This window comes from Corynebacterium sp. CCM 9204, assembly GCF_041357695.1.
Classification (GTDB): Bacteria; Actinomycetota; Actinomycetes; order Mycobacteriales; family Mycobacteriaceae; genus Corynebacterium.
On sequence record NZ_JAUERX010000001.1, the window covers coordinates 1 to 57671 of the forward strand.

At 61.3% G+C, this 57671-nt stretch carries 51 protein-coding genes and 3 tRNA genes (1 of these 54 running past the window's edge); 38 read left to right on the forward strand and 16 right to left on the reverse strand.

From position 1 onward, the window contains the following. Nucleotides 1-1428 precede the first annotated feature (1428 nt). Entirely contained in the window at nt 1429-1692 is a 264-nt protein-coding gene (locus QWU43_RS00005; RefSeq protein WP_370916828.1) for a hypothetical protein, read from the forward strand. Further along, nucleotides 1685-2095 (forward strand): replication initiation protein, encoded by a 411-nt coding sequence (locus QWU43_RS00010; protein WP_370916829.1) that lies wholly within the window; start codon nt 1685-1687, stop codon nt 2093-2095. Before QWU43_RS00005 ends, QWU43_RS00010 begins: the two co-directional genes overlap by 8 nt. 186 nt (nt 2096-2281) lie before the next feature. On the opposite strand, the gene QWU43_RS00015 is transcribed toward QWU43_RS00010, so the two are convergent. The 3 genes from QWU43_RS00015 to QWU43_RS00025 form a co-directional block, all read right to left on the reverse strand. Next, nucleotides 2282-2629: a CrcB family protein gene (locus QWU43_RS00015; RefSeq protein ID WP_370915591.1), complete on the reverse strand. Its 348-nt coding sequence runs from the start codon at nt 2627-2629 to the stop codon at nt 2282-2284. Next, a complete protein-coding gene (locus QWU43_RS00020) occupies nt 2626-2979 on the reverse strand; it encodes a fluoride efflux transporter family protein (RefSeq protein ID WP_370916830.1) in 354 nt (117 codons plus the stop codon). The genes QWU43_RS00015 and QWU43_RS00020 overlap by 4 nt, the downstream gene beginning before the upstream one ends. A gap of 683 nt (nt 2980-3662) precedes the next feature. Continuing rightward, nucleotides 3663-5081: an alanine/glycine:cation symporter family protein gene (locus tag QWU43_RS00025; RefSeq protein WP_370916831.1), complete on the reverse strand. Its 1419-nt coding sequence runs from the start codon at nt 5079-5081 to the stop codon at nt 3663-3665. A 258-nt stretch (nt 5082-5339) separates the two neighbouring features. Here QWU43_RS00025 and pgm point away from each other — a divergent pair, with 258 nt between their 5' ends. The 5 genes from pgm (at nt 5340) to QWU43_RS00050 (ending at nt 8889) form a co-directional block, all read left to right on the forward strand. After that, the gene (pgm, locus tag QWU43_RS00030; protein WP_370915594.1) at nt 5340-6998 is read left to right on the forward strand and encodes a phosphoglucomutase (alpha-D-glucose-1,6-bisphosphate-dependent); all 1659 of its coding nucleotides are present in this window, start codon (nt 5340-5342) and stop codon (nt 6996-6998) included. 240 nt (nt 6999-7238) lie between these two features. Then, complete coding sequence (locus QWU43_RS00035; RefSeq protein WP_370915726.1) at nt 7239-7682, forward strand: DoxX family protein; 444 nt, start codon at nt 7239-7241, stop codon at nt 7680-7682. 154 nt (nt 7683-7836) lie between these two features. After that, the gene (locus QWU43_RS00040; protein ID WP_370915595.1) at nt 7837-8532 is read left to right on the forward strand and encodes a DsbA family protein; all 696 of its coding nucleotides are present in this window, start codon (nt 7837-7839) and stop codon (nt 8530-8532) included. 134 nt (nt 8533-8666) lie between these two features. Beyond that, nucleotides 8667-8739: transfer RNA gene (locus tag QWU43_RS00045), tRNA-Ala, on the forward strand. A gap of 77 nt (nt 8740-8816) precedes the next feature. After that, nucleotides 8817-8889, forward strand: a tRNA-Ala gene (locus QWU43_RS00050). A gap of 91 nt (nt 8890-8980) precedes the next feature. Here the strand turns inward: QWU43_RS00050 and QWU43_RS00055 are convergent. Then, on the reverse strand, nt 8981-9640 hold the full coding sequence (locus tag QWU43_RS00055) for a TetR/AcrR family transcriptional regulator (protein ID WP_370915596.1): 660 nt from the start codon (nt 9638-9640) through the stop codon (nt 8981-8983). A 152-nt stretch (nt 9641-9792) separates the two neighbouring features. Here QWU43_RS00055 and QWU43_RS00060 point away from each other — a divergent pair, with 152 nt between their 5' ends. From QWU43_RS00060 to QWU43_RS00075, 4 genes are all read left to right on the forward strand, one after another. Beyond that, on the forward strand, nt 9793-11226 hold the full coding sequence (locus QWU43_RS00060) for an MFS transporter (protein WP_370916832.1): 1434 nt from the start codon (nt 9793-9795) through the stop codon (nt 11224-11226). A 37-nt stretch (nt 11227-11263) separates the two neighbouring features. Beyond that, nucleotides 11264-12253, forward strand: coding sequence for an MDR family oxidoreductase (locus tag QWU43_RS00065; RefSeq protein ID WP_370915598.1), 990 nt, complete (start codon nt 11264-11266; stop codon nt 12251-12253). Nucleotides 12254-12408: 155 nt separating this feature from the next. Further along, complete coding sequence (locus QWU43_RS00070) at nt 12409-12831, forward strand: pyridoxamine 5'-phosphate oxidase family protein (protein ID WP_370915599.1); 423 nt, start codon at nt 12409-12411, stop codon at nt 12829-12831. Beyond that, nucleotides 12812-13603 (forward strand): fructosamine kinase family protein, encoded by a 792-nt coding sequence (locus QWU43_RS00075; RefSeq protein WP_370917184.1) that lies wholly within the window; start codon nt 12812-12814, stop codon nt 13601-13603. The genes QWU43_RS00070 and QWU43_RS00075 overlap by 20 nt, the downstream gene beginning before the upstream one ends. Before the next feature lie 10 nt (nt 13604-13613). Here the strand turns inward: QWU43_RS00075 and nadE are convergent, their stop codons facing one another. Then, nucleotides 13614-14456, reverse strand: coding sequence for an ammonia-dependent NAD(+) synthetase (nadE, locus tag QWU43_RS00080; protein ID WP_370915601.1), 843 nt, complete (start codon nt 14454-14456; stop codon nt 13614-13616). Between the two features lie 239 nt (nt 14457-14695). On the opposite strand from nadE, the gene ykgO reads away from it, so the two are divergent. The 4 genes from ykgO to nrdE all read left to right on the forward strand — a co-directional run bounded on the left by ykgO (nt 14696) and on the right by nrdE (nt 18380). Then, on the forward strand, nt 14696-14818 hold the full coding sequence (ykgO, locus tag QWU43_RS00085) for a type B 50S ribosomal protein L36 (protein WP_012732041.1): 123 nt from the start codon (nt 14696-14698) through the stop codon (nt 14816-14818). Between the two features lie 439 nt (nt 14819-15257). Beyond that, nucleotides 15258-15491 carry a glutaredoxin-like protein NrdH gene (nrdH, locus tag QWU43_RS00090; protein ID WP_370915602.1) on the forward strand — a complete coding sequence of 78 codons (234 nt, stop codon included), beginning with the start codon at nt 15258-15260 and terminating at the stop codon, nt 15489-15491. Between the two features lie 204 nt (nt 15492-15695). Further along, nucleotides 15696-16154 (forward strand): class Ib ribonucleoside-diphosphate reductase assembly flavoprotein NrdI, encoded by a 459-nt coding sequence (gene nrdI / locus QWU43_RS00095; RefSeq protein ID WP_370915603.1) that lies wholly within the window; start codon nt 15696-15698, stop codon nt 16152-16154. A gap of 69 nt (nt 16155-16223) precedes the next feature. Beyond that, nucleotides 16224-18380 (forward strand): class 1b ribonucleoside-diphosphate reductase subunit alpha, encoded by a 2157-nt coding sequence (gene nrdE, locus QWU43_RS00100; RefSeq protein ID WP_370916833.1) that lies wholly within the window; start codon nt 16224-16226, stop codon nt 18378-18380. Between the two features lie 103 nt (nt 18381-18483). Here nrdE and QWU43_RS00105 read toward each other — a convergent pair whose 3' ends face one another. Next, nucleotides 18484-19203 carry a FadR/GntR family transcriptional regulator gene (locus QWU43_RS00105; RefSeq protein ID WP_370915605.1) on the reverse strand — a complete coding sequence of 240 codons (720 nt, stop codon included), beginning with the start codon at nt 19201-19203 and terminating at the stop codon, nt 18484-18486. A gap of 346 nt (nt 19204-19549) precedes the next feature. On the opposite strand from QWU43_RS00105, the gene QWU43_RS00110 reads away from it, so the two are divergent. Together QWU43_RS00110 and QWU43_RS00115 are read left to right on the forward strand one after the other, a co-directional pair. Beyond that, a complete protein-coding gene (locus tag QWU43_RS00110; RefSeq protein ID WP_370915606.1) occupies nt 19550-20950 on the forward strand; it encodes a GntP family permease in 1401 nt (466 codons plus the stop codon). 45 nt (nt 20951-20995) lie between these two features. Then, complete coding sequence (locus tag QWU43_RS00115; protein WP_370915607.1) at nt 20996-21523, forward strand: gluconokinase; 528 nt, start codon at nt 20996-20998, stop codon at nt 21521-21523. 63 nt (nt 21524-21586) lie between these two features. On the opposite strand, the gene QWU43_RS00120 is transcribed toward QWU43_RS00115, so the two are convergent. After that, nucleotides 21587-22090 carry a ferritin gene (locus QWU43_RS00120; RefSeq protein WP_370915608.1) on the reverse strand — a complete coding sequence of 168 codons (504 nt, stop codon included), beginning with the start codon at nt 22088-22090 and terminating at the stop codon, nt 21587-21589. 606 nt (nt 22091-22696) lie between these two features. Between QWU43_RS00120 and nrdF the strand changes: the two genes are divergently transcribed. The 8 genes from nrdF (at nt 22697) to QWU43_RS00160 (ending at nt 31047) form a co-directional block, all read left to right on the forward strand. Then, on the forward strand, nt 22697-23710 hold the full coding sequence (nrdF, locus tag QWU43_RS00125; RefSeq protein WP_370915609.1) for a class 1b ribonucleoside-diphosphate reductase subunit beta: 1014 nt from the start codon (nt 22697-22699) through the stop codon (nt 23708-23710). A 500-nt stretch (nt 23711-24210) separates the two neighbouring features. Further along, complete coding sequence (ctaD, locus tag QWU43_RS00130) at nt 24211-25938, forward strand: cytochrome c oxidase subunit I (RefSeq protein WP_370915610.1); 1728 nt, start codon at nt 24211-24213, stop codon at nt 25936-25938. Nucleotides 25939-26135: 197 nt separating this feature from the next. Continuing rightward, entirely contained in the window at nt 26136-27377 is a 1242-nt protein-coding gene (gene serB, locus QWU43_RS00135) for a phosphoserine phosphatase SerB (protein WP_370915727.1), read from the forward strand. 238 nt (nt 27378-27615) lie between these two features. Then, nucleotides 27616-28434, forward strand: a complete 819-nt coding sequence (locus QWU43_RS00140; protein WP_370916834.1) for a YwiC-like family protein — start codon at nt 27616-27618, stop codon at nt 28432-28434. Nucleotides 28435-29065: 631 nt separating this feature from the next. Continuing rightward, entirely contained in the window at nt 29066-29218 is a 153-nt protein-coding gene (locus QWU43_RS00145; protein ID WP_370916835.1) for a hypothetical protein, read from the forward strand. A gap of 441 nt (nt 29219-29659) precedes the next feature. After that, on the forward strand, nt 29660-29794 hold the full coding sequence (locus tag QWU43_RS00150) for a hypothetical protein (protein ID WP_370915613.1): 135 nt from the start codon (nt 29660-29662) through the stop codon (nt 29792-29794). A gap of 574 nt (nt 29795-30368) precedes the next feature. After that, entirely contained in the window at nt 30369-30794 is a 426-nt protein-coding gene (locus QWU43_RS00155; protein ID WP_370916836.1) for a hypothetical protein, read from the forward strand. Nucleotides 30795-30804: 10 nt separating this feature from the next. Next, the gene (locus tag QWU43_RS00160; protein ID WP_370915728.1) at nt 30805-31047 is read left to right on the forward strand and encodes a helix-turn-helix transcriptional regulator; all 243 of its coding nucleotides are present in this window, start codon (nt 30805-30807) and stop codon (nt 31045-31047) included. 44 nt (nt 31048-31091) lie between these two features. Here QWU43_RS00160 and QWU43_RS00165 read toward each other — a convergent pair whose 3' ends face one another. The 4 genes from QWU43_RS00165 to QWU43_RS00180 form a co-directional block, all read right to left on the reverse strand. Continuing rightward, entirely contained in the window at nt 31092-31646 is a 555-nt protein-coding gene (locus QWU43_RS00165) for a GNAT family N-acetyltransferase (RefSeq protein WP_370915615.1), read from the reverse strand. Nucleotides 31647-31694: 48 nt separating this feature from the next. Continuing rightward, nucleotides 31695-33125: a class I adenylate-forming enzyme family protein gene (locus tag QWU43_RS00170; RefSeq protein WP_370916837.1), complete on the reverse strand. Its 1431-nt coding sequence runs from the start codon at nt 33123-33125 to the stop codon at nt 31695-31697. Then, the gene (locus QWU43_RS00175) at nt 33122-35086 is read right to left on the reverse strand and encodes an ATP-dependent DNA helicase (RefSeq protein WP_370916838.1); all 1965 of its coding nucleotides are present in this window, start codon (nt 35084-35086) and stop codon (nt 33122-33124) included. The genes QWU43_RS00170 and QWU43_RS00175 overlap by 4 nt, the downstream gene beginning before the upstream one ends. A 177-nt stretch (nt 35087-35263) precedes the next feature. After that, nucleotides 35264-36595 (reverse strand): nicotinate phosphoribosyltransferase, encoded by a 1332-nt coding sequence (locus QWU43_RS00180; protein WP_370916839.1) that lies wholly within the window; start codon nt 36593-36595, stop codon nt 35264-35266. Nucleotides 36596-36719: 124 nt separating this feature from the next. Here QWU43_RS00180 and clpS point away from each other — a divergent pair, with 124 nt between their 5' ends. From clpS to QWU43_RS00215, 7 genes are all read left to right on the forward strand, one after another. After that, the gene (gene clpS / locus QWU43_RS00185; protein WP_198736867.1) at nt 36720-37013 is read left to right on the forward strand and encodes an ATP-dependent Clp protease adapter ClpS; all 294 of its coding nucleotides are present in this window, start codon (nt 36720-36722) and stop codon (nt 37011-37013) included. A 10-nt stretch (nt 37014-37023) separates the two neighbouring features. Further along, nucleotides 37024-37563: a DUF2017 domain-containing protein gene (locus tag QWU43_RS00190; protein WP_370915618.1), complete on the forward strand. Its 540-nt coding sequence runs from the start codon at nt 37024-37026 to the stop codon at nt 37561-37563. 43 nt (nt 37564-37606) lie between these two features. Further along, on the forward strand, nt 37607-38281 hold the full coding sequence (locus tag QWU43_RS00195) for a rhomboid family intramembrane serine protease (protein ID WP_370916840.1): 675 nt from the start codon (nt 37607-37609) through the stop codon (nt 38279-38281). After that, a complete protein-coding gene (locus tag QWU43_RS00200) occupies nt 38278-39198 on the forward strand; it encodes a hypothetical protein (protein WP_370916841.1) in 921 nt (306 codons plus the stop codon). The genes QWU43_RS00195 and QWU43_RS00200 overlap by 4 nt, the downstream gene beginning before the upstream one ends. Nucleotides 39199-39237: 39 nt before the next feature. Continuing rightward, a complete protein-coding gene (locus QWU43_RS00205) occupies nt 39238-39915 on the forward strand; it encodes a hypothetical protein (RefSeq protein ID WP_370915621.1) in 678 nt (225 codons plus the stop codon). Between the two features lie 76 nt (nt 39916-39991). Then, complete coding sequence (gene murI / locus QWU43_RS00210) at nt 39992-40810, forward strand: glutamate racemase (RefSeq protein ID WP_370915730.1); 819 nt, start codon at nt 39992-39994, stop codon at nt 40808-40810. A 72-nt stretch (nt 40811-40882) separates the two neighbouring features. Continuing rightward, a complete protein-coding gene (locus tag QWU43_RS00215; RefSeq protein ID WP_370915622.1) occupies nt 40883-41650 on the forward strand; it encodes an MBL fold metallo-hydrolase in 768 nt (255 codons plus the stop codon). A gap of 244 nt (nt 41651-41894) precedes the next feature. Here QWU43_RS00215 and QWU43_RS00220 read toward each other — a convergent pair whose 3' ends face one another. The 3 genes from QWU43_RS00220 to QWU43_RS00230 all read right to left on the reverse strand — a co-directional run bounded on the left by QWU43_RS00220 (nt 41895) and on the right by QWU43_RS00230 (nt 44391). Further along, nucleotides 41895-42974, reverse strand: a complete 1080-nt coding sequence (locus QWU43_RS00220; RefSeq protein WP_370916842.1) for a hypothetical protein — start codon at nt 42972-42974, stop codon at nt 41895-41897. 8 nt (nt 42975-42982) lie between these two features. After that, a complete protein-coding gene (locus QWU43_RS00225) occupies nt 42983-43150 on the reverse strand; it encodes a hypothetical protein (RefSeq protein WP_370916843.1) in 168 nt (55 codons plus the stop codon). A gap of 191 nt (nt 43151-43341) precedes the next feature. Beyond that, entirely contained in the window at nt 43342-44391 is a 1050-nt protein-coding gene (locus QWU43_RS00230; RefSeq protein WP_370915626.1) for a zinc-dependent alcohol dehydrogenase family protein, read from the reverse strand. A gap of 352 nt (nt 44392-44743) precedes the next feature. Here QWU43_RS00230 and rph point away from each other — a divergent pair, with 352 nt between their 5' ends. Next, a complete protein-coding gene (gene rph, locus QWU43_RS00235; protein WP_370915627.1) occupies nt 44744-45487 on the forward strand; it encodes a ribonuclease PH in 744 nt (247 codons plus the stop codon). 6 nt (nt 45488-45493) lie between these two features. Beyond that, complete coding sequence (locus tag QWU43_RS00240) at nt 45494-46201, forward strand: non-canonical purine NTP pyrophosphatase (protein ID WP_370916844.1); 708 nt, start codon at nt 45494-45496, stop codon at nt 46199-46201. Nucleotides 46202-46253: 52 nt separating this feature from the next. Here the strand turns inward: QWU43_RS00240 and QWU43_RS00245 are convergent, their stop codons facing one another. Beyond that, complete coding sequence (locus QWU43_RS00245; protein WP_370915629.1) at nt 46254-46592, reverse strand: DUF3817 domain-containing protein; 339 nt, start codon at nt 46590-46592, stop codon at nt 46254-46256. A gap of 35 nt (nt 46593-46627) precedes the next feature. Beyond that, nucleotides 46628-47017: a hypothetical protein gene (locus QWU43_RS00250; protein WP_370915630.1), complete on the reverse strand. Its 390-nt coding sequence runs from the start codon at nt 47015-47017 to the stop codon at nt 46628-46630. A gap of 122 nt (nt 47018-47139) precedes the next feature. On the opposite strand from QWU43_RS00250, the gene QWU43_RS00255 reads away from it, so the two are divergent. The 4 genes from QWU43_RS00255 to cas9 form a co-directional block, all read left to right on the forward strand. Next, nucleotides 47140-47224, forward strand: a tRNA-Leu gene (locus QWU43_RS00255). 386 nt (nt 47225-47610) lie between these two features. Then, nucleotides 47611-56724 (forward strand): fatty acid synthase subunit beta domain-containing protein, encoded by a 9114-nt coding sequence (locus QWU43_RS00260; RefSeq protein WP_370916845.1) that lies wholly within the window; start codon nt 47611-47613, stop codon nt 56722-56724. Between the two features lie 131 nt (nt 56725-56855). Beyond that, the gene (locus QWU43_RS00265) at nt 56856-57257 is read left to right on the forward strand and encodes a holo-ACP synthase (RefSeq protein WP_370917185.1); all 402 of its coding nucleotides are present in this window, start codon (nt 56856-56858) and stop codon (nt 57255-57257) included. A 208-nt stretch (nt 57258-57465) separates the two neighbouring features. Further along, nucleotides 57466-57671, forward strand: the 5' end (the start) of a protein-coding gene (gene cas9, locus QWU43_RS00270; protein ID WP_370916846.1) for a type II CRISPR RNA-guided endonuclease Cas9. Its footprint extends 3112 nt past the window's final position; the window shows 206 of its 3318 coding nt (coding positions 1-206); its start codon is at nt 57466-57468; the stop codon falls past the right edge of the window.

Genomic DNA, 57671 nt, shown 5'->3' on the forward strand with positions numbered 1-57671 from the left:
AGGGCTAGATGGGTTGGGTATGCATCGGTGGGGGTACGCAATTACCGGGTGTACGGGTTAGTGACCCGGTGCCTGGTCATACGGTGGTGGGTTTTCCGTGGTACCGGGAACCGGCAAAAACCAAGAGGCATCCAGCAACAACCCAAACCTCGCCCCAGAAGCCCCAAACCCGGACATGTCTGATATAGACTGTGCGGGCGATTGCGCGCCACGTCCACGAACTCAACGCCGAGTTTTCCGACCCGCGCTGCCCAACAGCGAAGCCGAAGCTATCGCGCGCTCAATTTCCCGGTGGATTATCACTAAAGTAAGTCGCGCATGTGGCGTGACGGCGCAGCCGTCCACGAAGCCAACTTCATCAACATCCAATCCGCACGCGGCAAAAACCGGAGAAACCGCCGAAATGGCGACTAGAACATGCAAACGAGTTGATCGCGAAAGGAAAACTTGGTGAAGCTGACGAACCGACCGCACCCACACCACGGCGGGTCGTGTACGAGAGCAGCTGAAAAGACCGGAGCCAGCCCACGAGCTATGGACTCAGTGTGTCATGCTTAGGCACCGGATTTCTTCCACTAAGCGCACAGATCACATCGGTCGCGGACACTCAAGGGAAGTTCACTTGCCGTGCAATCTACAACCCCCGCGTGGGGCTCAAGATCCACTCACAGAGGTCAGCACACGCTCTTTCATATCCCCCGGAATAGCTCTCATCTAGCTGAGACTTCACTTTCCCAAAGAGGGCTTGAACCATTTTCTCCAATTTTCCCTCCGGATAAGCATTAGGAAGCTCATGGAGTGGGACGTTGAGAGAAACCGGAGGATCAGCATGAGTCCAGTAAGACCTCATATCCTCAGAAAAGATAAGCAAATCAGTGCCCATAAGGTGAGACTGCAAAACAACATTACCAAAAATAAGTGTTGGCATATTCTTTTGAATCATTAAGAGACCTTTACCTATGAATTTCGATGAGGTTACGCCCCAAGCCTACAGCTCACCCACCATCCAGATAGGTCACAGACGAAGTTGTGTGTGCTTGCACTGTCCGCCACCGAACAGCCCACGCCCACCCCGGGTTGGCGTGTGGACTTAACCATGTCTGCCAACGCGTCAACGTCCGCAGCCCGGTCAAGAGCCGGTAAAAGCCGTAGGGAGAAACCGCGACAGCAACCGCCCCAAAAACCGAGCATAACCCTACGTAATTTCCCTACCTCACCTGCGATAATCGCCCGCGCCAGTTTCGCCAGGATTCTCCCGAACACACCTCTTGCACTAAATCGCTCGTCCCGGGGTTTTGCTTGCTGATGCAGTGCGGGTGGGGGAGGAGGGAACCGCCGGAAAAGGATACCGCTACGCGGTCGCAGGAAGGTTTATTTCTCCCCTGGTTCCCGCAGGAATCAGGGAAACATCTGACTTGGTTCACGCAAATGTTGAAATTTTCGAGTGACCGTGTTTTCCATGGAGCCACGCCACCAACACTCGAGCAGTTCGACTCGATCTGGTTTCCGCAGCGACTGCTAGCAACCGATGAACTCGCTGCGGGCATCTATTGCATGCCGCGTGGCACGGCGCTGTGCCACCGCTACATCGAATCCAACCCGCAAGAAGCTATCTCGAACCTTCTGTTGGTCGATATTGGACACTCGGACGAGCTTCTACGAGCACTGTGGGACGGGAAAGAGTTTGGTTGAAACCCGCGAAAACGGCCAGGCACACGCCGTCTGGGCGTTTACTGAACCCATCACCCGCACCGAGTCCGCCAGCCGGAAAGCAATCACTTATGCCGCGTCCGTAGGCGAAGGGCTGCGCCGGTCCGTAGACGGGGAAAAGTCCTCTTCCGGGCTGATGACGAAAAACCCGCTTCACACGGACTGGGACGCGCGCACTGGATCACCGACGAACTCCGTACGCTCGACCAGCTTGCTGCATGGCTGGACGACATCGGCGTTCTACCGCCCCAATCTTGGCGACGAACCAGGCGGAAAACCCGGTCGGTCTGGGGCGAAACTGCGCCATTTTCGAGACTGCGCGGACATGGGCGTATCGTGCAGTTCGGCACCACTTTGGCGACCCCGAGGGGCTGGCAGGCGATAGACCCGTCATCCCCGAAAGACCCGTCCATAGTAGTGAGACACCCGCTTGTGCCCAGACAACACCCAAAAACGCGCTCTCCAATCAGGTGTTTTGATGATGGCAGTTTTCTCATCCATTGCCACGGTTAAAACCCGACAAAAGGAAACGGCCAACCGTCTAGGGCAGGGCGACATGAAAGAAGAGGGGCTAGAACACACACCCGCCAAAAAACACAGCACAGATCCCGGAGAGGATTGTCGCTGTACTATATATGGCGGCTGTGCGCCATGAGCCGTTTCTGATCAATTGGCCGATCTCTTTCGACAATGTCGACCACGTCGATAGCGCGCCACTGAAACCGGCGCCGACCAACAGAACCAGGGAGGGATGCATCGTCGAGACCTCCTCGGAAACGAGGGCGCCGAGGAGGAAGCACGCGGTTGTGTTTGCCAGCAGAGTACCCCAGAGTTGGGGCAAAAGACGGGTGCACCAGTACCTGCCGGTTCCACCGACTGCTGCTCCCACGGCAACCAGTAGCAGGGCATTCAGGCTCATGGGGTGCCCTCTTCTGCTACGAAGTTTCCATGATTGTTCAATGTTCGTCGATTGAGTGCGTCACCGAGGAGCCAGCCCCCGATACAGCTAACGAGTGTGGCGGCGAGATAGAGTGCTGCGAGCGGTGGGTCCGCTTTGGTGAGGATTACTGCGAACGTCGAGAAGCTGGTGAATCCTCCGAGTACTCCAGTTCCCAGGAACGGACCTGGTTTCCACCAGCCCATCGCGAAGGATCCCAGGGCGTTGATGATGATGAGCGGGAAGATGCCCGTACCGAGTGCAACGATGACCAGCCACCGGAGGCTGGCGCCGAGTGCGGCTCCGGTGGCCACCAGGATGGTTGGCATCATGGGTATACAGTCTATACAGGGCTCACTGCATCGAGGCGCTCTACCCCGGTTCCTCGTGCGACGTAGTCGGAGACAACTATCATTCCGATGATATTCGGGAGGATTATATTCCGTTGGTGAAGTCGGAGGACATCCAAAAGTGGTCCGCTCAGTCACGAGGGCGGTGAAAACTGCGATGGTGAACGAGAGTCCGTGCTAGATGCAGGGCGTGGTCTGAAGGCACTTACCAGATAGTGCTCGACACAGTAGAACCAGTCTAGTGTGTCGATGAATCTTCACGTCATGGAGAGGTTCCCCTGATAGACATTATGAAGAGTTCTTGTGGCTGTAGTTCCACTGCTCGCCCGGATTAGTCGGAGGACCGGATTAGTCGGAGGAAAGGCCACGGGTGGTGCCCGTCTGCCTCGCCAAGATGATGGCCGCCTCGGCATTACCACCGGTGGTGGCGGTGGCGGTGAAGACGTTCGGAAGGTGATCTTCGGAGGAACGGGGTGGGGCCGGTGAATGGTGGATATGCGCTCCGTGTGGGGTTGAGTGGTGTTTTGGTGTAGCAGGCGCGCTGTGATCTCCGGCGATGCGGAGGCAGCGGATTGACTACCCCGCATCCGCCGGTTTGACGCCGTAACCGGTTGAGCCGAACGGGTGTCGGCTAGGCGGCCGCTTCCGCTGTACTCACGTACCCGCTACTTCCAGTCCATTTCCTGGCGGACGAGGAATTCCTGGCATTCTTCGGGAGACTTTCGCAAGTCCGGATCGAATTTCAGGTAAGCGTTAGTTTCTCTGACAACGAGTCCTGAGAGTATCAGCAGTCCGATGAGGTTGGGCAGCGCCATCAGGCCGTTGGCAACGTCGGAGAAGGTCCAGATCGGGGTGAGCTCGGAAATCGCACCGATGAACACGCAGACGGTTGCGAGCATCCTGTAGGGGACGGTCGATCGGATTCCGAAGAGCGACTGCAGGCAGCGTTCCCCGTAGTAGTACCAGCCGAGGATCGTGGAGAAAGCGAAGAACACGACGGACATGGAGACGATGGTCCCGCCCCATTGTCCGGGGAGTCCCCGGGAGAATGCTTCCGCGGTCATGATGTTGGCATGTTCCTTGCCGAGGTCCCATGCTCCGGTGGTGATGATCGTGAGGCCGGTGAAGGTGACGACAACGATGGTGTCGATGAACGTCTGGGTCATGGAGACGAGCCCCTGGCGAGTGGGATGCGAGGTCTTTGCCGCGGCTGCCGCGATTGCTCCGGTGCCGATACCGGATTCGTTCGAGAAAATGCCTCGTGCCACACCCATTTGAAGGACAAGAATGATCGCGGAGCCGGCGAACCCACCCACGGCGGCTGTTCCCGTGAATGCGTCGGTGAAGATCAGACCGAATGCGGCGGGAATACCTGCGGCGTTCCGGAACAGTACGACGAGGGAACCGCCGATGTAGAGGATGATCATGAGCGGTACGAAGGCGGATGTGATGGTGCCGATGGCCCGGATTCCGCCGAGCAGCACTGTTCCCGTGCAAACGAACATGATGATTCCGGAGATCCAGGGATCCACACCGAATGTGTCCTCCATACCTGCAGCCACTGCGTTGGCTTGAGTCAGGTTTCCGATGCCGAGTGCCGCGATCGGGGTGAGGATCGCGAAGAACAGCGCCAGCCAGCGGCCCAGTGGGCCTTTAATACCACGCTTCAGGTAATACTGTGGTCCGCCGGACTGGTTGCCCTTTGAATCAGTGACGCGGAATCGGACACCGAGGTAGGCCTCTGTGTACTTGGAGGCCATACCGACGAGTCCGGTCATCCACATCCAGAACAATGCGCCTGGTCCACCGACCGCGAGTGCGGTGGCGACGCCGACGATGTTGCCGACACCGACGGTGGCGGCGAGAGCGGTTGTCAGTGCCTGATAATTGGAGATGTCACCCTCTCCCTCTTTGTCGTTGGCATCGACAAAACCGTGACGCAAACCGAGGAACAGGGCGCGGAACTGGAGTCCGCGGAGCCGGATAGTGAGGTACAGTCCGGTTCCTAGGAGTAACGGGATGAGGAGGAATGGGCCCCAGATGATGCCGGATAGGGTGACGAGCAGATCATTCAGCGTGGACATACTGTAGAAAATTACAGGTTCTGTTTAGTTAGCACAGGTTTTCCCTGATTACCGTCCCCCATGGTCACCCCCGGCTTTGCGTGGGGTTTTCCTGGCTATTTCCGAAATATCGTGAAGACGAGAATCCTGGGGGTGATTCCCTGCGCGCCGGACAAATTCGGGGGAAGATTGGGGGTGAGTCCGCGGACGGGTGTCGTCAGTGCAGTACCCGATGCATCCGCCCGGCAACCCGTCGAACAAGAAGGAGCCTCCACAGACATGGCACACGACCGCGCAGGCCAACCCGCCCTTGACAGTGATCTCATCGACATCGCGGAGGTCGTCACCGCGTACTACACCCGCACCCCGGATGTGGAGGACCCTGACCAGCAGGTTGCCTTCGGGACATCCGGACACCGGGGTTCATCCCTGGACACTGCGTTCAATGAAAACCACATCCTCGCGACGACGCAGGCGATCGTCGACTATCGCAGGCGGGAGAAGATCGGGGGTCCCGTCTACATCGGTCGCGACCCCCATGCGCTCTCCGAACCCGCGATGGTGTCCGCGCTGGAGGTTCTTCTCGCCAACGACATCTCGGTGCTGGTCGATGACCGCGGGCGGTACACACCGACTCCGGCTGTCTCGCACGCGATCCTCGCACACAATGCCCGGCTCGATGGTGGTGTGACGGGAACAGATCCCCGTCGAGCCGACGGAATCATCATCACGCCGTCGCACAATCCGCCCCGTGACGGCGGATTCAAGTACAACCCTCCGAATGGTGGACCAGCGGACACTGACGCCACCGACTGGATCGCCGCTCGCGCGAATGATCTGCTTCGGGAAGGCATGGCGGGAGTGCTGCGTACCCCGGTGTCCGGTGTTCTCGACAAGCGCTGCAGCAGGCACAACTACATGGACACCTACATCGCCGATCTGCCGAATGTGGTGGATATGGAGGTGATCCGGGAATCGGGTCTGACCATCGGGGCGGACCCGATGGGTGGTGCCGCGGTGGATTACTGGGGCGCGATCGCGGATGCTCACGGACTGAACCTGACCGTTGTCAATCCCCGGGTCGATGCGACGTGGAGGTTCATGACGCTGGACACCGACGGCAAGATCAGGATGGACTGCTCGAGTGCGAATTCCATGGCGTCGCTCGTGGCGAACCGTGGGAGCTTTGATCTCGCGACCGGAAATGACGCGGATGCGGATCGACACGGCATCGTCACCCCGGATGCGGGGCTGATGAACCCGAACCACTATCTCGCAGTGGCCATCGATTATCTCTTCCGGCGTCGGCACAACTGGGATCAGCGCATCAATGTCGGTAAAACCCTGGTGTCCTCATCGATGGTTGATCGGGTCGTCGCTGAACTCGGACGCACACTCGTCGAGGTTCCCGTCGGGTTCAAGTGGTTCGTACCGGGTCTCATTGACGGCACCATCGGTTTCGGTGGTGAGGAGTCTGCGGGTGCTTCGTTCCTGCGGCGGGATGGATCCGTGTGGTCCACTGACAAAGACGGGATCATCCTTGATCTGCTGGCGAGTGAAATCACCGCAGCGACGGGGAAGACCCCGTCGGAGCGATATGCGGAGCTGGAGCAGAAGTTCGGTAGTCCGGTTTACGCGCGGACGGATGCCCCGGCGAACCGGCAGCAGAAGGCGGTGCTCAAGAAACTGTCGCCGGCTGATGTCACAGCCACGGAATTGGCTGGTGAAGCGATCACCGCGAAACTTACGGAAGCACCCGGAAATGGCGCAGCGATCGGCGGACTGAAGGTTACGACGAAATCTGCCTGGTTCGCGGCGCGTCCCTCCGGAACCGAGGACAAGTACAAGATCTACGCGGAGTCCTTCCTGGGAGAGGAACACCTGAGTGAGGTTCAGGCACAGGCACAGGAACTGGTTTCGGAGGTGCTGGGAGGCTGATCTGCGGCGGGGCTGTCGGAGCTGATCTGCGGCGGGGCTGTCGGATTGGGGTCGTCTCGATCCTGCCGCGGCCCCGCTGTCGATGGCCTTCCGGGGAAAGATGAATCGACGCGAGATGCATGATCTGCGCTAGGGTTAGCGATTGTGACCAAAAATATGAAGAATATGTCGATGAATCCTGCGGCACATGTCGAGGCCGCGAAGCCTGAGTTTGTCCCGGCGAGGTACGACAGCCGCTCGGTGGTCCTTGATGTTGTTTCTGCCTTGGCCCGGCTCGCTCTCGCCGTGGTGTGGCTCTACAGCGGGTGGCAGAAGATCACGGAGCCTGTATCCACCAAACAGGCTGTTCGAGCTTACGAACTGTTCAGTGACGATACCGCGGACCTTATAGCAATAGTCCTGCCGATCGGTGAGTTGATTCTCGGTGTGCTCATCCTCATCGGTCTTTTCCTTCGTTTTAGTGCCTTCATTTCCGGGGTGCTCCTCCTTGTATTCATCGGAGGCATTGGCTGGGCCTGGTCCCGCGGTCTGTCCATCGACTGTGGGTGCTTCGGCGGAGGCGGCGCAAATGCTGAGGTGACCTGGTGGAATTATCTTTCGGAGATTCTCCGGGATGTCGTGTTCCTGGTTCTGTCCTGGGTCGTTCTTCGCTGGCCTTTCAAACGATTCGCACTCCACGGCTGAACGGGGACTAGGCTGCTAGATCGGGGAGTGCCACAGGCCTCCTCGCGGGGCACCCCACGTTCGTGACGGCTGGGGCTCGCCCGATCGGGCGCTGTGCTGGTCGCAGTAATACCCGGACCGAATATCCACTTCAACCGTAGAGGTTTAAAAGAACGTGAGCACCAAGATCAAGTCCCCGAATGAAAAGGGGCATGGTTTCCTTTGGGCACTGCTGGCTGTACTGGGTGTGGCAGTGCTCGTGATCGGTTACATCGTCATCTCGGGTAATCAGGAAGAGCCGGTAGAAATCGAACCAGTCGCCTTCACCGTGAATCACGAGGACGGGTACATCGCCCTCGCCTCGGACTCGGCGGGATCCGACACTCCGACCGTTGATCTCTATGAGGACTATTCATGCCCGCACTGTGCGGAACTGGCTGAAGCGACGGACGGTGACATGAAACAGGCGATCACTGACGGTGAGTTGATTGTCAACATCCACCCGCTGAGCTTCGTTTCTGCCGGTGACGGCAAACACTCTACGCTGGCGGGCACCGCCGCACTGACCGTCGCAGAGAGTGGTGACGCAGAGGTCTACTGGAATTTCCGGACGCTGCTGATGGACGAGCAGGCGAAGATCTTCGGCAAGTGGGACTATAACAATTTTGCGGATGCGGCACTCAAGGTCGGGGCGAATGAAGAAACCGTTGCAAAGATCCGTTCCGGCGCAGAGCAGGAACGGTTCGATGAGATCGCCGCTGAGAACGCCGAGAAATTGAAGGCGCAGACGGGCCGTGTTTCCTCCCCGCGCATCATTCGTGACGGCGAGGATGTCCCGCTGGAGAACTGGGTGGCCACGGTTACCGGCTAATTAATTCCCGGTCTCACTCGATGGTGGAGTCACGTCCGTGGGCGGATGGGACTCCACCATCATTGTGTTGTGTGGGGAACAGGTGATTTGTTCGCAGAGGGTTCTAGCGTGTAGATTGGGGGAGTCGCAAACAAGGGGCTATGGCGCAGCTGGTAGCGCACCACACTGGCAGTGTGGGGGTCAGGGGTTCGAGTCCCCTTAGCTCCACTGTGAACCGGAAGATTAAAAATCACTCCGGTGCACCGCCCGCAGGTTTCGGCCCCGGGCACATCAAGTTCATATCAGGGGCTATGGCGCAGCTGGTAGCGCACCACACTGGCAGTGTGGGGGTCAGGGGTTCGAGTCCCCTTAGCTCCACTTCTCATGAATGAAAGAAGAGCACTCCGCGATGAAACGGAGCGCTCTTCTTTCTCTGTGTTTCCACACTGCACGATATCTGTGGCTGAGGTCAGTCGGTGCCACCGTGATGAGGGGCCAGCCGTTCGGCACCGTCGAGAAGTAGCTCCACCTTTCGACGCCACCACTGGTCCAGACCGGTTTCAATGATGTCGCTGAGTGTGCCCGTGATATCTGTGGAGAGTTCTGAGTGCCGGAGAAGATCGCCGGCCGCAGTGTCGAGATCGGTGGCGTCGACTTTTGCGAGTAGACGTTCCGTGCGGTTGACGGTGTCTATCGTCATGTCCATGAGGGTGTCAAGAATCAGTAGGGCATCGGGGATGGGCCAGTCGTAGGTTTTGTGTAGAACCTGAACCGATTCCTCCAGGAGTCTGATGATGCCGGAGGGTGGGGTTGCCTCGAGATCCTGGAGGACTCCGGCGATTCCCCGATGTTCGGCGAGGAAAGACCACTCGCGTTCAGCGAGTCCGGTTAGGTAGTTTCGCCACGTGGAGTGGGAGAAATCTGAGGTGTTCTCTGCGATGGCTCGGTCCACTGCTCCGCGGAGAAGTTCGCGCCGGGAGCCGATGTGCCGGTAGAGGGATGATTGATCAACTCCGAGATGGCGGGCGATCGCCGTTGTGCTTGCGTCAGTGAACCCCAGAGTGAGGACGGCCCGTTCGATGTCGACGCGGTTGATCTTCGCGGGTCGGCCGGGGCCTCTGGTGAACATGGAGCTCCTGACTGTGGAACGTATGTCTCCGATTCTACCCTCGGATGCCGGGAATTACGTATTACACACTAGCTATTGCAAATAGGTTAGGCATACCCTACCCTTACGCTTGTCGGTGCCATCGGGCGCACCGGGGAAGACTAGGAGTGGATATGACGCAGCAGCGAACAGCGGTGAAAGTTCGGTACACCGCACCTGAGAGATGGACCCTCACAGTAGTTGTTCTGGCGTCCTCGCTCATGGTTGCGGACATGATGATCGTTGCGGTCGGGCTACCGGCCATCGCGGAAGAGCTGACGGACGCGACTCTCAGCCGGATGCAGTGGATCATCGTTGCCTATTCGCTGGCGTTCGGTGCCTTGATTCAACCGGCGGGGGCACTGAGTGATCGGCTCGGCAGCAAGCGGATGTTCATGACCGGGATCGTTGCGTTCACCGTCGCATCCGCCGCCTGTGGTCTCGCACCTTCGATGAGTGCACTCATCGGGTTCCGGGCAGCCCAGGGCATCTCCGCCTCAGTGATGTTTGCCAATGCGATGCCGCTCATGGCACGGTGCTTCGACGGTGAACGTAGAACGATGGCTATCGCGATCTGGAGCGGTGCGGTAGGAATCTCTGCAGTGCTCTCACCGGTGATCGGAGGCCTGCTCGTCGATGCATTTAGTTGGCGTTCCATGTTCCTGATCAATCTTCCGCTGGGTGTGCTCACGGTCGTCATCGCGGTCAGATATCTGCCGATGGACCATGACCGGCAGCGGGATTCCCGGCCCTTTGACTTCACCGGGGCTGTACTTCTCGCGGGTGCTCTCCTCGCACTGAACTACGGTGTCACCCGTGCTCAGGAAGATGGCTGGCTGCATAACACGGTGCTCACCCTGCTCGGGTCCTCGGTTGTTCTGCTGGCGTTGTTTGCAGCCCGTGAACTTCGCTGCTCCGCTCCGGTACTCGATCTTCGTCTGCTCACCCGCCCCTCTTTCCTCGGGATCTCGTTGATCGCGGTGATCAACCGATTCATCACCGGTGGTGCCATGGTTTACTTCATGCTCTATCTTCAGGAGGGACATGGCTACTCGCCACTGCAAACGGGGCTGCTCTTCTTTCCGCTTGGTGCCTGTGCCATGGCTGGATCCATCGGCGCAGGAAAACTACAGGGCAGGTATCCCGTGAACAGTGTGCTCGCGGTTGGTGGTGTGTTGATCGCTGTGGCCGCTGTGGTGTTCGTGTGGCAGTTGACCGCACTGCATGATCCGTTGTGGCTGATTCCGGCGACGATGGTCTGGGGCGCAGGTAACGCACTGGTGAATACCCCACTGATGAATGTTGCGACAAGCTCGGTGCCGATTCAGCAGGTTGGTATGGCCACGGGACTGATCAACAGTTTCTTCCCGATCGGTGCATCAGTGGGCACGGTGGTTCTCGGCACGGTGTTTACCGGAGTTCTGGCGGAGGGGCCGTATACCAGTCAGTTGGAGGCACTCGGTGCAGCCACCGGAAGGCTCTACATCGTCATTTTTGTGATGGCTTTGCTTGGTGCTGTTGTGGCGTGGAGCCTGATTCGTCCGGATCGTGAGAAGATGACTGCGTGAGGATACCCGTCGGGTGCGCGATGCCTAGACTTGGGGAATGACCACCATCATCGTTGAACGTCCCACGGATTCCGACAGTGTCATTCACCGTGTCATCGCGGGAGACAACACGGTGTACGGCGAAGGTGACTTGCTCATTGACGTCGAGTACTCCAGCCTGAACTACAAGGATGCACTCGCGCTCCGGGGGACGAAGGGTGTTGTCAGGACCTGGCCGCTGATTCCGGGGATTGATGCCTGCGGAACCGTCGTCGACAGTGGCTCCGCCCGTTTTTCCCCGGGGGACCGCGTTGTTCTCAACGGCGCCGGGCTGGGGGAGACACGGGCTGGTGGGTACACCCTCAGACTACGGATCGATTCGGCGTCGACCGTGCATATTCCGGAGAGGATCAGTACAGTTCGGGCGGCGGCTGTCGGAACCGCCGGGTTCACCGCCGCACTCTCCGTCTGTGCGCTTAGCGGGGCGGGCGTCACTCCGGATGACGGGCCGGTATTGGTCACCGGAGCGACAGGAGGCGTGGGTAGTACGGCGATCCTGCTGCTCACCAGCCTCGGTTTCGAAGTTGTCGCGGCAACTGGGCGGGCGAATGAACATGGGGAGATGCTGCGGGAACTGGGTGCCGTCACGGTTATCGACAGAGACGGGTTGGCGGGCGTCGGCAGGCCGCTGCAGTCGGAGCGCTACGCCGGAGCAATCGATTCGGTGGGCTCGCATACCCTGGTCAATGCTCTCGCGCAGGTGAAATGGGGTGGTGCGGTGACTGCCTGCGGTCTCGCCCAAGGGCCGGACCTGCCGGGGAATGTCATGCCCTTTATCCTGCGTTCGGTGAAACTCCTCGGTATTAATTCGGTCGATGCACCGATAGCGCTCAGGAGGCAGGCATGGAATCTGCTTTCGACCCATCTGAACCTTGATGCCCTTGATCGGATCACCACCCTCGTTCCTCTTTCCGGTGTCGTGCAGGCGGGTGAGGATTTGTTGGGTGGACGGCTCGCGGGCCGTATGGTGCTCGATGTCGGAGTCTGAATCCCGGTTCCCCCGTTCGGGCGTAGTGGTTGCGCCCACGTGTCGGCGGGGTCGGGCTGTCTCGGACAGTGGAGTCTGCTACCTAGCCCCTGGCTGGGGTGCCTGTCACAGGGTCCGGGCACACCTGCAGATCATTTCGGTGCAACAATGGAGTCATGGAAAATAACGATGACATCATCAAGGTTCTCAACGGTGAGGAGTGCATCGAACGTCTAGAGCGTGTTCGACTCGGCCGTGTTGTCGTGCGGCGTTCCGACGACATGGACATCTTCCCTGTCAATTTCGTGACGGATGAGGGGCGGATCTACTTCCGTACCGCTGAGGGATCCAAACTGTTCACGATCGAACTCAACCACGACGTGCTCTTCGAAGCCGACGAGGTCGTGGATGGGCGTGCGTGGTCGGTTGTGGTCAAGGGGGAGGCGGAGCTGCTGAAATCCAGTGCTGCGATCCAGCACGCAGACACCTTGCCGCTCAAGCCCTGGCTGCCGACCCTGAAGTACAACTATGTCTGCATCACGCCACGAGAGTTGAACGGGCGTGAGTTCGTGCTCGGCGATGAACCTGAGCGCTACTGACCAGGTGGGATTCATCAAACGGACGTGCTCACCGGATGCTGCCCGAGCGGAAGCTGCCGGACTCCGGTGGCTGCGTGAGGGAAGTTCCTGTGTGGTCGACGTGTTGGATGTCGATGGTGCGTCGATAACCACTGAAATGGTCGAAGTGGTTCGGCCGACCCCGGAAGCCGCTTATCATGCGGGCCGTGAACTGGCCCGGATACATGCCTCCGGGGCAGAGGCATTCGGGTGCCCACCTGCGCCGGATGGGCACCCGTGGAGCGGCACGAACTACATCGGCTCCATTCCCCAACGCTGTGATCCGACGGATGATTGGGCGGAATTCTACACGGAGCAGCGGGTACTTCCGTTCGTCCGTGAGGCCCATGGACGGGGAACCGTCACCACGGAAACGGTTGATCTCGTGGAACGTGCCTGCGCTGCGCTCCGAGGGCACCGCTGGGATCTTGTTCCTGCACGGGTTCACGGTGATCTGTGGGCGGGGAACCTGCTCTTCGGAACGACGGGGCCGGTGTTCATTGATCCGGCCGCGCACGGAGGCAACCCGGAAACCGATCTCGCCATGCTCGCCCTGTTCGGTGCACCTCATCTCGGGGAGATCCGTCGGGGTTACGTCGAGGAATCCGGGGCATCCCCGGATTTCATGGTCTCAACTCCGATCCACCAGCTCCACCCACTCGCGGTCCATGCCCTGACCCACGGATCTACATACGGGCGGGAACTCCATCGGACTGCGGGTAATGTCCTCCGCTTGCTCGGGGAAAGTTCGTGACCGGACTTGATCAGCGCCACCAGTCATCATGGGGAGTGACCGGGAGAGCGCGTTTGTGCAGGCCGATTCGCCACAGGTGCTCCAATCGTTGTACTGCGGCGTCGGGGACATCGACGGTTGTGTTCTCGATGTAGTCGTCGATCTGCCGGTAGGTAATCCCCAGCGCCTCCTCATCAGGAAGCGCGGGGCGGTCATCCTCGAGATCTGCTGTGGGGACCTTCGTCCACGTCGAGCTGGGTGCCCCGAGTTCGGCCAGGAGAGCAGCACCCTGACGCTTCGAGAGCCCGAACAGGGGAAGGACGTCAGCGGCGCCGTCGCCGAACTTGGTGAAGAAGCCGGTGACGTTTTCTGCGGCATGGTCGGTTCCGATCACCAAAGCCCCTTTTTCTCCCGCGATGGCGTATTGCGCGAGCATTCGCGCGCGTGCCTTCGCGTTACCTTTGTTGAAGTCCCCTAGAGCGGTGATTCGGAGGGCCGCAGACACTGCGGTGTCGACGGCGTCGGCGATCTCCCGTATGTTCACCGTCAGAGTGTGGTCGGGACGGATGAAGTCGAGGGCCACCTGCGCATCGTCCTCGTCCAACTGAACACCGTAGGGGAGGCGCACGGCGTGGAACGCTGCCTCGGTGCCCGAATCCCTCAATCGTTCCACCGCAAGTTGAGCCAGGCGGCCGGCGAGAGTCGAATCCTGGCCACCCGAGATTCCGAGAACGTAGCCGGACGATCCCGTTTTGCGCAGGTAGTCTGCGAGGAAGGTGATTCGTTCCTCCACTTCCGTAGCTGGATCGATCTCCGGTTTCGTATGCAGGGAAGCGATGATGTTTTCGCGGGTGAGCTGCTGTTCGGGGGTCATGGTCGACCAGTCTAGTGAGCGGACCGGACACCCGCGTCCGACTGTCGATGGGCGGAGCTTGGCGGAGGTGGTTTGTTCCGCAGGATACCTTCCGATAGTATTAGTCCTCGTGTCATGACAAGGCCGTCCCGATATGTCACCAGGTAGCGTACACAACCGGTGTCGGGGACTGGAACCGGTCAGGGAAGCAGACAAACCGGCGGTCGCCGGTCCACGCGCATGAGAGAAAGGAGCGCCCGATGAAGGTCCGTAAGTCACTTCGGTCGCTGAAAAACAAGCCGGGCGCCCAGGTCGTGCGTCGTCACGGCAAGGTGTTCGTGATCAACAAGAAGGACCCGCGTTTCAAGGCTCGTCAGGGTTAATTGGCCGTGTCCCGGAAAGAGCCGGGCGGATGAGGGAGGAAACTCTTTCATCCGCCCGGCTCCTTTTTGTATCGTCCCTCCGGGGAAGGCCTTGAATTATAACGTTTTTGTAACATTAGTGAGTTTGTTCCGGGGTGAACTGGGGAAATGTCTGGATGGTTCGAGTCGGGGCAACATGCGTGTAATTTCATGGCGGGCGGCAAGGGCAGATATTGTGCCGCCGGGCGGGGGTTTGCTGGGAGTTTAATGGCCGTAACTACTATATGTTGTGTAACTTGATTCGATTGACCACAAAGTATAGTGTTCCTACCTGTCACCGGTTGAGCCGACGTTCACCTGATCGGCCCTCGGCGGAGACCTGGACAGTCGCCCAACGGCAGCTTGCATCACCGCTCGGACGCAGACGCATAAGCTTCGAATACACAAGGAAGTCTCACTCATGGCCATCACCGTTTACAGTAAGCCCGCATGCATGCAGTGCAACGCGACCAAGAAGGCGTTGGATCGCGCGGGCCTCGACTATGAGCTTGTCGACATCAGCCTTGACGATGAAGCCCGCGATTACGTGATGGCTCTCGGGTACCTGCAGGCCCCGGTCGTCGAGGTGGATGGTGAACACTGGTCGGGTTTCCGTCCGGAGCGTATCCGTGGACTGGCGGCACAGGTCGCCTAGATTCAGGGCGGTCATCGCGGAATGTGAGTGAAACAGGGCCGTGCGGAGGGTGGTGGCAACCGTCCCGCCGCGCGGCCTTCGCTGTGTCCTCACCCAAAACTGATGGACAACCGGAAAGAAAGCTCGGACCGTGGCGACGGTGGCTTCGCCTGTTCCGTCGAATCTCACCAGTCACCAGCACCGGAAAGGAAGTGACCACGGACGATGCTCGTCGTCTACTTCTCATCCGTTACCGAGAACACCCACCGGTTCGTCGGCCATCTGGATCTCCCGAGCGTCCGTATCCCGCTGCGCCGTGCTGATCCCCCGGTGGTCGTCGACGAACCTTACGTTCTCATCTGCCCCACCTATGGTGGTGGAGCCTCTGTTGCCGGACATGAATCACGGCCGGTTCCGTCCCAGGTTGTCCGCTTTCTCAACAACCCACACAACCGCAGTCTGATTCGTGCGGTCGTCGCCAGTGGAAACACCAACTTCGGTGTCGACTACGCCCGTGCTGGAGACGTCATCTCCGCTAAATGCGGCGTCCCCTTCGTCTATCGCTTCGAGCTCATGGGCACGCCTGAAGATGTTGCCACCCTGCGTCACGGCCTAGTGGAGCACGGTGCGAAACTGGGTTTGCTGACGGATGCCAGGGCTGCGCACACGGCTCCGGCCGGATAACACCCATATACTTTTCGCTTTATCACCCACCCACCCAATCGCCGTGGAAGCGGCGAAATCAGGAGAGACATGTCAGAGATCGGAAAAACCGTTCCAGAGCCAGTCCAGAAGTCAGACAAGCTCGATTACCATGCGCTCAACGCGCTACTGAACCTCTATGATGACCAGGGGCAGATCCAGTTCGATAAGGACCGCGAGGCGGCTAACCAGTACTTCCTCCAGCATGTGAACCTGAACACCGTGTTCTTCCATGACCTTGAGGAGAAGTTCCGCTACCTGCTTGAGAATGACTACTACGATCCCGAGGTCGTCAAACAGTACGATTTTGACTTCATCAAGTCCCTCTTCAAACAGGCTTACGCCCACAAGTTCAGGTTCCAGACCTTCCTCGGTGCCTACAAGTACTACACTTCCTACACCCTCAAGACCTTCGATGGCAGCCGCTACCTGGAACGCTACGAGGACCGCGTGTGCATGGTCGCGCTGACGCTCGCCGCAGGAGACAAGGAGCTGGCCGAGCATCTCGTTGAAGAGATCATGACGGGCCGTTTCCAGCCAGCTACACCTACCTTCCTCAACTGTGGAAAAGCGCAGCGGGGTGAGCCGGTGAGCTGCTTCCTACTGCGTATCGAGGACAATATGGAGTCCATCGGGCGCGCTATCAACTCTGCGCTCCAACTGTCGAAGCGCGGCGGTGGTGTCGCTCTGTTACTGTCGAATCTCCGTGAAGCTGGAGCGCCGATCAAGAAGATCCAGAACCAGTCCTCCGGCGTCATCCCCGTGATGAAGCTCCTCGAGGATTCTTTCTCCTACGCCAACCAGTTGGGCGCCCGGCAGGGTGCGGGTGCCGTCTACCTGAACGCCCACCATCCCGATATCCTGAAGTTCCTGGATACAAAGCGAGAGAACGCCGATGAGAAGATCCGCATCAAAACTCTCTCTCTCGGAGTCGTGATCCCCGACATCACGTTCAAACTCGCGAAGAACAACGACGACATGTACCTGTTTTCGCCCTACGATGTTGAACGTGTCTACGGAAAACCCTTCGCCGACGTTTCCGTCACAGAGCACTACGCTGAGATGGTGGAGGATCCGCGCATCCGTAAGACCAAGATCAACGCCCGGTCCTTCTTCCAGACCCTGGCAGAGATTCAGTTCGAGTCCGGTTACCCGTACATCATGTTCGAGGACACCGTGAACCGGGCGAACCCGATCGATGGTCGGATCACCCTCTCCAACCTGTGCTCTGAGATCCTCCAGGTGTCCACGGCCTCCACGTACAACGATGACCTCACCTACTCCCACGTTGGCGAGGATATCTCCTGCAACCTCGGCTCTATGAACATCGCCAAGGCGATGGATTCCCCGGATTTCTCGGGTACGATCCAGACCGCGATCCGGGGTCTGACGGCCGTCAGTGAGCAGACCTCCATTGACTCCGTGCCATCGATACGCAAAGGCAACGAGGCCGCCCATGCCATTGGCCTCGGGCAGATGAACCTGCACGGCTACTTCGGACGCGAACGTATCCACTACGGTTCGGAAGAGGGGCTGGATTTCACCAACGCCTACTTTGCCGCCGTGATGTACGAGTGCTTGCGTGCCTCGATGCTGATCGCCAGGGAGCGGGGCGAGACATTCGAGGGATTCAGTGACTCCGACTACGCTGACGGCAGCTTCTTCGATCGATATGATCCGGTGGAGTTTGAGCCGAAAACGGATCGGGTCAAAGAACTTTTCGCGGCATCGTCGATTCACACACCGACGGCGGCGGAATGGGCACAACTGAAGGCTGACATCGCCGAACACGGAATATTCAACCGTTATCTGCAGGCGGTCCCGCCGACCGGATCAATCTCCTACATCAACAATTCCACGTCATCGATCCACCCGATCGCCTCCCGCATCGAGATTCGAAAGGAAGGGAAGATTGGCCGTGTGTACTATCCAGCACCGTACATGACGAATGAGAATCTGGAATATTACGCGGATGCATACGAGATCGGTTATGAAAAGATCATCGATACCTACGCAGTGGCCACCCGTTACGTCGATCAGGGATTGTCATTGACCTTGTTCTTCAAAGACACGGCCACGACACGCGAGATCAACCGCGCACAGATCTACGCCTGGCGCAAGGGGATCAAGACGATCTACTACATCAGACTCCGCCAGACAGCACTCGTCGGCACTGAGGTCGAGGGGTGCGTGAGCTGCATGCTCTGAATCCGAAAATGAGAGACGCCCGGAGAAGCCGGGCGAACGAAGAAGGGGCACTCACTGGAGTACACATCCCGGTGGGGTGCCCCTTCTTCGGTGTTCGTATTTTCTAGGACTGCTGTACGGCCAGGGCTGCGCCAACCTCGGAAACGAGTGCGCGCGCCTGGCGTTCAGCCTCAGCGGGATCGCTACGGAGGATGGCGTCTGCGAGTGCCTCGTGAACATTCATCGCCTCATCCGTCGGGTACTCCGGCTGAAGGCCAAGGTCGGTCCGGCCTGCGAGTACTGCTGCAACCGTCGGTGACAGGGCGGCGAACATCTCATTGCGGGAAGCCGTGAGCAGCAGGGTGTGGAACTCGATGTCGGCGTTGAGGAACTCTGTTGTCGCTCCCCGTCCCTCATGGCCGAGTCTTCTGAGCGTGGCAGCGAGTTCGCGGAGACGGGCCCGCTCAGTAGGGGTTCCGGACAGTGCCATTGAGCGTGCGGCGATTGGTTCTACGGCTTCCCGCAACTCGGTGAGGGAAGCTAACTGGTTACTTCGTTCAGTGGGGCACTCCAGACGCCAGCGAATGAGCTTGCTGTCGAACACCTTCCATGCAGAAGAGGGCTGGACAGTGAGGCCGATGCGCCTGGAGGAGGAAACCAGGTGAAGGTGTTCCAGGGCACGCATCGTCTCACGAGCAACCGTCCGTGAGATGGTGAAGCGCTCGCAGATGTCGTGCAGGGTGAACGTCTCACCCGGGGCGAGTTCTCCACTGACAATTTCGGAACCTAGTTTGTCAAGGACGCTGTCAAGCAACGGGGGATGGGTAGTGGTGCGTGCACTCATATTTGGATTTTCTCTGTTTCCGTAGAAAGTGGTTGTCCGGGTTTTGATGGCACTGTAGGCCGGGAGCTAAATGTCTCCGGTTTCAGTAGCATTTATTTAGCATAACTGTTTCACAGGTTTATACAGGTCTCGTCCCACCCCATGTTGTTCGGAAACGGCGACCGTTTTCCACTTTCGCAGGTCGCGCTACCAAGACGTAGCCCCAAAAGGGGGAAAAATTTATAATGGTCATATTTAATATGTGGTTTTCTGTTTCGTTCGCGAAATTTGAGGGGGTGTTGGGGGTCTCCCACAAGTTCTCTGATAATGCTTAATGGATCATAAAAACGATGGATGGAGAATGCTGATGGATATGTGGCACCAGACGCTGGGAGCGGGCCCTCTGCTAGGTATTGCGGTGGCTGCGATCGCGACGATCCTCTTTCTGGTGATCCGGCTAAAGATGCACGCCTTCCTGGTGCTTGTTCTCGTGTCGGCGGGGACGGCACTTGCGGCGGGTCTACCGGTTGGAGAGGTACTTCCCGCAATGATGGATGGCTTCGGCGGGACACTCGCCAGTGTTGCTCTCCTCGTCGGGATCGGTGCGATGCTGGGGCGCCTCGTCGAGCTTTCTGGGGGTGCCCGGAACCTTGCGGAATCGATGACCAGGGCATTCGGTGAGGATCGTGCTCCGTTGGCACTTGGTGTCAGCTCACTAATCGTGGGATTTCCGATTTTCTTTGATGCTGGTCTGATGGTCATGCTGCCAGTCGTGTTCGCGATCGCCCGGCGTCTAGGTGAACCGGTTCTCCGCTACGGAATTCCGGCAGCCGGTGCTTTCAGCGTCATGCACGTCTTTTTACCACCTCATCCTGGGCCGATCGTGGCTGCTGAGCTGTACGGCGCGGACCTCGGGATGGTCTTGGCTATTGGCCTTCTTTTGGTTTGCCCCGTCTGGTATTTCTCGGGTTATCGATGGGGCCTTTACTGCGGACATCGGTTCCCGCTTGCGGTACCTGACCTGTTGGCGGGCGGCCCAGTGGTCGCGGACTCCGAGATGCCCGAACGGACTGCGGGAACTGCTACGGTTCTGGCCGTTCTCATACTGCCACTTCTACTTATCTTCGGTAACACCGGACTTGCCATGGCAGCAACCGAGGGGTGGGTTGATCCTGATGAGGGATGGGTGCAGGTTCTCAAATTTCTCGGAGCGACACCGGTGGCGTTACTGATCACGACTCTGGTGGCTGCCGTATTCCTGGGGAGTCGATTAGGGATGGGGCGCGAGGTGGTTGAACGTGCCTTTGACGGGGCGCTGGGGCCTGTCGCCACTGTCATTCTCATAACAGGGGCTGGAGGTATGTTCGGCGGCGTTCTCCGGGCGACGGGTATCGGTGAAGCTCTCGCGGAGACCCTGGGGGGCCTTGGCGTTCCGTTGATGCTCGCGGTGTTTCTGACTGCGGTGATCCTGCGGATAGCCCAGGGGTCAGCTACTGTCGCGTTGACCACCGCTGCGGCACTCATGGCCCCGGCCGTCACGGCCGCTGATCTGGGGGCTGTGCAACTGTCGGCGATTGTATTGGCGACTGCTGCAGGGTCCGTTGCGGCGTCCCACGTGAATGATTCGGGCTTCTGGCTGGTGGGTAGGCTCATGGGGATGGACCCTGCGACGACGCTTCGGACCTGGACCGTGAACCAGACGCTGATAGCGGTTACCGGGTTCGTTTTCGCGGTTGCGGTGTATGTGGTCGGCGGAGCCGTCGGGTAGGAGGCTGTCGTGTTGAGAGCGGTACCCGGACCGGGGATACCCCGGATGAGGCCACCGGATCACGTCGTGGTGATGGGTGTATCAGGATGTGGGAAAACCACCGTCGCCCGAGCCTACGCGGAGAAGTGCGGTCTCGAGATTATTGATGCGGATGATCTTCATCCCGTGGAAAACGTGTGGAAGATGGCGTCCGGTATACCGCTCTGTGATGAGGATCGGCTGCCCTGGTTGCGGGCGGTTCGTGACTGGATGAATGTCCATTCCGGTAGCGGGGTGGGAACCGTCGTCGCATGCTCCGCGCTACGCCGGAGCTACCGACGAATTCTCTTGGAGGCCCGGGGGACGCTGTGCTTCGTGCACCTCACTGCGGACCCCGCCCTCACCCGAACCCGAATCGAGTGCAGAAAAGGTCATTTTATGTCACCGTCGCTACTGGATTCTCAGTTGGAGATTCTGGAGCCGCTCATGCCCGGGGAAGTCGGATTCACCGTTGACAACAGTGGATCGTTGGATGAGGTTGTTGCGACGATCTGCTGTGCGACCGGGCGGAGCCCAGCCTGCCGACGACGATGAAATGGGCGGTCCGGTTCCCGACCATGTGATCGGGAACCGGACCGCCCATTTGGAGTTGGGGAATCAGAGGGTGTCGCTGTTACGCTGCCCCAGCTCGGAGTCGATGCGCAGGACACCGGAGCCGTCGTTACCGGCGAGACGGAGCCGGTCGAGGATCTCCTTGCAGGTGGACTCTTCCTCGATCTGTTCCGCGAGGAAGGAATCGAGCAGTGGGCGGGAATCCAGATCGCCCTCTTCAGCGGCGAGACGGGTGAGATCCCGAATCATCCCGGAGATCTTCTGTTCGTGCTTCAGTGCCGCCTCGAAGGCGTCAGCGGCTGAGTCGATCTTGAGATCTGGTGCACTGATGACACCGATGCTGGGAACGCAGTCGCGGTCGAGCATGTGGTCGGCGAAACGCTGTGCATGGACCAGTTCTTCCTCGGACTGGGCTTTCATCCAGTCGCGCATGCCGGTCAGTCCGAGGCTGTCGAGGAGGTACGACAACTGCAGGTAGGTCATTGCGGCTTCGAGTTCAGCGGTGACCTGCTTGTTGATTTCGGCTTCAAGTTTCGAATTGATTTTCATGTTTCTCATGGTAAGGCACTTCCGTAGGCTCTGCATGTAAGTAAAGCCCAGCTTAACTAGTGTTTTTGGTATGGTTTGGCTTAGTTTAAAGGGGGTTTTGAGGGCTGGTTTTGACATCCTTGGGTCGCGGTGCAACCCCATCTCGGGGGAAGAGGGCCGAGAGATTCATCACTTTACCTCTCGTGTAAACGACCAGCGTGAACGGGGTGTTCGGGGCCGCCTGGGGAGGGGGGTGAATTGGCAGGTGTGATGGTTGCGGTGATTCTATTCGCGATATCCGCCGAGGCGGGTAGTGGAGTAGGGGGGATGCGGTAAATCTGCAGGTCAGGGCACCCTTTGTGAGGGAAATCATAAAAATATGGCGTGCTAATTGGCTGGGTCGGGGTGTCTGGGCGCCTTTCCGGGGAACGGGGTGTACCTAGCGGAGTCGGCCGCTGCAGTACCGCCCATCGGGCGGTATGGTCGAGCAGTGGCCCGATTAGTGGCCGTCCCCCGTCCAGTCCCCGGACGGAGCCGTCGCCGGAGAAACTCAGGTGATTCCGGGGCCGGAATTTCCGCGCTGCGACGGTACAGAATGCATATCTGTCAGTAAGTAAAGGAACGTACATGGCCCAGGATTGTCCCCCCTCCACCCCGGCGCACCGCGAGAAGCATCCCGAGGCTCGTCCGTGCCCGATCGCCGCAATCAACTGGAACACGATTCCGGATGACAAAGATCTTGAGGTCTGGGATCGCCTGGTGGGCAACTTCTGGTTGCCCGAAAAAGTGCCCCTGTCGAATGACATCAAGAGCTGGAATACCCTCAACGCCCTTGAGCAACAGGCCACCATGAGGGTCTTCACGGGTCTGACCATGCTGGATACCATCCAGGGGACCGTTGGCGCTGTCTCTCTGATTCCGGATGCGCTCACTCCGCACGAGGAGGCGGTGTACACGAACATCGCATTCATGGAATCGGTGCATGCCAAGAGCTACTCATCGATCTTCATGACGTTGGCCTCCACGCAGGAGATCAACGATGCTTTCCGTTGGTCGGAGGAGAACGAGGCGCTGCAGAAGAAGGCGCGGATCATTCTCTCCTATTACGAGGGGGAGAATCCCCTGAAAAGGAAGGTTGCCTCGACGCTGCTTGAGTCCTTTCTTTTTTACTCCGGGTTCTATCTGCCGATGTACTGGTCCAGTCGCGCGAAGCTCACGAACACCGCTGACGTCATCCGCCTGATCATCCGTGATGAAGCGGTTCATGGCTACTACATCGGGTACAAGTATCAGAAGGGGCTCGAGCAGCTTGATCAGGCGGGTCGGGATGAGCTGAAGGAGTACACCTTCGATCTCCTCTACGATCTCTATGACAACGAGATCGGCTACACCGAGGATCTCTACGATGATCTCGGATGGACCGAGGATGTCAAGCGGTTCCTCCGGTACAACGCGAACAAAGCGCTCAACAACCTCGGATATGAAGCACTCTTCCCGACGGATGAATGCCGGGTGTCGCCCTCCATCCTTTCGGCGCTGTCCCCGGGGGCCGATGAGAACCATGACTTCTTCTCGGGGTCGGGCTCCTCTTATGTCATAGGTAAGGCAGAGTCCACGGAGGACGACGACTGGGATTTCTAGATCGGCCGGCCGGACGGTTCGTGAGGCACCGTCGTCTTTTGTAGTGCCTGGGTGTAGGCCCGTCCCATCTCCGAGGTGTTGATATCGGGGATAGGACGGGCCTACACATGTCTATGTGACGGGAGTCGTGAGGTCCTGTCGGGTGTCGGGTCACGCTCATTTAGGTCGAGGGGAATTGCCCGCGTCTTACCGTCTACACCTTTAGCTCTAACCCAAGCGGGGGTGAAAAAGTGGTGTTTTGATCTCGAAAACGCAGACTTATCACATGAGTCCCAAAGGTGTTCGATGTCACAGTGTTGTTGGAGTGTTTGGAGTGCGTGCAGGGGCAACCGGCGTCAACGGTGACTCCCCTGGGGGAAACCGGGATAAAACTGCTCTGTACTGGTTTGTCGGGGCTGCTTCCGGCTGGAACCACCAGTCCCGATCCTTTACGATCAAGTGAGCGTGAAACATGGGTAGTCCTGGCTGATCGGGGCTACTGCGTAGTCAGGAGGAACCAAATGACCGCTGTACAGAAACGGAGCGACCAACATGTCGCTCCAGCACGACCGGCTCCGAAGGGAACCGGTCGAAAGGGCAGTCTCGCCTGGTTGATGCTCACCACCACGGATCACAAGCTTCTTGGCGTCATGTACATCATGATGTCCTTCTGCTTCTTCTTCCTCGGTGGCTTCATGGCCCTGTTGATCCGGACCGAGCTCTTCTATCCCGGAATGCAGATCTTCTCCAATGAGCAGTTCAACCAACTTTTCACCATGCACGGCACGGTGATGCTGCTGCTCTACGGAACTCCTGTTGTCTGGGGTTTCGCCAACTTCGTCATGCCCCTCCAGATCGGTGCACCTGACGTCGCGTTCCCGCGACTCAACTCCTTCGGTTTCTGGCTGACCACCGGTGGTGGCATCATCATGCTCTCTGGATTCGCCACACCGGGCGGCGCCGCTGACTTTGGGTGGACCATGTACTCCCCGCTTTCTGACGCCGCGCATTCGCCCGGTATCGGTGCGGACATGTGGATCGTCGGTGTCGGCGCCGGTGGTATCGGGACGATTCTGTCGGCCGTCAACATGATCACCACGATCCTGTGTCTCCGGGCGCCGGGTATGACGATGTTCCGTCTTCCGGTGTTCACTTGGACGATCTTCGTCACCTCGATCCTGGCGTTGATGATCTTCCCGATGCTGACCGCTGCTGCGCTGGGCGTGCTCTATGATCGTAAGCTCGGTGGACACATCTACGATCCCGCCAACGGTGGCGCGATCCTCTGGCAGCACCTGTTCTGGTTCTTCGGTCACCCGGAGGTGTACGTCCTGGCGTTGCCGTTCTTCGGAATTGTCTCAGAGGTTGTCCCGGTGTTCTCCCGGAAGCCCGTTTTCGGTTACGCCGGCCTCGTCTTCGCGACGCTGTCCATCGCGGCCCTGTCCATGGCGGTCTGGGCGCACCACATGTTCGTCACTGGAGCGGTTCTACTTCCGTTCTTCTCGTTTATGACGTTCCTGATTTCGGTGCCCACCGGTGTGAAGTTCTTCAACTGGCTGGGAACGATGTGGCGAGGTCACATCACCTGGGAGACGCCGATGATCTTCGCTTTCGGCTTCCTCGTGACCTTCCTCTTCGGTGGTTTGACGGGCATCATGCTGGCCTCCCCGCCGTTGGACTTCCACATCTCCGACACCTACTTCGTCGTCGCGCACTTCCACTACACACTGTTCGGCACGATCGTGTTCGCGTCCTATGCCGGTGTGTATTTCTGGTTCCCGAAGATGACGGGCCGGATGCTCAACGAGCGGCTCGGAAAGATCCACTTCTGGCTGACGTTCATCGGTTTCCACGGCACCTTCCTCATCCAGCACTGGGTCGGTAACATGGGCATGCCGCGCCGGTATGCCGACTACCTGGAGAGCGACGGCTTCACCATCTACAACCAGATCTCCACGGTCTTCGCCTACATCCTGGGGCTCTCCGTTATCCCATTCATCTGGAACGTGTTCAAGTCCTGGCGTTACGGTGAAATCGTCACGGTCGATGATCCGTGGGGCTACGGTAATTCCCTTGAATGGGCTACAAGCTGCCCACCGCCGCGCCACAATTTCACCTCTTTGCCGCGGATCCGCTCGGAGCGACCGGCATTCGAGCTGCACTACCCGCACATGGTTGAGCGCATGCGTGCCGAGGCACACGTCGGTCGCCCGGCGGGTGACTCCCCGGTATTGGAGAAGAACAGGTAAGTTGCACCCGGTACGACGCGGTCAGGCTGGACCACACATGGGTCTGATCACCGAATGACATACGCACCATCACCCCCACAGGAACTATGGTTTCTGTGGGGGTGATGTCTGTCCCGGGGGCGATGACATGGAACAATGGCATCGTGAGTCAGACAATCAACTATGCTGCCCGTACCGCTGCTCCTGCTATCCAGGACATCACCGTCACGCTTCCACCGGGCTCAGTTCCCGCAGTCGTCACCGTCGTGGGGCGGGACCGTCCCGGTGTCTCCGCCGCATTCTTCCGAGTTTTGGCCGCTCATGGCGTCCAGGTGCTCGATGTTGAGCAGTCGCTCTTCAGAGGTCGTCTGAATCTCGCGGCCTTCGTGGGCTGTAGCCCGGAGAACCTGGAAACACTCACCGAAGGCCTGTCCGGGACGCTCCGTTCCTACGGCCAGACCGTCACGGTCGAGGTCCAGAACTCACTGCGATCCACACGGGCACTGTCGACCCACGCCGTCGTGGTCCTCGGAGATCCGGTTACCGCCGCACACATTTCACGCATTGGTCAGACGCTGGCCGACTATGGTGCAAACATCGATACGATCCGCGGTATCTCCGACTACCCGGTCACAGGTCTGGAGCTCAAGGTCACGGTCGCGGACCCGAAACCCGGGGGTGGTGTGGCATTACGTAAGGCGTTGGCCACACTCACCCAGGAGATCGGTGTCGACATCGCGATCGAGCGGGCTGGACTGGTTCGGTACGCGAAGAACCTCATCTGTTTCGACTGTGACTCCACCCTTATCACGGGTGAGGTGATCGAGATGCTGGCCGCGCACGCGGGCAAGGAAGCCGAGGTTGCTGAGGTTACTGAACGGGCGATGCGGGGTGAATTGGACTTCGAGGAATCGCTGCGTGAACGGGTTGCGGTTCTCGCGGGACTGGATGCTTCCGTGATTGATGAAGTGGCTGCGGACATTGTTCTGACCCCGGGTGCCCGCACGACCATTCGCACCCTGCAGCGTATGGGATACAAAACGGCGGTGGTGTCCGGTGGTTTCATCCAGGTGCTTGAGGGGCTCGCGGCGGAGCTCGAACTCGACTATGTTCGAGCCAACACCCTCGAGATCGAGGATGGAAAGCTCACGGGCCGCGTCATTGGGAAGATCGTCGACCGCGCCGCGAAGGCTGAGTTCCTCGCGGAGTTCGCCGCCGCTTCGGGACTCGGGATGCACCAGACTGTCGCAGTCGGGGATGGTGCCAACGACATCGATATGTTATCGGCGGCGGGCCTCGGGATTGCCTTCAACGCGAAGCCCGCGCTGCGTGACGTTGCTGATGCAGCCGTTAATCATCCGTTTCTCGATGAGGTTCTGCACATCATGGGTATCTCCCGGGAAGAGATTGATGAGGCCGGGTTATCCGATGGGACGCTGCGCCGAGTGCCATTGAACTGATGATCGCCTGATCCGGGGCTCTGGATGGGAGCGTTACTACCGGTTACAGTGGACCTGCGGCCGATTCCGATACTCGGACGCCACCAGACTCGCCAGAAACGCGTCGGGTGCAGGGACGTCTACCCCGAGGTCCGGGGGCGACGAGGGAGGCCACGCTCTTCCCGTGACGGGATATCTGCCACAGGTTGCAGAGATGAGGAACCGCGAGCCTTCCTGAATTGAAAGGAAGGCGACGAAGATGACCCAGGCAGCCAGCCGAGAAAAGGCGACACGCGCACGAAAGAAGCGGGGCGGTGTATCGGGGTGGGTGCCGGATCAGCATGGTGCGTGGGTGATGGTCATCCTCCCACTTGTGGTGGGAATCGTTCTGGCTCGTCCCGCGCTGATCCATTTGCCGCTGGCGGCGGCTTGGTTCATCGGCTATTTCGCCTTCTTTGCACTGGGTCTCTGGCTGAAGGCCCGCGGGCCGCGGAAACAGCGTTATGTTACCCCGTTGTTGACGTACGGTACGATCTGCACGGTCGCTGCGCTGATTGTCATCATCATGAAGCCCAGCATCCTCATTTTTGCCATTGTCTTCGGGCCTCTCGTCGCGGCCGCAGTGTGGGAGGCGTGGCAACGGCGTCCTCGCTCGCTGGTTTCCGGGGAATCCACGGTGCTCGCCAGTTGTGCGATGATTCCCGTCACCGCGTGGGCTGCCGGAGAACCTATGACGGAACGACTGTGGGTGAGCACCGCCGTGTTCGCCCTTTACTTCTGTGGAACCGTGCCGTACGTCAAAACGCTGATTCGCAAACGTGGGGACCGGGCATGGTTCCTCGGGTCGGTGACTTACCATACCGCGGCGACCGCCGTGATTCTCGTGCTTGCTGGCATCGGACTGGTGACACCCCTGGCCGTACCCGTCTTCGGGCTTGTAGCGGTTCGCGCCTGGTGGATGCCCTGGCGTGCCACACGTCGTGGTACGCCCTGGCGTCCCAGGACAGTTGGTTTCGGCGAGATGGCGGTCACGGCGCTGGTGCTGATCGCTGCGCTCGTGCCACCATACGTAGCGTAGTGGTGCCCCCGGGTTTCGGGTGACGGAGATATTGTCGGCATGGAATCACCGGGGCAGTCTCCGGGGGATCACGGGGGTGACATCGTTTCAGTTGCTGCCCACGGTTTGCTGAAAAGCCCAGTGAAATGGTCAGCCGAGACCGCGCGGCGATGAAGGGCGGCAGCAGGTTTCTGTAGATCAGTTGGTCCGCTGGGGCAGGGAGCGTGTCACTGTCCGCAGTGCGGTTCCGTACTTTGTCGTGCGGTACCCCGCGATGGATGGTGGCGAAGAGTGTCTGGGACCCTGAGAAATGAGGGCTTGTGGTGCGAGAACCGGAGGTTAGCATCAGAGGAGAGTGGTGCTCTGGAGATATTCGGTTGTAGGAGTGCTTTCTTTCACCCATCACGGTGTCATGTGCCTAATCCCGCGGGGAAGGTTGTTCCATTTCTCGTTCGCGAGTCGTCAGGGTTTTTGCGTTGGTCTTCTCGTCATTCCGGCTCCGTTGATTGCGGTATGTGGTGATACCGATGGTTCAGATGGTTCAACGTCACCATCAAGCACTGACGCATCTGGTGAAAAGAGAGAGGCGGTCGGAACGTCTACGGCGGGTGGGGATTCACCGCTCATCCTGTTCTACGACGCATCAGGCGGCATGCTTAACGATGGCGGGCAGCGTCACACGGCTCGAAGCTGCGGAATAGGTATCCTAGTGCTGCTTGATCCGCTCAGAGAAGATACTCCGCTCTCTGATCACGAGTCTCCGAACATGTTTGGCGCGTTCCCGGAAGGCCTGGCGAAGGCCTGAGCCGATGTCACGATTCACTTTCCACCCGATAAGGGAAACACGGAAGAGGCATGGAAGATCATCGGTGGTATCGGAGCACGTGGATACACCCCGCTGAAGCGGGCACTCGAGCAAGCCGAGGATGAGCTTTGTACCGGTGGATGAACCGGCGATGATCGGGCTGCTCTCGGACGGAGAGGATACCTGCGGAGACGGTGATCCCGCAGACGTGGCCCGCAGCATCAGGAAACCTCACCGGGGTGACGGTGAACACGGTCGGCATCGGGGCCGCGTGAGGGTCTCGGTGATTCGGGGATCTACGGCATTGGGCTCGCACGGCATCTCCGCCATTTGTGCGGGAAGACGTGATTTACCGGATCTCCGGACCGGGGAGAACGATGATGGCCGGATCGTGATCGTCTGGCGAGACTGCCCTGGTACTTCAACTATGAGGGTGTCCTGGTGGCCATTGTTCCTCTCGGAGAGTCGGTGATGATTGACGGCCTCGGTCAGGGCAGCCCGCTGCAGCATGCGTCCGAGCTATTCGGTGCCCCGGTGGTGAAGGCGCATATCCAGGGCGATTCATGGCACGCGTGATTCCCCGCCAGTGACGGGCGGTACTGGCAGATCACCTTCACGAGTTCCGATGGCGGATCGACTGGGACGATCACGGTGATCGAATTGTGCGTCTGCACGCCACCGGTCAAGTAGTCTTCCGCAGATTCGGGGAAGCTCGTGGTCAGTTTCGATGGTTATGGTCCCCTGAAAATTGGGGGAGAAAGCGGCGTTGATGCCTCCCGGTGCCACGCAGTCCAAGGTCGTTCCGGATTCTCCGGACGTCGCACTGATCGCGCGAGGGGGGATGATCATGACTGTGCCGGCGGTGACCACTCGATTCCCCAGGGGCGGTGAGTGGGACGACCGACGGTGGTGTTTCCACCGGCGACACTGCCGGTAAGTTGCGTTCCGCATATTCGGACCTACAGGGTTGGCGCGAACTGAACTGGGCTGGGGGACTGGTTGTCCTGGCTATCAGGACAGCCTCGGCTTCGAGGTGAGCCAGCAAGTTTTCTTGATGGCTCCATGATCCGGTGGCTAGTGTCAAGGAGACTTGACATAATCGTGCAGGGGCCTGGATGGTCCCTGCACAAGAGGAATGGAGTGGGACGCCATGAATGCGTACCCCGGTGACCGGGGCAATCGGAAGTGGTGGAATCGGCTCCGACAGGGGCAGCGTACCTTCGCCGTGTCTATGGTCGGGTATTTCGTGTTCCTGGTGTTCGCGATCGTTGTCGACGACACCGTCCCGTTCGCCCGCGAGATCGCTTTCATCCTCATCGTCACAGGCGTGGTGATTGTTCTCGGAGGGGCGACAGCCATGTGCGCGGACCAGGACGAGTTCGAGTTCGGCATCACACTCAGGGCACTGGCCATCGCTTTCGCGGGTGGTTCCGCGATCACCTTCAGCTACGGATGCGCGCAGGTGTTCCTCGGTGCACCCGACATCAACTACATGTTCGTCTGGCCGGTCTATGCCACAACCTGGGTTGTCTCGACTGTGGTGCTGAATCTACGGCTCGGTATCTGGTCACACTGAGCCAATGGACATGAGGAACGATCTTCCAGATCCTCGGTGCACGGCCGGACTCAGTCAGGCCAGGCTCGGGGAACTGTCTGGGGTATCCCGACAGACGGTGAATGCGGTAGAACGCGGAATATACGATCCCGCCCTGCCCCTGGCTTTTCGCATTCCCGGATCTGTTCGAGGTACATATCGAGGACATGTGCATCCCGACGGCCGGGAGAGTTCAGCCCGGACACCGACATCCAGGCATCCCGTCACTGGCTGACTGGACCGGTCTGATTCGTGTCGCCGCTGGAAAGATCGCGGCGATCAACAGGATCGGTCGGTGTCCAGCAGTGAATAGTGCGCTGTGTCCACGTACCGGCCCCGGTGGAGCGCAGCTTGCCGCTGAACGCCCTCGAAGATGAAGCCACAGCGTTCGGCAACGGATCGAGACCGGACATTGTCGACGAAGGTGTGCAGCTCGATGCGGTGAACACCGTGGGTCAGTGCATGGTCGACGACCAGCTCCAACGCGCGGGGCATGATCCGTCGACCGCGTGCCCAGGGGGCGGTAGCGTAACTCACCGCGACCGTACCAACCGCAGCATCGACGAGACGGAGCGCGATATTTCCGGCGTAGTGCCCGGGATCGCCGGTGAGCTCGATTGCCCAGAACGTCAGGTTTGGGTTCTCCGCGCATTCCCGGAGGTAATCGGCAGCCATGGCGCGGGTGTACTTCTCCGGGACGGAGGTGAAGTTGACCGACAGTGGATCAACGGCGGTGGCGTACACCTCGGGGATGTCACCGTCGCAGGGTTGACGCAGACGGATCACACCATCAGTCAGCGTTTCCGGGGGCACAGGCCAGGTCATCTCGCTCATGTCCACCAGCTTATCCACCTGCGCAGAGGTGCGCCCGGGGGATGACACTCACATGTCGAGACGGATCGTGGGCAGCGAGTGCCGCTGTACCTTGCCTGCCGCTGATCGCGGAACACTGTCCACGAACTCCACGAAACGGATGCGCTCGTAGGGCGCGGTCCTCGATGCCACCTCGGCCAGGATCGTCTCCCGATCCAGGTGAGTTCCCTCCACTGCGGAGACAAAGGCAACGGGGCACTCGTCACCGTCGACCGTGAACCCCCGGGTGACCACGCAGTCCGCGACTCCGGGGAGTGCGGTGACGATGCGCTCTAACTTGGAGGGGGAGACCTGGAATCCCCGGGAATTTATGACGTCGCTGATCCGATCAATGAGCCGGATACTGCCGGTTCCGTCACGTTCTGCCCAGTCCCCGGTGCGTAACCAACCTGCCCGGAACCGCTCGGCGGTTCGTTCCGGATCATCCAGGTAGCCTTCCATGATCTGCGGGCCCCGGACCCACAGCTCCCCGGCGCCACCAGGTGCGACATCCCGGCCCGACTCCGGATCGACGATCCGGTCGAGCGTGTCCGGGAGCGGGTGCCCGATCGTGTCGGGAGGACAATCCGGATCAATGGCGAGGTGGGTTACCGGGGATGCCTCCGTCAGCCCGTACCCCTGGATCACCCGCGCCCCGGTACGGCGCTCGACGTTCCTTGCGAGGACAGGGTCCAGGGCAGCGGCACCGTTGATGACGGTGCGCAGGGCGGAGAAATCGGTCTCCGCAGCGAGCGGGTGGTGTGCCAGTAGCCGCCCGAGCGGAGGTGCGATGAAGCAGAGTGCCACATCGTGCTCACCGTGTCCCCGCAGGAACCGCTGCGCATCAAATGGTTCCGCGATGATGTGGCCACGTAGGTGTAAGGGGGCATTGAGCAGGGAGGTCATGCCGTAGGCGTGGGTGAACGGCAGTACGGACATGCACGTCTCCCCCGCAGCCAACGGTAGTACCCTGGCGAACTGCATCGTGTTCGACACGATGTTCCGGTGCGTCAGCCGAATCGCCTTCGGTGTCGCCGTCGTTCCTGATGTGAAGGGCAGCACTGCCACAGAATCCGGGTCCACGGGTTGAGGGGCCAGCGCCGTTCCCGCCGCCGCACGGAGATCGGCTGTTACCGCAGCGTCGATGTGCAGAGCCACTCCCGCTCGCCGCAACTGCCACGCGAGATCCTGTGCAGTCACCTGCGTCCCGATCGGCACAACGGTCGCACCGATCGACAGCACCGCGTGGAAAACGACCGCGAAATCAATCCCGTTGGGCACCTGCACCGCGACGCGATCACCTGCACGGATCCCTCTCTCGTGGAGTACACCGGCGACCTGGGCCACTTCAGCGGCGAGCTGCGGATAGGTGACTGAGCGGTACGGATCGGTGATCGCCGGGGTATCCGGGAGAACACCGGTGAACAGGAGCTCGGGTAGGGAACAAGCGGGATAGATCACCGCGAAACCAACCTTTCGAGGGCACCGCGCACGACTTTCGGGTCGGTCGTGCGCCAGAAGGGGGGCATCGAGTTGATGAGGAAGGAACCGTAGCGGCGCGTGACCAGTCGGTTATCCAGGACGGCGACGACACCACGATCATCGGTACGACGGAGCAGCCGTCCCGCACCCTGCGCCATGAGCAGCGCGGCGTGACTCGCGGCGACCTCCATGAACCCATTCCGCCCGGCAGCGTCCGCCGCATCCTTCCTGGCCTGCAACAGAGGATCATCGGGGCGTGGGAATGGGATCCGGTCGATGATGACGAGGGAACACGTCCGTCCCGGTACATCGACTCCCTGCCACAGGGAGAGGGTGCCGAAGAGACAGGTGTTTTCACTCTTCGCGAAGCGTTCCACCAGCACCCCCGTTCCATCGTCGCCCTGGCAGAGAATATCGAACGGCAGCCGCATCCGCATCGCGTGCGCCGCCTGTTCCGCGGCGCGCCGGGAGGAGAACAGTCCGAGTGTCCGCCCACCCGCTGCGGTGATCAGACCGGCGATTTCGTCGAGCGTCTGCTCCGGGAGTCCGTCCCGGCCGGGATCGGGCAGGTTGCGCGCGGTGTAGAGGATCCCGGCCTTCGCCGGATTGAAGGGAGTGCCGGCGTCGAGGCTGTCATAGGATCCACGCGTGAGTCCCCATGCTGCGGCCATGGCGTCGAAGCGCCCACCGAGGGTCAGTGTGGCGGAGGTCAGGACCACCGTCTGTTCCGCGAACAGCCGCGAGGCCAGCAGACCCGCGACCGAGAGCGGTGCAACCCGCAGGGTGTCACCACGGCGGTCATCCCGGTTCAGCCACACCACATCCTGCTGCTTCTTTGGATCGGCGATTGCGAAGACCTCCAGGATACGGATGATCGAATCGTGGATCTCCTGGAGCGCCGTTGCTACGGACTGCCGTTCCGCAGCCGTCGCCGGATCGTTGGCGATCTCGCCGTCGGGGCTACGCGTGATGGACTGTCGCAGTGACCACAGCCCATCACGGAGCGCGGTGAGGAGGGACATGGCTGACGGATCGATCACGTTCCACCTGCCCTCGGGGAGTGCGCTGGTGAGTTTCTCCCAGTCCCCGGCTAGATCGGTGACTTTCTCCTCTCGGCCCTCCGCGCCGAGCTTTCCAGCGCGCTTGGCCAGCAGCGTCAACGCCGGGCCGGAGACCTCGGCTGTCGCCACCGCCGTGATGCGCCCATCCAGCTCGTGGGCCTCGTCGATGACCACCACGTCATGCTCAGGCAGAATCGTGCCCTCAGACAAAGCGTCAATCGCGAGCAACGCGTGGTTGGTCACCACCACATCGACATCCTGTGCCTCCGTGCGTGCAGCCTCAGCGAAACAGTCCTCCCCGTGCGCACAGCGGCTGGCCCCCAGACACTCCCGGGCCGTGACACTGACCTGTTTCCAAGCCAGATCGGGAACACCCGGAGCCAGGGAATCCCGGTCGCCGCTCTCCGTCTCCTGAGCCCATTCATTCAGGCGTACGATGTGCCGACCCATCCACGACAGATCCGACTCATCGATCAGCGCCTCTTCCGAGGCCTCCGGCTGGCTGATCTTGTTCAGACACAGGTAGTTTGAACGGCCCTTCAGGATCGCGAAAGTCGGGCGCCGCCCCATCACCGGTTCCAACGCATCCGCCAGGCGGGGAAGATCACGCTCCACCAACTGACGCTGTAGAGCGATCGTCGCCGTCGACACCACGACCGTTGTTCCCGTTGCCTGCGCGTGCGCAAGGGCCGGGATGAGATACGCCAGGGACTTCCCCGTGCCCGTGCCCGCCTGCACCGCAAGATGCCGCTCCTCGCGCATCGCCTTCGTCACGGCCTTCAACATCGCGACCTGGCCGGGGCGCGTGGTTCCGCCGATCGCGGACACCGCAGCGTCGAGAAGATGAATGGTGTCGGGCGAGAGGGCAGTCTCAGGCATGGATCCTTCCCGGCAAGGGTTCGATGAGTCAGAGGTGCATTCCAGGCGGTCGGGAACCGGGCTGATTGCGGCTGTGCGGAATGGGCTGTTCTGCAGTCTAACCGTCCGCTCGATGAGTACGGCCCCGGAACATTGAGACATTCCGGGGCCGTACTCATCGAGCGGACGGGGCGAGGGTCAGAACCCGACGAAGCGGGCGCTGAGCGCGGGCTCGTCCCGGGACAGGGCGAGGCCTTCCCACGGGAGAGTGACAAGTTGCGCTGCCAGGTGTTCGCGGGCTTCTTTCAGCGTTGGCAATCCGTCCACAGGTTTGCCGTCCCGGATCATCGGGATCGTCAGTTCACGGGCGGTCAATGTTCCCACGTCAGGGGTTTCGGCGCTGATCGGCAGGACGATCTCCTCGACCGCTGTCCCCGTGTCACGGTGCGTGCGCAGCGCTCGCTTCGCGCCACCACGGCTCGCCTTGTTGCGCGAGCGCTTGGCGACAGGCTTGCCGTCGACCTCGACCAACTTGTACACCATGCCCGCCGTCGGGGCGCCGGAGCCGGTGACAACGGAGGTGCCGACACCGTAGATGTCGACAGGGTCGCCGGATAGTCCGGCAATGGCGAACTCATCAAGGTCTGAGGAGACGACGATCTTGGTGTTGTGGTTGCCCAGGGAGTCGAGCTGGCGACGGACCTGCCGGGTCAGCATACCGAGGTCTCCCGAGTCGATGCGAACGGCACCGAGCTTGGGCCCGCCGACCCGAACCGCTGTTTCGACACCGTTCGTGATGTCGTAGGTGTCCACGAGGAGGGTGGTTCCGACGCCGAGGGAATCGACCTGTGCCCGGAATGCAGCTTCCTCGTTGGGGCTACCGTCCTCGTTGACGTGGAGAAGGGTCCAGGAATGGGCCGCGGTACCGCCTGCGGGAATGCCGTAGCGGTGCGCAGCTTCGAGGTTTGAGGTTGAATCGAAGCCCGCGAGATAAGCCGCGCGGGAGGAAGCCACGGCGGCATATTCGTGGGTTCGACGGGAGCCCATCTCGATGATCGTTCGGCCATTCGCCGCGGTAACCATACGGGCGGCTGCTGACGCGACCGCTGAGTCGGCGTTCATGATCGAAAGGATGACCGTCTCCAGGAGGACACATTCGGCGAAAGTGCCGCGGACCGTGAGGATCGGTGAATGCGGGAAATAGAGCTCGCCTTCTCGGTAGCCGTCGATTTGGCCCGAGAAACGGTAATTTCGCAGATAGTCCAGCGTACGGTCGTCGAGGAAGTCAAGTGACGTGAGCTGGTCTTCGGTGAACACGAAGTCCTGCACGGCGCGGAGGACACGTTCGGTGCCGGCGACGACGCCGTAGCGGCGTTCGTTGGGTAGTCTTCTGGCGAACACTTCGAAGGCGCACGCACGATCTGCGGTGTCGTCGCGGAGGGACGCCTGCAGCATCGTGAGCTCGTACATGTCCGTCAGTAGGGCGCTGGAGCGTCGGTTGTCTGTTGATTCCGGGGTGATGTGGTTCACGGAAACCACTGTAGTCCCATGGTTTCGTCCCCTGATACTGTTCGACCTCTGATCTGGTCGATGAAGCTTCCCGTCCGGCTGCGGAGGTTCCGCATGTTTGGCTGGAAACGGATACTCTTGGGGCATGAGTTCGCCCACACCAGTACCTGTAGAGACGGAGAATGTCGAGGTTCTCACGAGTGAGAATCTGCCCTGGATGTGCATCGTCTGGGATGATCCGGTCAATCTCATGAGTTACGTCACGTATGTGTTCGAGACAGTTCTCGGATATGACCGGAAACGTGCGACGGAACTGATGATGCAGGTCCATACCGAAGGAAAAGCGGTCGTGTCTTCGGGAGAGAAGGACAAGGTCGAGGCGGATGTGAAGAAGTTGCACACTGCGGGCCTGTGGGCGACGATGCAGCAGGCCGGTTGAGGGGGACGAGATGGACGCATGGAAACGCAGGAAAGGCCTGCTTCGTGGACGGGCACGGTTCACCGCGACATTCGAACCGATGGAGCGTGAGGTTCTCGGGGATCTCGCGGCGACCGTCGCGGAGGCGCTGATCCGTCGGGCGCAGTCGGCACCCAAGGACGAGCTGGCGGAGATGACGGGAATGCCCAGCGGACACAAGGAGGCCCCGCAGGATCCCGCTTTGCGACGTCTGCTCCCGGATTTTGAGCGAGAGGGGGACGAGGAATACGAGGGGGATAATTCGTTGTTGCGCAGTCTCCATGAGAACGACATCTGCCGCGGGAAACTGGAGAATCTCCAGGTGATCAGCGAGGCGCTCGGTCCCAATGGCAACGTCGCAGTGGCGGTTCCTGAGACAGAGGTTCACGCCTGGATTGCGGGGCTGAATGATATCCGCCTCTATGTGGCCTCTGGCGAAGTCAAGGGTGAAGCCGCGGAACAGGAACGCGAAGCACTCGTCGAATGGCTCGCCTATAACCAGAACTCCTTGCTCGAAGCCCTCATGGGCTGATCCACCGCTCCGGTCGACGATCCAGCAACGATGAGGAAATGACGTGTCCGAGTACCCCGAACGTGCCAACTTCCGTATTCCGGGAACCGGTGGACCCGTCTCCGGCGCGCCGACAGCGGTTCCGGCCGGGGCATCATTCGTCGCCTCTTACCGAGCGCGGCTGCGCACAGCGGGGAACCTCACCCTTGCGTGGCTCGTTGCGATTTGGGGTGTATTCCTACTCAACCTGTTCAGCGGCGGATATCTCAATTCCTTCGGGATCCGCCCGTTGGATACCGCTTTTCTCCCGGCTATAGCCAGCGCGCCGTTCCTGCACTCGGGATTCGCGCACATCATGGGTAACACGACGGTTGGCTCGGTCGCCGCATTCCTCATCGGTTTATCGGGAAAGCGGACCTTTCTCGGGGTGACGTTCATCTGCATTATCGTGGCTGGTACCGGGACCTGGCTGCTCGGAGGAGCCGGTACGAACCACATCGGTGCCTCCGGAGTGGTGTACGGATGGGTGAGTTACCTGGTGGTTCGTGGTTTCTACAATCGATCACCAGGACAGATCATTGTCGGCACGGTAATGCTGTTCGCTTTTTCCGGCATGATCCACGGCTTCTGGCCGCAGGCAGGACTGTCCTGGCAGGGGCACCTTTTTGGGGCGATCGGAGGCGTCATCGCCGGGGCCACTATCGGATCCATGCCGCGACGAAGCGGAGGTGGTTCATGAAGAAACTGGTGAGTGTGCTCCTGTGTTCCTTCGTTACCGCAGCGTGCACGATTTCAACCGGGGACGGTGAATCGGCGACGGACAACAGCCCATCGGCTACCCGGGAGTCCAATGTTGCATCAGGGTGGGTTTCCTCCGTCCCTTCAGAAACGGGGGTAGATGATCCCGAGTTACGCCGTCTCGCCGACGAGGTTGCCTCCGCCGCGGACTCCGACGGGCAGGTGGGTGTCGTGTTCGCCGACGGTCGGTACGTCGTGGAGTCGGGGGAGATCACCGGTGGACCAGCTTGGTCAACCATCAAGGTTCCAGTGTCCATGGCGGTTCTGTACCACGGGACTGAAACTCTGAGCACCGTGGAACGGGCGATTACCCAGAGTGACAACGCTGCCTTCGACGCTCTGTGGCACTCCCTCGGTGATGGTGTCGAAGCTGCGAAAGCGACCGAGGAGGTTCTGCGGAGCGGTGGAGACGACACCACTATTCTCCCGGACGTCACGAGGGAAGGATTCTCCGCGGCGGGACAAACCGACTGGTCACTGTTACAGCAAGCACGGTTCGCGCAGCAGATGACCTGTATTCCGGGAGCAGGAGCTGTATTGACCGCCATGAACCAGGTCATCGATACCCAGTCCTACGGTCTCGGAACAATCCCGGCTCTCCCGTTCAAGGGGGGATGGGGACCTGATCGGGACGGTGACTATCTCGTCCGGCAGTTTGGGATTCTGCAGACGGCTGACGGTTTCGTCGGCATCGCGCTGGCCGTACGCCCGGAAGACGGCACGTACGGGACCGGGCGGCATATCCTTGACCGGATGGCCGAGCGAATCGCCACCGGCATCGAGAATGGTGTTTTCGATGGGGCGAAAGCGTGCGCTATCGAGCACCTTCCGGAGCAGAAAGGGGAGGGCACTCGATGATCCACGATTACAGTGAACGATCACAGATCAGGACGGAAAATGAGTGACACGCTGAGCAACGGGTCCGTGAGCGGCGAACCCGCGTCGGAACCACACCGTGACAGCACTGAAGATCTCGGGCGCACGCTCCGGTCCCGGAGTGTGACGACGGCGACGATTCTCTTCATTGTTCTCGTACTCGTCGCCGTATTCCTCGCATGGCGGCTGCTCGGTGGTGTGTTCGGAGAATCGGGGAAGGACACGGGTGGTGGCGTGTTAAACGGCGTTCCGACTGTGACACCCCAGGATCGGGCGGAACCGCTGACGATCATGACCCCGGACGGGGAGACGGTGATGACCGACGCCTATGCGGCCAGACTCACCGGCACCGACTACCCCGATGGATTCGACGGTGTCGCCTGGACGGAGGGTGGTGTCGCCCGCGCCTCCTGCGCGCCGGGCACAACCGCGGCGTTCGCAGGGCGTAGTGATGACGGTGATTACGTCACGGTGTGTCTCGAACCGGAATCCGGAGTACTGACCTACAACGGTTTCGTGGGGGGCGGGGAGTATGCCGCACCGGTGGATGTCGCGGCGTCGGATCCTGATGCCCTCTACTTCCGTGTACCCGCCGCGGAATCGTTGATTCACGTGCACTGGGACCGACTTGATGTGACGAAGGGAAGTGAACTCGTCGCATCGACCCCCGTCACGGTCTCCTTCTCTGCGCTCAGGTGAGAACTTCCGGCCCATTGGTGCGGAAAGGTAGATAGGATCGGGGACTGTGAGTGTCCCCGAATCCCCAGCAGATGAGATAGTCCGCGCCGCGACGCCGCCGACGGCTGAATCCCCGATCGGTATCTTCGATTCGGGGGTCGGCGGGCTGACCGTTGCCCGGACGATAGTCGATCAACTTCCCAGGGAGTCGATGATCTACATCGGGGACACCGGAAACGGCCCGTATGGGCCACTGCCGATCCGGCGGGTTCGGGAACATTCGATGGCCGTCGCGGATGAACTGGTACGCCGGGGCTGCAAGATGATCGTCATCGCCTGTAACACCGCGACTTCAGCCTTCCTTCGGGATGCCCGCGAGCGTTACGAAATTCCAGTCATCGGTGTCATTCTTCCTGCTGTACGCCGTGCCGTGGCGACAACCCGAAACGGACGGATTGGGGTCATCGGAACCTCCGGTACTATCAGCTCGGGCGCCTACCAGGAACTCTTCGCGGCGGCGCCGTCGGTGAAGTGTCATGCCACGGCATGTCCCAGTTTTGTGGACTTTGTGGAACGGGGAATCACCTCGGGTAGACAGATTCTCGGGGTGGCACAGGCCTACGTCGAACCGCTTCAGGCCGCGGGGGTTGACACACTGGTCCTCGGTTGCACCCACTATCCGTTGCTCAGCGGGGTCATACAGTTGGCTATGGGGGAACACGTCACTCTGGTGTCCTCAGCGGAGGAAACAGCGAAGGATGTTCTTCGGACATTGAGTGAGATGGATCTTCTGGCCGAATCTGAGACGCCGGAGCGTACCTTCGAGTCCACTGGTGATCCACGGCTGTTCACACAGTTAGCCGGTCGATTCCTCGGGCCGGATGTGACCCAGGTCAGCCATTTGGACAGATTGTAATTCGGCCCGGACACGGGAGTTTTCAGTCCAAGAGATACCCATGAGGGCTCCAGGCGTGGCACAGTGATTCCTATGAAGTTGACCATCCTCGGGTGCACCGGCAGTCTGGGAGCCCCCAAGGGGCCCGCTTCCGGGTACCTTCTCCACGGGGTCCACGGGCCATCGGTAATCATGGACCTGGGCCCCGGAACCCTTGCTGCCCTGCAACGGGTTCAGAATCCGACGAATGCGCACATCGTGTTTTCCCACCTGCATGCGGACCATTGCCTCGATTTCCCCTCGCTCATGGTGTGGCGCCGTTACCATCCGGCATCCGCTGCCCCGGAACGGAATCTCTGCTGTGGTCCCGGTGACCTACCGACGCGGCTCGGAAGACTGTCCTCCGATGTCGAGGGGGAGGTGGATGATATGTCTGATTCCTTCATGTTCGTGCCGTGGAGGCACGGTGAAACCGTGGCTCTCACCGACTACATGGTGACGCCATACTCGGTTGTGCACCCCATCGAGGCATACGGGCTGCGTGTTGAAGAACCTTCGACCGGACGTGTTCTCGCCTACTCCGGTGACACTGCGTGGTGTGACAACCTTGTTGAACTCGCCCGTGATGCCGATGTATTCCTCTGTGAGGCGACGTGGGGTGCGGAACCCGTCGGAAAGCCTGAAGACATGCACATATCCGGACAAGAAGCGGGAAAGGCGGCGCGCCTTGCGGGAGTGCATACCCTCGTCCTCGTGCATATCCCACCGTGGGTTGATGAGAGCGTCACTCTGGAGGCGGCTCGCTCCGAGTTTGACGGTGAGATTCTCATCGGGCATGCGGGTATGCAGATGGATGTGTAGCTAAATGCATCCGTTTGAAAGGTGTGTACTACCCATGTGAAGCCTTCTCCGAGTGTGAATAATCCCTGCCGAGCAGGGTTTCTTTTGCGTCTGGGGTGGTTTTACATACCCCCCTTGGTGAAAAAAGTGTTCATTAGGCAACTGCCGAGCTAGGTTTGTTGGGAATCGTTGTCTATTAACGCTGGAGTTGGACATGCACATGAGGAACCGGGTGCTGGCGATTGCCTTCGCATCCGCATTGCCGCTAGCTGTGATGGTGCCCGCCACTGCCCACGCCGAGGAGTCTGTACCCGAACAAAATATCGAGAGCACTCCAAATAACGCGAACGCGGAATCCCGATCCAATAACCCGGAAAAAGTGTCTGCTGAAGCTGGGGATTCTGGCGAAGAAGACCATAGGCATGATCATGGTCACGGTGGTCATGGTCATGATGGGCATGACCACAGCCATCATGGGACGGATGACGGCGAGCGCCCAGGAGTCACTGATCCTGCCGGGCCAAGCACACCTGAGCAAGGAGCCGGTGGAAAAACACCGGACTTCCCGTTCTTCGGGGGAATCGGTTCCTCTGAAGGGTTGAGTGGGTCCGGCGGTGGGTCCAGTACGGAGAAACCCGGCAAAACCGATGGTCATGGCGGCCATGGTCATGGTCACGACCACAGCGGACATGATCACGGCGGACATGGTGACCACGAGCACGATCACGGGCATGGTCATGACCACAACGGGCATGATCACGGCGGACATGGGCACGATCACGGACATGGTGATCACGGGCATGGTCATGGTCACGACCACAGCGGACATGACCACAGCGGACATGACCACAGTGGGCACGATCACGGCGGACATGGGCACGATCACGGGCACGATCACAGACATGGTGATCACGGGCATGGTCATGGTCACGACCACAGCGGACATGACCACAGCGGACATGACCACAGCGGACATGACCACAGTGGACACGATCACGGACATGGTGACCACGGATATGGTGACCACGGGCATGGTGATCACGGGCATGGTCATGGTCACGACCACAGCGGACATGATCACGGCGGACATGGTGACCACGGGCATGGTGATCACGGGCATGGTCATGCTCACGACCACAGTGGACATGACCACGGGCATGGTGATCACGGGCATGGTCATGCTCACGACCACAGTGGACACGATCACGGACACGATCACGGACATGGTGACCACGGACATGGTGATCACGGGCATGGTCATGGTCACGACCACAGCGGACATGACCACAGCGGGCACGATCACGGCGGACATGGGCACGATCACGGACATGGTGGGAATCATCATGCTGAGCGTCAGTGGAAGGGGCGCGACAGCGTGGATTCCGCAGGAAGTGCTGTGGTTGCGGAGAGCCGGTCGGCATCGGATGCAGAGAATGCAAAGTCGCAGATCCAACAGACGGCCTCCGCCTCGGGTGATTCGTGGTTGAGGTCTGCATCGGTGTGGGTTGCGTCTCTCGTCATTGGTGCTCTGGTGCTTGTTGCGGCTGCGGTGGGGGTTCTGCGGCGTCGACGCTGAGATTGTTACGTTGGTTGGGGATGGCGTGCGCGACGCCCCGGGGTCCGGTTGGTGAGTGGGGTGCATTCTCCGGACTGCCTTCGGGGCGTCGTTTCCGTGGGTGCTCTGCTTTGTGGAGTGGGTCGATGGACGGGGCTTAGGGCGTGATCACGAGCTTCACAGCCTTGTGTTCGGCGGCATTTGCGAAGAGGTCATAGGCCTCGATGAAGTCATCCATCTTGAAGCGGTGGGTGGCCATCTTCTCTGCCGGCAGCTTTCCTGAAGCGACCATGCGCAGAAGGCGGTCGATGGAGTAGCCGTCGATGAGGCCCATGGAGATGTTGATACTGGAGATCCACAGATCCTGGAGTGGGAGTTCGACAGATTTTCCGTGAACGCCGACGTTGGCGACACTGCCGTGGGGGCGGACGATTTTCAGGCAGGTTTCGAATGTCGGTGGGATTCCGACGGCCTCAATGGCGACATCGACGCCGAGCCCGTCATGGGAGAGCGCCTTGATCTGCTCGACCGCGTCGGGATCTCCGGCGTTGATCTTGTCTGTCGCGCCAAATTCGATCGCGGTGTCCATCCGGTTTTCGTCCATGTCGACGATGATGACGCGGCCGGCGCCGGCCAGGCTTGCGGTCATGACGGCAGAGAGGCCGACAGGTCCGGCACCGACGACAGCGATGGTGTCGCCGGGTTTGGTGTTGCCGTTGAGAACACCGACCTCGAAACCAGTGGGGAGTGCGTCTGTGAGGAAGAGGACCTGCTCGTCGGACAGGCCTTGGGGTACTCGGTAGAGGGATGTTTCAGCGAAGGGGACTCGGCAGTACTCGGCCTGGGTTCCGTCGATGAGGTGGCCGAGGATCCAACCGATTCCTCCGACGGACTGGCAGTGTGAGTGATTGCCGACCTTGCAGAAGGTGCACTTGCCGCAGGAGGTGATGGCGGGAATGATGACTCGGTCTCCAACCTTGAGATCGGTCACGGCGGAGCCGACTTCGGTGATGGTGCCGACCGCTTCGTGTCCGAGGATGCGGCCGTCGGTGACTGCGGGAACATCTCCCTTGAGGATGTGGAGATCAGTGCCGCAGATGGTAGTTGCGTCAATCTTGCAGATGACATCAGTTGGGTCCTGGATTGTGGGGTCCGGAACCTCTTCCCAGGATTTCTGACCGGGACCGTGGTAGACGAGGGCCTTCATGATGAACTCTCCTTATTGGGATTGGTTTTCACTTATGTGAAGTTCTGGTGAACTTATGGGCCGAGGTTAGCGCAATTTCCCACCCCGCATCAGGGGATAATTTTATGTTTGCTTTAAAGACCAGCTAGATCAACATTTTTGAATACGCGGGTATCTCGGGGGTGGTCTAATTTTTGTCTGTAGGTGTCGCCGAAACGATTCACAATCGTCTGAGGAGTGTCGGAGTTGATCGTTCTGCGCCTCTCCTGGGTGCCATTCTTCGGAATCCAGGGTGTCTGCTGCCCCGGTTCTGTGTGGATCACACCCGTGTGATGGCGCAGTGCCGGGGGTGTCGCCGGGTATCCTGGCGGACATGACTACTACTTTTATCCGCGCAGATGGTCGTTCACTCGACGAGATGCGCCCCGTGTCCATAACCCGAGGTTTCACCACCAATCCCGCAGGTAGTGTTTTGGTTGAGTTCGGCAACACCCGGGTCATGTGCACGGCGTCCGTTGAGGAGCGGATCCCGCGGTTCAAGGTCGGTTCCGGAGAAGGTTGGCTGACCGCCGAGTATTCGATGCTCCCGGCGGCAACCCATGACCGGATGCCGAGGGAATCGATGCGGGGCAAGGTGAAGGGGCGGACCCATGAGATTTCTCGGCTCGTCGGACGTTCACTGCGTGCCGCCATCGACCTCTCCCAGCTCGGGGAGAACACCATTGCACTGGATTGTGACGTGCTCCAGGCGGACGGTGGCACCCGAACGGCAGCGATCACCGGTGCATACGTCGCACTGGCCGACGCCGTTGCGGCATTGCGTGAGCGTGGTGTCCTGAGTGGGGATCCGTTGCTTCCCCCGGTCGCCGCGGTTTCCGTCGGTATCATCGACGGGCGGGTCTGCCTCGATCTGCCCTATGAAGAGGACTCCCGTGCGGAGGTCGACCTGAACGTCGTCATGACGGAATCGGGTAATTTCGTCGAGGTACAGGGGACTGGCGAGGCCGGTACCTTTTCCCGTGACCAGTTGAATGCGATGTTGGACTCCGCGGAGGTGGGCTGCCGTCAGCTCATTGTCGCGCAGAAGGCCGCGCTCGCAGAACCCCTGAAGGGCTGAGCGCCGGTGCTCCTCCACGTGGCTTCACACAACCCCAAGAAGTTGAAGGAACTCCGTCGCGTCCTGGACACCGCAGGTATTCAGGGGGTCGAACTGGTCTCATCCGAGGATCTGCTTGGATATCCGGAGCCAGTTGAGGATGGGCGGACCTTCGCCGACAATGCTCTCATCAAGGCCCGGGCTGGCGCGGCGGCTACGGGAATCACCACTCTTGCGGATGATTCCGGCCTCACGGTCGAGGAGCTTGGTGGGATGCCCGGTGTACTGTCCGCCCGGTGGTGTGGCAGGCACGGAGATGACGAGGCGAACAATGAGCTGTTGCTCGCGCAGATGGCGGATGTTCCACTGAAGCGACGGCGTGCAGCATTCGTGTCAGTGTGCGCTCTGGTCACTCCCGACGGTGAGGAATGGGTGGAGAAGGGAACCTGGTCGGGTCGGCTCGTCCGGACCCCGGTTGGGGAGAACGGTTTCGGGTATGACCCACTGTTCATCCCGCAGGAGGAGGATGAGCGCGTGGCGGGAACCGAGGAGCGCCCGCGTTCCTCTGCGGAGTTGGAACCCGATGAGAAGGATGCTTTGTCGCACAGGGGCAAGGCCCTCGCCGCGCTTGTCCCCGCACTCGCGGAGCTCGCCCACAGGGCGGAAGCCGACGGTACGGCGGTAGGTGATGATGAGGGACGTGTTATCGCGGTTGATACCGGCGACCAGGAATAGGGGAATGGGGGACACTCCCTGGGGGGTAACTGACGCGGGAAAGTGGCTGAACCTAGAGGTTGAAGGCGGCGTTTACCTCTAGGCGCCGCTTGTGCTCCATCCAGAAGGAGAAGAAAGGGACGGTTCCGGCGAGTGCGGTGGTCAGCCAGCGTAGCGGCGCCCACCGTGCCTTGATGCCGAGGTTCATCGTCGCCATGAGGTAGCACATGTAGAACAGGCCGTGTAGCTGGCCGATGAGGGTCGCCCAGCTCGGCATCTCGACGTGGAAGATGTAGTCGAGGATCATCCGACCGGTGAGGATCAGCAGCCAGATGCCGGTCACCCAGGCTGCGACCACGAAGATCCGGAGGGCGGTCCGGACCCGCTCTTGCCGACTGTTCGGGCGGTTCATACTGGAGGACGGGGAAGTCACGGTAGAGGTCTCTTTCACTCGGAGGTGTCGCGGCGGCGCCGGGGGGTGTTGAGAGTGTTGAACGTCTCGATGTCGATTGAAGGCCGGGGTGGGAGGAAACTCTCGTCGATCTCCGTGATTTCCCCGCGGGCCTTGCGTTCGGCCTTCTCCCGCTCCGCGGGGGCTTGACCCGTTTCCTCGACTTCGCGTTCGTACTGGCCGATCTTTCGGTAGGCGTAGATGAAGAAGATTCCGAATGTGGGCCATTGGAGGGCATATCCGAGGTTCTGGAATGAACCTGAACCGGACTGGAACCGGGTCCACTGCCACCAGGCGAGGAACAGGGTCGACAGTACGGCGATGGCGAGGAGTAGGAGCCGGAAGACACGGACGCGCGGGCGCACCGGTTTTCTGGGCTTATCCATGTCGTTCACATCTGTTGACGATACCTCACGGCGATCTGGACACCGGTACCCGTCGGGATCGGATTCGGAAGGTTCGCCTGTTGCTTGTAGGATGACGAAAGACGTGTGAATACTGCACGTACGCGCCCGTGGCGGAATTGGCAGACGCGCTGGATTTAGGTTCCAGTGTCTTATGACGTGGGAGTTCAAGTCTCCCCGGGCGCACCACGTAAAACCCCTTCCGGTGTTTCTCTTCGGGAGGGGTTTTCGTTTTATCTGGTGTAGATGATGTGTGGGGATGTGCTCATCCGGTGTTCGTGTCACCGTGGGAGAGGGGTCGGGTTCTGCTTGGTTGAGTCGGGTGGTGCGTTGCCCACGGGCCCCATGTAGCATTTTATGCCCCCTTTTGGGGGTGTGTGGTCTGACTATGGTGGGAAAAACGGTTTCTCCCGCTCAACTATGGTTTCGGCGGGATCATCGCGGGGCTGACGTGGCACCACTGTCGACATGATTGCAAAAGATGACGCTTTCCTCATGATTTTGTGGCACATTTGCCTGGGCAAAACTAGCGGCTCCCGGGCCGCCCACTAACATGCAAACAGGAGAGTTTCTACGTGACTGAGCACCAGCACACCTTCGGTACCGACCGTCTCATCGACAACCTGGGGCGGCAGAGCTACGCACTGAGTTTCTCCGGTCAGGGGTTTGATTGGTTGAGCACGCTGCGGGCGGCACTCGCTACCGGTGCTGGCTCTAATATCGCCATGATCGTGGAACAAGCCGGGGAATTATTGGCACCGGTGTCCGACGCGCTCGTCGGCACCAGGCCCCATGGTTTCGCCCCGGTTACGTGGGCGAACACCGAGGAGGCTCCGACCTTTGACACAGCGCAGGCCGCTGTTAGTGTGCCGGGGATCTTCACCGCGCAGCTCGCGGTCTTGGATGCCCTCGAATCTCAGGGCCTCGACATCGAGGGCGCCACGGCGGTCATCGGGCATTCCCAGGGGGTGCTCGGTGTCCATCTGCTGAAGGATGTTTCGCGCGCGGCAGAGCTCGTTGCCGTCGCAGAGCTCATCGGCGCCTCGATGACCCGGACGGGTCGGATGACCGGGCTCATTCAGCAGGGGAACGCCTATCCGATGCTGCTGATTCAGGGTGTCACCCGGGAGCAGCTCACCAAGGCGATCGCCGCGACGTGTGGCGACGTCGATGAACAACTCCGCCCGGTCATCGGCCTGCGCAATGGTGTTGACGCCTTCGTGGTCGTCGGTAGGCCGGCAGACGTCACTGCGGTGCAGGAACTGCTGCAGAAGTACGCCGCCCGCGACGCGAAGGCGATCGAGAACAAGGAACGTGGCGGCAAGCCGTTCGCGCCCATCTTCATGGATCTGAAGGTGCAGACAGGGTTCCACCACCCGGCTTTCGTGTCGGGCGTGGAGCAGGTCGTCGAATGGGCCTCCGCCTGCGGCATCGACACCGGTCTTGCCCGTGAGGTCGCCGCCGATGTCATGGTCAACCCCGTCGACTGGGTTGCCGAGGTCACCGATGCGGCTGATGCAGGAGCCCGCTGGATCTTCGAGGTCGGGCCCGATGGAGGTGTCGCCGGGCTCACCCGGCAGATAGTCACTGGCCGTGGTGTCGGTGTCCTAGCCGTCCATGATGAGGCGGGACAGTCGCGACTGTTCGATCCGGGTCTACCGATGGAACCCCCGGCGGACTTCAGTGAGTTCGCCCCGCGCGTCGCCCGTGACGCGGACGGCAAGGACATCCTGGTCACCCGTTTCACCGAGCTCACCGGCTACTCGCCCATGCTGCTCGCCGGTATGACTCCCACGACCGTGGACCCCGAGATCGTCGCGGCGGCGGCGAACGCCGGGAACTGGGCGGAGATGGCCGGCGGTGGGCAGGTCACGCCGGCGATCCTTGAAGCGAACATCGCGAAGCTCACCAACCTACTTGAACCGGGTGTCAACGCCCAGTTCAACTCCATGTTCCTCGATCCGTACCTGTGGAAGATGCAGATCGGTGGCAAGCGCCTGGTGCAGCGTGCCCGGGCCAATGGCGCCCCCATCAATGGCGTCGTCATCACGGCGGGTATGCCCGACCATGACGAGGCTGTCGAGCTCGTCCACGAACTGCGCGAGGCGAACATCCCCTGGGTGTGCTTCAAGCCCGGCGCGGTCAAGCACATCCGCAAGTGCCTCGACGTCGCGGCCGCCGTCCCGGATGTCCCCGTCATCATCCAGGTGGAGGGTGGTAAGGCCGGGGGGCACCATTCCTGGGAGGATCTCGACGATCTGCTGATCGCCACTTACGGTGACATTCGCCGCCACCCGAACGTGGTGCTCTGCGTCGGCGGTGGCATCGGTACGCCGGAGCGCGCGGCCGACTACATCACGGGCGACTGGGCCACTGTGCACGGCCTGCCCGCCATGCCTGTCGACGGCATTCTCGTCGGTACCGCCGCGATGGCGACGAAAGAGGCGAAGACCTCCGAGTCCGTCAAGCAGCTTCTCGTCGACACCGCGGGTATCGACGACTGGGTCGGTGCCGGGCATGCCGCAGGCGGGATGGCCTCCGGCCGCAGTCAGCTCGGCGCGGACATCCACGAGATTGATAACTCCGCTGCGAAGGCGGGGCGCCTCCTTGACGAGGTCGCCGGTGACGCCGAGGCGGTCGCCGCCCGCCGTGATGAGATCATCGACGCCATCGGACGCACCTGCAAGCCCTACTTCGGTGACCTCACCGGCATGACCTACCGCACCTGGCTGCAGCGCTATCTTGAGCTGTCCGGCCCGTACCAGGGGCGGTGGACCGACATCACCTGGTTCACCCGCTTCGAGCAGATGCTCGGCCGCGCCGAGGCGCGCCTCACCGACACCGATCACGGCACCTTCACGCCCATCGTTGAACTCGACGAGAACGACGCACCGCAACGCGCCGTCGAGAAGCTCGTCGAGGCGTACCCGTCAGCCGCGACCGAGCTGCTGCACCCGGCGGACGTCGTCTGGTTCCTCGGGCTGTGCCGCACCCCGGGTAAACCCGTCAACTTCGTGCCCGTCATCGATGAGAACGTGCGCCGTTGGTGGCGTTCCGACTCCCTGTGGCAGGCACAGGATGAGCGTTACGACGCTGACCAGGTGTGCATCATCCCCGGTCCGGCGGCTGTCGCGGGCATCACCCGCATGAACGAGCCCGTCGCAGACCTGCTCGCACGCTTCAACGCCGCCACCATCGAACGCGTCGGGGACACCGCAACTGAGGCCCCCGCCACCGTAGACACCGCCCCCGTGCCGCGTGTTCTCGCCGCCTCGGGCACCTACTGGGCCGGTCGCCACGCCGCGTCCCTCATCGCCCGACTCGGTGCTCCGGACACCTGGGAACTCGCGGCCGACGGCCGCTCCGCCACGCATACCGCGACCGGAGCCACCCTCACCGAGCAGGACGACACCCACGCGGTGCTCACCGTCCCGCTCGCGGGGTCCACCGCCGCTGGCACCACCACGGACCTCACCATCCGCTTCACCCTGCCCGCCGACGCGGTGCCCGGTTCCGTTCCGCAGGTCACCCAGGCCGACGCCGAGGAGGCGATGGGTGAACTCACCCGCGTTGCAGCCGGTGGCACCCTCGCCGAACTCGATGGACACACCGCGCACTGGTCCACCACCCTCGACCTCGGCCACATGGCCGACTACCAGGGCGTGACCACCGGCTACCTGCCTGACACCCTCACCCCGGCAGGCACCGCCCCCGACGTCCTCGTCGGCCGCGCCTGGCCCGCCGTGTTCGCCGCCGTGCGTTCCGCCGTCATCCCAGGTACCGACTCAGCCTCCGTCGTCGAGGGCATGCTGTCCCTGGTACATCTCGAGCACCACCTCAAACTCGACCGCGAACTACCCGCCCCCACCGCCGACAAGACCGTCCAGCTCGACGTCACCGCCACCGCCGACGAGGTCACCGACACCGATATCGGGCGCGTCGTCGTCGTCCGCGCCCGGATCACCGCCGACGGCGAACCCCTCGGCACCCTGTCCGAGCGCTTCGCCATCCGCGGCCGCAACGGCAAGGCAACCGCGAACACCAACACCTCGGTTCTGCCCAGCGTTGTCGACACCCCGCGCTCCTTCCGCGCGATCGCCACCGTCGCCGCCCCGAAGGACCTCCGGCCCTTCGCCGTCGTCTCCGGCGACCGCAACCCCATTCACGTCTCACCGACCGCTGCGGGACTCGCCGGCCTGCCCGGCGTCATTGTTCACGGCATGTGGACTTCCGCCATCGGCGAACTCATCGCCGCCGCCGGTTTTTCCGACGACAGCACCACCACCGTGCCGGGCCGCGTCGTCGAGTACACCGCCACGATGCTCGCCCCGGTCCTGCCCGGCTCCACGATCGAGTTCACCGTCGAACGCACCGGCATCGACAACCGACCGGGCTGCGGCGAGGTCCGCAGCGTCACCGCCACCGTTGGCGGAAACCCCGTCCTCGTGGCCACCGCCGTCATGGCGGCCCCGAAGACCTTCTACGCATTCCCCGGCCAGGGCATCCAGTCCCAGGGCATGGGGATGGATGCCTACCTGTCCTCCGCCGCGGCGAAGGCGGTCTGGGACCGCGCGGATGCCCACACCCGCACCAGGTTGGGTTTCTCCGTCCTGGAGATCGTGCGCAACAACCCCACCGAGGTCGTCGTCGACGGGGAACGCTTCCACCACCCGGACGGTGTTCTCTTCCTCACCCAGTTCACCCAGGTCGCCATGGCCACCCTCGGCGTCGCCCAGGTCGCCGAGATGCGGGAGGCCAACGCCCTGAACCAGCGGGCCTTCTTCGCCGGGCACTCCGTCGGTGAATACAACGCGCTCGCCGCCTACGCCCGGGCGCTGACCCTGGAATCCGTTGTCGAGATCGTCTACCGGCGTGGACTCACCATGCACCGTCTCGTCGACCGCGACGAGAACGGTAACTCCAACTACGCGCTCGCGGCACTGCGTCCCAACAAGATGGGGCTCACCGCCGACAACGTCGGCGAGTTCGTTGCCCGCATCGCCGAGGAATCGGGCGAGTTCCTCGAGATCGTCAACTACAACCTCGCGGGCCTGCAGTACGCCGTCGCAGGCACCGTCACCGGCCTGAAGGCCCTCGGTGCCGCTGCGGAGCAGGCCGCGCCGGGCCAGCGCGCGTTCATCCTCATCCCGGGTATCGACGTGCCCTTCCACTCCTCCGTCCTGCGCGATGGAGTCGGTGACTTCCGCGATCACCTCAACTCCCTGCTGCCGCAGGAACTAGATCTCGATGTACTCGTCGGCCGCTACATCCCGAACCTGGTGGCACGCCCGTTCGAGCTGACCCGTGACTTCGTCGAATCCATGACCGAGGTCGTCGACTCGCCGCTTCTGACCGAGATCCTCACCGACTTCGATGCTGCGGCCGCGAACGAGCAGAAACTCGCCCGCACCATCCTCGTCGAGCTGCTCGCCTGGCAGTTCGCCTCCCCGGTCCGGTGGATCGAGACCCAGGACCTCGTCCTGCGCGACACCGCCCACGGCGGTCTCGGCGTGGAGCGCTTCGTCGAGGTCGGTGTGGGTTCTGCCCCGACCATCGCGAACATGATGGGCCAGTCACTGCGCCTCCCGCAGTACGCCCACTGTGACATCGAGGTGCTCAACATCGAGCGCGACCGCAGTGTCGTGTTCGCTACCGACGAGATCGTCCGCGAGGTTGCCGACGAAGAAACTCCGGACAATGGTGCCACCGCAGGACCGGATGCACCCGAGTCCGCAGCGGTGCCCGCCGCCGTGGAACCGGCCGCACCCGTCGCCCCGGCAGGTGGCCCCCGCCCCGACGACCTCGCCTACGGCCCAGAGGACGCCACCGCACTACTCATCGCCCTGTGGACGAAGGTTCGTCCCGAGCAGATGGGCGTCACCGACTCCATCGAAACCCTCGTCGACGGCGTATCCTCCCGCCGGAACCAGCTCCTGCTCGATCTCGGCGTCGAGTTCGGGCTCGGCGCCATCGACGGCGCCGCTGACGCGGAGATCGCCGACCTGAAGAACACCGTCTCCCGCATGGCCAAGGGCTACACCGCCTTCGGCCCCGTGCTGTCCGACGCGATCACCGATGCCTTGCGCCGCATCACCGGACCCACCGGTAAACGCCCCGGCTATGTCGCGGAGCGCGTCACCGGAACCTGGCAGCTCGGCCAGGGCTGGGTCGACCACGTCACCGCCGCCGTGGTCACCGGCTCCCGCGAGGGAGCCTCCCTGCGCGGTGGTGAGCTGGCAACCCTGAGTCCCGCAGCCCCGTCGAACGCCGGTGAACTCGACGCCCTTATCGACGCCGCCATCCAGCAGGTCGCCGCCGCCCACGGCATCTCCGTGGGTCTGCCGACAGCCGGTGGCGCCGGTGGTGGGGTCGTCGACTCCGCCGCGCTCGGCGAGTTCGCGGAGCAGGTAACCGGCAAGGCCGGCGTCCTCGCCGCGACCGCCCGCACCATCCTCGCGCAGCTCGGGCTCAACCACACCCCGCGCACCGCGAACCTCTCCGCCGCCGAAGCGGACCAGAGCTTCTTCGAGCTCGTCAGTAAGGAACTCGGCTCAGACTGGCCGCGTCTCGTCTCGGAGACCTTCGAGGCTGAGCGCACCGTGCTCATTGATGACCGGTGGGCCTCCGCCCGCGAGGACATCATCCGCGTCGCCGCCGGGGAGCTTGACGCCGAAAAACTCGATGTCACAGGGACCGGCAGCGCCGTCGCCGACCTCGCCACGCACCTCGCCACCAGGGCCGACGAGGCGACCGCCGCCACGCTGCGCCGCCTCGCGGACCAGGCACGCGACACCCGCCCCGGCGAGTACACCGATGATGTTGCCGTGGTCACCGGTGGATCACCGAACTCCATCGCCGCCGCGATCATCGCCAAGCTGCTAGCCGGTGGAGCGACCGTCGTCGCCACCACGTCCTCGCTCAACCACGACCGCCTCGAGTTCTACAAGCGCCTCTACCGCGACAATGCCCGTGGCGGTGCCGCCCTGTGGATCGTGCCCGCGAACCTCACCTCCTACGCCGACCTCGAATCCGTGATCGAGTGGATCAGTTCCGAGCAGACCGCCACCGTCAACGGCGAGAAGAAGGTCACCAAGAAGGCACTCGTTCCGACGCTGCTGTTCCCCTTCGCCGCACCGCGCGTCATGGGCAGTCTCGACGACGCGGGCCCCCGCGCCGAGAACGAGATGCGCCTGCTTCTCTGGTCCGTCGAAAGGCTCATCTCCGGACTGTCCGCCATCGGCACCGACATCCAGGTCGGCCGCCGCATGCACATCGTCCTGCCGGGTTCCCCGAACCGGGGCCGCTTCGGTGGCGACGGCGCCTACGGCGAATCCAAGGCAGCACTCGACGCCTTGGTCACCCGCTGGAACGCCGAACCCGTGTGGGGCGAACGCACCTCCCTCGTTCACGCCCTGATCGGCTGGGTCCGGGGCACCGGACTGATGGGTGGCAACGACCCCCTCGTCGACGCCGTTGAAGCAGCCGGTGTGCGCACCTACTCCACCGAGGAGATCGCCACCGAACTGCTCACCCAGATCACCACCGACGTGCGCACCACCGCCGCCAAGTCACCCGTCACCGTCGACTTCACCGGCGGACTCGGTGAAGCAGACCTGGATCTGGCCGAACTCGGACGCACCGCCGCCCGCGACGCCGCCGCAGCCGACGCTGAGAAGACGGACGTCGACACACGCGAACTCACCGCCCTGCCCACCCCGTACCGCCGTGTGCAGCAGACCACCCCGGACTTCACCGGGCAGGTCACCGCGCACCTCGACGACATGGTCGTCATCGTCGGTACCGGCGAGCTCGGCCCCTACGGCTCCGCGCGCACGCGTTTCGACGCCGAGGTCAGCGGCGACCTCACCGCCGCCGGAGTCATCGAACTCGCCTGGTCCATGGGACTAATCACCTGGGACGCCGACCCCACCCCAGGCTGGTACGACGCCGAGGGCACCGAAATCGCCGAAGAGGACATCTACGACCGCTTTCACGACGAGGTCCTGGCACGCGTCGGTGTGCGCCGCTACCACGACGACTTCGACATGGTGGACAACCTCGCCCCCGAGCTGACCACCGTCTACCTCGACCAGGACATGACCTTCAGCGTCTCCGACGCCGACGCCGCCCGCAGCTTCGTCGACTCCGAACCGGACAACACCAGCGCCTGGCTCGACGAGGAGACCGGCGAGTGGAACGTCACCCGCCACGCCGGGTCCGCCGTCCGCGTCCCGCGCCGCATGGCCATGACCCGCTTCGTCGGCGGCCAGATCCCCGAAGGCTTCGACCCGACGGTGTGGGGTATCCCCGCCGACATGGCCGACAACCTCGACCGCGTCGCACTCTGGAACATCGTCTGCACCGTCGACGCGTTCCTGTCCTCCGGATTCACCCCGGCCGAACTCATGCGCGCCGTGCACCCCGCCCGCGTGTCCTCAACCCAGGGCACCGGCATGGGCGGCGTCGAATCCATGCGCTCCCTCTACATCGACCGCCTGCTCGCCGAGCCCCGCGCCAACGACATCCTCCAAGAGGCTCTGCCCAACGTCATCGCCGCGCACGTCATGCAGAGCTACGTCGGCGGCTACGGCCAGATGATCCACCCAGTCGCCGCCTGCGCCACCGCCGCAGTGTCCGTCGAAGAAGGCGTGGACAAGATCAAGCTCGGCAAGGCCGACGTCGTCGTCGCCGGTGGCTTCGACGATCTCTCCGTCGAGGGCATCACCGGCTTCGGCGACATGGCGGCCACCGCCGACTCCGCCGAGATGGCCGGAAAGGGGATCGAGGAGAAGTACTTCTCCCGCGCCAACGACCGACGCCGCGGCGGATTCGTCTCCTCCGCGGGCGGCGGAACGCTGCTGCTCGCCCGAGCGAGCGTCGCCGCCGAACTCGGGCTGCCCGTGCACGGTGTGATCGCCTTCGCCGAATCCTTCGCAGACGGTGCGCACACCTCCATCCCGGCGCCGGGCCTCGGCGCCCTGTCCGCGGCCCGCGGAGGCATCAACTCCCGACTGTCCAAGGCCCTCGAATCGGTCGGGGTCACCGCCGACGAGATCGCCGTCATCTCCAAGCACGACACCTCCACCACCGCGAACGACCCCAACGAGTCCGACCTGCACGAGCGGATCGCCGCATCCATCGGCCGCGCCGACGGAAATCCCCTCTACGTCATCTCCCAGAAGTCGCTCACCGGCCACGCCAAGGGCGGAGCCGCGGCCTTCCAGATGATCGGGCTCACCCAGGTCCTCCGCAGCGGTGTCCTGCCCGCCAACCGGGCCCTCGACTGCGTTGACCCGGTCCTGGCGAAGCACAATCACCTCGTGTGGCTGCGCAGCCCCCTGAACCTGGCCGCCCGCCCCCCGAAGGCCGGACTGGTCACCTCCCTCGGATTCGGCCACGTCTCCGCCCTGGTCGCCATCGTCCACCCGGGCGCCTTCGTCGAGGCGCTGCGCACCGCACAAGGTGACGATGCCGTCGCATCCTGTATCGCCCGTTCCACCGCCCGCGAAGAAGCCGGCCTGCGCCGCATCCTAAGCGGAATCTACGGCGGCCCCGCCCTGTTCACCCGCCCCACCGACCGCAACCTCGGAGCCACCGGCGCAGCGGCCAAGGAACGCGAAGCGAGCGTCCTACTGGACGATGATGCCCGACTCGTCGACGGCGTCCTGCGCACCGGGACCGAGATTTAACGGTGCCGCGCGCCTGACCAAAAAGACAGCCGCCGCCCCACCCGTTCACACAGGTGGGGCGGCGGCTGTGTGTTCCATCATCCTGCGGTGCGGACCTCCGAAAGTAGACTGGCCCCATGCCCGCGCCCCTCATCCCTGCCACCGGCATCGACCTCGTTCACATCCCCGGCTTCGCCGAACAACTGGGCACCCCGGGCAGCACCTTCGCAGACGTCTTCACCACCACGGAGAAACGTATCGCAGGCCGCAAACCCGCCCACCTGCGCGCCGAACACCTCGCCGGGCGCTGGGCCGCCAAAGAAGCATTCATCAAAGCCTGGTCCACCGCGCTCTACGGACAGTCGCCCGTCATCCACCCCGAGAAAGTGAACTGGCAGGAGATCGAGGTCCGACCCGACAGGTGGGGAAGGGTTACGCTCGCGCTCCACGGAGAGGTGGCCCGGACTGTGAACCTCAGCTTGGGTGATGTACGGGTGAGCCTGTCCATAAGCCACGACGCGGATTACGCCACGGCAGTGTGTTGGGTTGGATAGATAGGGGGAAGGGAATACTACCCCCATAGTGGAGTGAAAACGCGGAGAACGCTGTTCAAATCTATGCGTGTCATCTATACTCGGAATCGAGAAATGAACCTCAGTAAGCGTCAGCTCGTTTCTGACGTTGAATGCTCCGAGCTATTAGCTCTCAAGGCCAATGAACAGCGATGTTCATTGGCCTTTTTCTATAAGAAAGGTCTGATAGATGTCTGAAGAACGTCGCTACCTCGTCGGAATCGACGTTGGGTCCTACTCGGTCGGGATGGTAGCCCTCGCCATTGATGATGCGGGGATGCCCACGGAGTTGCTGAGCGCGGTGTCGCACATTCATGATTCAGGAGTCGACCCCGGCAATCAGCAAGACGCGCTAACCCGGTTGGCGGTGTCTGGAGTCGCTCGTAGAACTCGGAG

What these genes read in the sequence shown, in the direction of transcription:
- QWU43_RS00005 (WP_370916828.1), top strand. Translation starts at nt 1,429, where the DNA reads ATGTTGAAATTTTCGAGTGACCGTGTTTTCCATGGAGCCACGCCACCA.
- QWU43_RS00015 (WP_370915591.1), bottom strand. Translation starts at nt 2,629, where the DNA reads ATGAGCCTGAATGCCCTGCTACTGGTTGCCGTGGGAGCAGCAGTCGGT.
- QWU43_RS00020 (WP_370916830.1), bottom strand. Translation starts at nt 2,979, where the DNA reads ATGATGCCAACCATCCTGGTGGCCACCGGAGCCGCACTCGGCGCCAGC.
- QWU43_RS00025 (WP_370916831.1), bottom strand. Translation starts at nt 5,081, where the DNA reads ATGTCCACGCTGAATGATCTGCTCGTCACCCTATCCGGCATCATCTGG.
- pgm (WP_370915594.1), top strand. Translation starts at nt 5,340, where the DNA reads ATGGCACACGACCGCGCAGGCCAACCCGCCCTTGACAGTGATCTCATC.
- QWU43_RS00055 (WP_370915596.1), bottom strand. Translation starts at nt 9,640, where the DNA reads ATGTTCACCAGAGGCCCCGGCCGACCCGCGAAGATCAACCGCGTCGAC.
- QWU43_RS00060 (WP_370916832.1), top strand. Translation starts at nt 9,793, where the DNA reads ATGACGCAGCAGCGAACAGCGGTGAAAGTTCGGTACACCGCACCTGAG.
- QWU43_RS00065 (WP_370915598.1), top strand. Translation starts at nt 11,264, where the DNA reads ATGACCACCATCATCGTTGAACGTCCCACGGATTCCGACAGTGTCATT.
- QWU43_RS00070 (WP_370915599.1), top strand. Translation starts at nt 12,409, where the DNA reads ATGGAAAATAACGATGACATCATCAAGGTTCTCAACGGTGAGGAGTGC.
- QWU43_RS00075 (WP_370917184.1), top strand. Translation starts at nt 12,812, where the DNA reads ATGAACCTGAGCGCTACTGACCAGGTGGGATTCATCAAACGGACGTGC.
- nadE (WP_370915601.1), bottom strand. Translation starts at nt 14,456, where the DNA reads ATGACCCCCGAACAGCAGCTCACCCGCGAAAACATCATCGCTTCCCTG.
- ykgO (WP_012732041.1), top strand. Translation starts at nt 14,696, where the DNA reads ATGAAGGTCCGTAAGTCACTTCGGTCGCTGAAAAACAAGCCGGGCGCC.
- nrdH (WP_370915602.1), top strand. Translation starts at nt 15,258, where the DNA reads ATGGCCATCACCGTTTACAGTAAGCCCGCATGCATGCAGTGCAACGCG.
- nrdI (WP_370915603.1), top strand. Translation starts at nt 15,696, where the DNA reads ATGCTCGTCGTCTACTTCTCATCCGTTACCGAGAACACCCACCGGTTC.
- nrdE (WP_370916833.1), top strand. Translation starts at nt 16,224, where the DNA reads ATGTCAGAGATCGGAAAAACCGTTCCAGAGCCAGTCCAGAAGTCAGAC.
- QWU43_RS00105 (WP_370915605.1), bottom strand. Translation starts at nt 19,203, where the DNA reads ATGAGTGCACGCACCACTACCCATCCCCCGTTGCTTGACAGCGTCCTT.
- QWU43_RS00110 (WP_370915606.1), top strand. Translation starts at nt 19,550, where the DNA reads ATGGATATGTGGCACCAGACGCTGGGAGCGGGCCCTCTGCTAGGTATT.
- QWU43_RS00115 (WP_370915607.1), top strand. Translation starts at nt 20,996, where the DNA reads ATGAGGCCACCGGATCACGTCGTGGTGATGGGTGTATCAGGATGTGGG.
- QWU43_RS00120 (WP_370915608.1), bottom strand. Translation starts at nt 22,090, where the DNA reads ATGAAAATCAATTCGAAACTTGAAGCCGAAATCAACAAGCAGGTCACC.
- nrdF (WP_370915609.1), top strand. Translation starts at nt 22,697, where the DNA reads ATGGCCCAGGATTGTCCCCCCTCCACCCCGGCGCACCGCGAGAAGCAT.
- ctaD (WP_370915610.1), top strand. Translation starts at nt 24,211, where the DNA reads ATGACCGCTGTACAGAAACGGAGCGACCAACATGTCGCTCCAGCACGA.
- QWU43_RS00140 (WP_370916834.1), top strand. Translation starts at nt 27,616, where the DNA reads ATGACCCAGGCAGCCAGCCGAGAAAAGGCGACACGCGCACGAAAGAAG.
- QWU43_RS00145 (WP_370916835.1), top strand. Translation starts at nt 29,066, where the DNA reads ATGCTTAACGATGGCGGGCAGCGTCACACGGCTCGAAGCTGCGGAATA.
- QWU43_RS00155 (WP_370916836.1), top strand. Translation starts at nt 30,369, where the DNA reads ATGAATGCGTACCCCGGTGACCGGGGCAATCGGAAGTGGTGGAATCGG.
- QWU43_RS00160 (WP_370915728.1), top strand. Translation starts at nt 30,805, where the DNA reads ATGAGGAACGATCTTCCAGATCCTCGGTGCACGGCCGGACTCAGTCAG.
- QWU43_RS00165 (WP_370915615.1), bottom strand. Translation starts at nt 31,646, where the DNA reads ATGAGCGAGATGACCTGGCCTGTGCCCCCGGAAACGCTGACTGATGGT.
- QWU43_RS00175 (WP_370916838.1), bottom strand. Translation starts at nt 35,086, where the DNA reads ATGCCTGAGACTGCCCTCTCGCCCGACACCATTCATCTTCTCGACGCT.
- clpS (WP_198736867.1), top strand. Translation starts at nt 36,720, where the DNA reads ATGAGTTCGCCCACACCAGTACCTGTAGAGACGGAGAATGTCGAGGTT.
- QWU43_RS00190 (WP_370915618.1), top strand. Translation starts at nt 37,024, where the DNA reads ATGGACGCATGGAAACGCAGGAAAGGCCTGCTTCGTGGACGGGCACGG.
- QWU43_RS00200 (WP_370916841.1), top strand. Translation starts at nt 38,278, where the DNA reads ATGAAGAAACTGGTGAGTGTGCTCCTGTGTTCCTTCGTTACCGCAGCG.
- QWU43_RS00205 (WP_370915621.1), top strand. Translation starts at nt 39,238, where the DNA reads ATGAGTGACACGCTGAGCAACGGGTCCGTGAGCGGCGAACCCGCGTCG.
- QWU43_RS00215 (WP_370915622.1), top strand. Translation starts at nt 40,883, where the DNA reads ATGAAGTTGACCATCCTCGGGTGCACCGGCAGTCTGGGAGCCCCCAAG.
- QWU43_RS00220 (WP_370916842.1), bottom strand. Translation starts at nt 42,974, where the DNA reads ATGATGATTCCCACCATGTCCGTGATCGTGCCCATGTCCGCCGTGATC.
- QWU43_RS00225 (WP_370916843.1), bottom strand. Translation starts at nt 43,150, where the DNA reads ATGACGAGAGACGCAACCCACACCGATGCAGACCTCAACCACGAATCA.
- QWU43_RS00230 (WP_370915626.1), bottom strand. Translation starts at nt 44,391, where the DNA reads ATGAAGGCCCTCGTCTACCACGGTCCCGGTCAGAAATCCTGGGAAGAG.
- rph (WP_370915627.1), top strand. Translation starts at nt 44,744, where the DNA reads ATGACTACTACTTTTATCCGCGCAGATGGTCGTTCACTCGACGAGATG.
- QWU43_RS00245 (WP_370915629.1), bottom strand. Translation starts at nt 46,592, where the DNA reads ATGAACCGCCCGAACAGTCGGCAAGAGCGGGTCCGGACCGCCCTCCGG.
- QWU43_RS00250 (WP_370915630.1), bottom strand. Translation starts at nt 47,017, where the DNA reads ATGGATAAGCCCAGAAAACCGGTGCGCCCGCGCGTCCGTGTCTTCCGG.